Genomic DNA, 57,671 nt, shown 5'->3' with positions numbered 1-57,671 from the left:
CCGTGAGCAGGTCCTGGAGGGACTCCGACTCGGACGGGTGGCCCAGCACCTTCGCAGCGAGCAAGGTGACGGCGACCCCGCAGGCCGCCACCACCCCCACCTCCCGCAACGGCCGTGCGAGCCTCCGTAGCGGTTGCCGTGCTCCGCCGCGCCGGATGCCGAGCACCGCGCAGGCGCCCGCCAGGCACAGCCCGAGGAACAGCGCCTGTGAGTGCTTGACGGCGAAGAGCGCGGCCAGGGACCCGCCGACCAGCGCGGTCGCGGCCCGCGTGCGGCCCTCCAGAGCGAGTGCGCAGCCCCACAGCGCCGCCAGTGTCAGGGTCAGCAGCAGGCCCTCGGTCATGGGCCGCATGGCGGTCGTGCCGCACGGCAGGACGTAGAAGAGGGCCTGTCCGGTCAGCGCGGCGACGGTGGGGGCACGCAGAGTGCGCAGCACCAGGAAGGCGAGTACGCCCCCGGTGACCGTGATGAGGACACTCGACGTCCACAGGCCCCACTTCACGCCGAGGACGGTGATGAAGGGGACCAGGAAGAGGGGGTAGCCGGGGCGCGCCTCGAAGATCCGCATGAAGCGCGGCGGCATGAACGGCACGGTGCGGCCCACCGTCTGCCCGGCGCTCAGCCGCTTCGACACCCAGCCCCACTGGTCGCGCCGGCACTCCTCGACGACCCGCCCGGCAGGGCTCGGCTCATGGAAGTGGACGACGTTGACGCTCTGGTTGCGGCGCGCGATGGACGCCCGGCCGGCGCAGGCGTAGTCGATGGTGGCCGCGGCCGCCTCGCGCTTGCTCGCGCCGCGCAGACTCAGGGCGTACGAGAGGTAGTTCTTGGTGTCGGGGGTGTCGCGGCCGGTGACGTTCGCGAGCTGGAGCAGGGCGAAGACGGCGGCCAGGACGACCACCCAGAACCGGGGCGGGCGCGGCTTCACGAACGGGCCGACGACGGTTTTGAGGGCACTCACGACGACGTGAGGACGTCGTGTCCCGCCTGCGCGGGCAGCACCGCCACCGGCGCCGGGTGCTCGACGCGCTCGCCGAGCATCAGCGTCCGTACCACCCGCTCGGCCGCCCGCCCGTCGTCGAACGCGCAGAACCGCGCCCGGAACCCGGACCGCAGCCGTGCCGACTCCTCGTCCCGCCAGGACCCGGACGCGAACAGCCACGCCAGCTCCCGGTAGGAGCGGGCCACATGGCCCGGCGCGTCGGCCGTGATGTCGAAATACGCGCCCCGGCTCGCGGCGTACGCGCCCCAGTCGTCCGCGTGGATCACGATCGGCCGGCCCAGGTTGGCGTAGTCGAACATCAGGGCCGAGTAGTCCGTGACCAGCACGTCGGAGGCGAGCATCAGGTCCTCGACGTGCGGCTCGTCGGTCGCGTCGAGCACGACCCCGCGCCGGTGCAGCTCGGACAGGCCCATCCCGCGCGAGGGGCCGTCCGTGAGCGAGGGGTGCAGCCGTACGAGGAGGGTGTGGCCCTCGCCGAGGTCGTCGGCGAACCGGGCGAGGTCGATCCGGTCGACGAGTCCGCCGCGGACGTAGTCACGGCGCGTCGGCGCGTACAGCACCACCCGGTGGCCGGCCGGGATGCCGAGGCGGGCGCGGACCGCCGCACCGTCCTCGGGCCGGGCCCGTACGAGGACGTCGTTGCGGGGGCTGCCGGTGCGCAGCGAGGTGAAGTGGCAGGGGTAGGCGCGGTCCCAGACCAGTTCGGAGTGGCGGTTGGCGACCAGGCTGTAGTCCCAGCGGTCGGCGCGGCGCAGCATCTGCGGCACGTCGAAGCCGTGCCGGGCGCCTGGCTTGTCGCGCAGGTCGGCTCCCATGTACTTCAGCGGGGTGCCCTGGTGGGTGTGCACATGGACGCTGCCCGCGCGCTTGACCAGGGTGCCGGGCCAGTTGACGTTGTTGATCAGGTACGTGGCGCGGGCGGTGACCCGGCGGTAGCCGAGCGAGTCCGGCAGGACGTACTCGACGCCGGGCGGCAGCAGCGGCACCTGGTCCTCGCGCACCACCCACACCCCCCGGACGTGCGGGGCGAGTTCGCGCGCCGCGTGGTAGATCGCGCCCGGGTCGCCGAGCACCCCGCGGTGCGAGAACGCCGAGTACACCGCGAGGTCCGGGTCCAGCGGCCGGTGCTCGTGCGCCGCGGACCAGCCGCTCTTGACCCGGCCGGCCGCCACCTTGCGCACCTGGAGTCCGCGCCGCCCGAGTTCCGCGCCGAGGCGGCCGGACTGGCGCCGGGCGAGGTAGGTCACGTACCCGCCCTGGAGGACACGCAGTTCGCGCGGCACCGGGCCGCCGCCCTTGTGCTTGCGGAAGAGGACGGCCGTGCGCCGGAAGAACTCGCCCTTGTCGGAGGCGGGCAGCCGGTCCGGCTTGGCGAGAATGTCCAGACAGTGTTCGCCCATCTTGCGGTGCAGGAACGGGCGCCAGCTCGACAGCCGCGGGCGGGAGTCGACGAAGGCGAAGACGCGCTCGTACTGGTCGTGGATGTCGAAGTGCTTGCGGCTGGTGGTGGACAGGATGTTGCCCTGGCGGCGCTGCCGGTAGCTCAGGCAGATCCGGTCCAGGGTGGCGATCCGCTCCGCGCTGAGCAGGACCGGGAAGGTCCAGGGGGTGTCCTCGTAGTAGCCGGGCGGGAAGGTGAAGCCCTCCCGCTCGACGAACGCGCGGCGGTAGACCTTGTTCCACACGACCATCAACAGGTCGAGGAGCTCCGGGTGTTCGGCGGCCGTGAAGCAGCCGTCGCCGCCCTCGGCCAGCACCTGCGCGAGGGCGTTGCGGCGCGTGCCGCCCCACCAGTAGGTGCGCGCGTAGTCGAAGACCAGCACATCGGGGTCGGCCGTCTCGTCGAGGCGGTCGGCCAAGGCGCGCAGTGCGCCCTGCGTGAGGGTGTCGTCGCTGTCGAGGAAGAAGAGGTAGTCCCCCGTCGCGTACGGCAGTCCGGCGTTGCGGGCGCGGCCGAGGCCGACGTTCCGCGGCAGGTGCAGCACCCGCAGGCGCGGTTCGCGGGCCGCGTACTCGTCGAGGATCGCGCCGCAGCCGTCCGGCGAGCAGTCGTCGACCGCGATCACCTCGATGTCGGTGTACGACTGGTCCAGGACCGAGTCGAGGCACTCGCGCAGAAAGCCCTGCACCTTGAAGACGGGGACGATGACGCTGAAGCGGGGCACGTCAGCTCCTTACGAGGGTGGACGCGGCAGGGGCCGGAAGGCGCTCGGCGAGCGGGATCACCGGCGGGATCGCCTCCGGCGGCCGGCCCAGCAGCACTCTGCGGACGACCCGCTCGGCGGCCTGCCCGTCGTCGAACTGGCAGAAGCGCTCACGGAACGCGGCCCGCAGGGCTCGCGAGGAGTCGTCCGCGTAGGAGCGGTCACGGAAGGCCCCCGCTAGCTCCCCCGGGGTGCGCACCACCGGGCCCGGCGGTGCCTCCATCAGGTCGAAGTAGACGCCCCGCGTCTCCTGGTAGACCTCCCAGTCGTCGGCGTACACGACGATCGGGCGGTCGAGGTTGGCGTAGTCGAACATGATCGACGAGTAGTCCGTGATCAGCGCGTCGGCGGCCAGGCAGACGTCCTCCGAGGCCCGGTGCCGGGTCACGTCGATGATCCGGCCGCTGCTTGTGCCCCTGCCCTCGTCGTAGAAGTAGTGGGCGCGCAGGAGCACGACGAACTCGTCGCCGATCTCCTCGCAGAAGGCCTCCAGGTCGAGCCGGGACTCGAAGCCGGTGCTGTAGTCGCGGTGCGTGGGCGCGTAGAGAAGGGCGGTCCTGCCCTCGGGGACGCCCAGCCGGGCGCGGACGCGGGCCACGTCCTCGGCGGTCGCCGTGCAGTAGACATCGTTGCGCGGATAGCCGTACTCCAGGGCCTCGTACGTGCCCGGGAAGGCCCGCTCCCACATCTGGGTGGAGTGCCGGTTGGAGGAGAGGTTGTAGTCCCAGCGGTCCACCCGGGCCAGCAGCTTGGCGAAGCTGCCGGTCGCGGCGGCCACGATCGGATACGTCGACTGGTCGACGCCCATCGTCTTCAGCGGGGTGCCGTGCTGGGTCTGCAGATGCACGCTGCCGGGCCGCTTGACGACACCGTCCGCGAAATTGGCGTTGTTGACCAGGTACTTGGCTCGGGCCAGCACCTCCCAGGCGCGCGGGCTGCCGATCACCGCGTGCTCGACACCGTCCGGGACCTGGTCCACCGCGTCGGCCTCGACCAGGAACACCGAGCGCAGATGCGGGGCGAGTTCGAGGGCCTTGGCGTGGATCGCGGCCGGGCTGCAGGCGTAACCGCGGCCCCAGTAGGCGCAGTACACGACGAGGTTCTCGTCGAGGGGGAGGCGCAGTTGCACGGCGTACCGCGCGCGGGCGCTCAGCAGCCGGGGGTGCGGCAGCTGCCGGCCGGCCCTCGTCATCCGCCGGCTGACGCCGCGCAGCGCGCGGAAGGCGCTGTACGCCCCGGCGGCCAGGAGCCGGTACTGCACCCCGATCCGGCCCGGCGGCGGCTGGAACCCGGCGGGCCGGTGGCGCCGGTAGAGCCGGCCGGCGCGCCGGAAGAAGGCCCGGCGCCGGTGCAGCGGAAGCCGCTTCGGATGGGCGGCGGACTTCAGCACCGCAGCGAAGAGGTCACCGAACAGCGCCCGCGACCGCTCCACGGACAGCTTCTCCTCGGCCGCCCGGCGCAGCACCAGGTCGACCTGGTCGAGAAGCTGGAACTGGTGCTCGCCCGGCGTGTTCAGGCGGCTGCCCTGCCGCCGCAGCCGATGCCGTACGACGACCTGGCGCAGCACCGCCACCCGCCCGGCGGCGACCGTCACCAGGCCGCCCCAGCCGAGATCCGTGAAGTGCCCCGGGGGGAAGGCGAGGCGCCGCTCCCGCAGGAACGCCCGGCGGTAGGCCGCGCTCCACGCCGGAAGGCCCGCCCCGGTCAGTCGCGGCGCCCGGTCCGGGGGGAACACCCCGTCCGGGGCCTTCGGGAGGGGCGGTGTGCTGGTCTCGGCGTCCCACCAGTGGACGCGTTCGTGTCCGAAGTAGAGGACGTCCGCCTCCTCGGGCTCCTTGCGGAGTGTGTGGTCCAGGGCGGCCAGCGCGCCCGGCACCAGGACGTCGTCGCCGTCGAGGAAGAGCAGATACGTGCCGCGCGCCGCCCCGGTCCCGGTGTTGCGCGCCCCGCTCAGTCCGTCCGCGGGCGGTGAGTGGACCGGGGCGACCCGGGAATCCCGCGCGGCGTACCCGGCGGCGACCTCGCCCGCCGGGGAGTCCGGCCCGTCGCAGACCGGGATCAGCTCGAAGTCGCCGAAGGACTGGTCGAGGACCGAGTCCAGTGCGAGGGCCAGTCGCCCGGCGACTCCATGAGTGGGGACGATGATGCTGAAGCGGGGCATTCTGCTCTTTCTCTGCTTACTTCTCTGGGTGCTTCTCTGGGTGCTTCTCTGGTTGCTTCTCGGGCTGCTGCCGGGGTGCTGGTGGGTGTCAGCGCCCGGGCCGCCCGGCGGGGCGCCAGGTGACGGGTCTCGTCGGGGTGGGCCGGGAGGGGCTGGAGGGCATGCCTGCTCCGGTTCAGAGGGTCTCGGCGACGGGGCGGACGGGGGTGCCCGGCGCGGGCACGGTGGCCAGGGGGGTCCGGGGACGGGCGGCTGCGGCCGAGGGGACCGGGTGGCGCTCCGCGGGCGGCAGCACCCGCGGCAGCCCGGCGCTCTCGCCCAGCACGACATGGCGCACGACCCGCTCGGCGGCGCGGCCGTCCTCGTACGGGCAGAACCGCTCGCGGAACGCGGTCCGCAGCTGGGTCGAGCGGGAGCCGCGCCAGTGGCCGGTCGCGAAGATGTCGATCAGCTCGTCCTCGCTGCGCGCGACCGCGCCCGGCGGGAAGTTCCGCAGGTCGAAGTAGGTGCCCCGGGAGGCCTGGTACGCCTCCCAGTCGTCCGCGTGGATCACGATCGGCCGGTCCAGGACCGCGTAGTCGAACATCAGGGAGGAGTAGTCGGTGACCAGCGCGTCCGAGGCCAGGCAGAGGTTCTCGATGCTCGGGTGGTCGGAGACGTCGATGAGCCGGGCCCCGGAGCGGGTGCTCAGCGCGGCGGCGTACGAGTGGTGGGCGCGGGTCAGGACGACGAACCGGGGGCCGAGCCGGCGCAGGACGTGCTCCAGGTCGAGGGCGAGACGCTGGGTGCGGCGGTAGTCGCGGTAGGTCGGCGCGTACAGGACGGCGACCGTGCCCTCGGGGATGCCGAGGGACTGCCGCAGCCGGGTGACGTCCGTCGAGGTCGCCCGCTGGAACACGTCGTTGCGGGGGAGGCCGTACTCCAGCGTCGTGTACGCGGCGGGGAAGACGCGCTCCCAGATCAGGGTGGAGTGGCGGTTGCCCGACAGGCAGTAGTCCCACTTGTCGGCGCTGCGCAGCAGCTCGGCGAAGTCGGTGTCACGGGCGGCCGCCGGGCGGTCCTGGAGGTCGAGGCCCATGTACTTGAGCGGGGTGCCGTGCTGGGTCTGGATCATGATCTGGCCGGGGCGCTTGACCAGTCGGCGGTCGAAGTTGACGTTGTTGACGAGGTACTTGGAGCGGGCGAGCGCCGTCCAGTACGCCGTCGTACCGGGCCGCAGACGGCGCGTCGAGGCCGGGATCGTGTGGTGGTGCTCGGGGTGCGCGATCCACGCCGTACGGATGTGCGGGGCGAGTTCGCGGAACGCGGACTCCAGGGCGCCCGGGTTGCAGCCGTGGCCGCGCCCCCAGTAGCTGGAGAAGACGGCGCGGTCGGCGCGCAGCGGCAGGCGGAGCTGGACGCGGTAGTGGAACTGGAGGGCGCCGCCGCGGACCTTGCGCAGCAGTCCCTTGACGCCACGCAGCGCCTTCTTGTGGGTACTCGTGGCCAGGCCGAGCAGCCGGTACGTGCGGTGGTTGCCGAGCCGGACCAGGGCGTGCCGCAGGCGGGTGCGGAGGCGGACGGGGGCGCCCGGGGCGCGGTAACGGCGGTAGTGGGTGCGGGCCTTGCGCAGGAACTCGGCACGGGTGCCGCGCGGCAGCCGGCCTCGCTTGGTGAACACCGTGGAGAGGTGGTCGACCATGCGGCGGAACAGGACCGGACGCCAGCGTGCCAGTTCCGGGTGCGCGTCGAGATGCGCGAAGACGCGGTCGTACTGCTCGAAGATGTCGAAGTGCTTGCGGCTGCTGGTGCCGAGGATGTTGCCCTGACGGCGCTGGCGGTAGTGCACACAGACCCGGTCGAGGGTGGCGATCGTCTCGGCGGAGATCAGCGCCGGGTAGGTCCAGGGGGTGTCCTCGTAGTAGCCGGGCGGGAAGGAGAGGCCCGCGCGCTGCACGAACTCCCTTCGGTACGCCTTGTTCCACACCACCATCAGGACCCTGAGCAGCCCCGGCCGGTCGTCGAGCCGGAAGGGCGCGGGTCCCCGCTCGCTGAGCTGCTCCGCGAAGCGGTTGCGGACGATGTCCCCGTTCCAGTAGGTGCGCGCGTAGTCGTAGACCAGGACGTCCGGTTCGGCGGTCTCCTTCAGCCGGTCGGCGATCGCGCGCAGGGTGTCCGGGGTGAGGGTGTCGTCGCCGTCCAGGAAGAGCAGGTAGTCGCCGGTGGCGTGTTCGAGACCCGCGTTGCGGGCGCGGCCGAGGCCCACGTTCCCCGGCAGGCGGACGGGACGGACCCGGGAGTCACGGGCGGCGAACTCGTCGATGATCGCACCGCAGGCGTCGGGCGAGCAGTCGTCGACGGCGATCAGTTCGAGGTCCGGACAGGACTGCTCCAGCACGGATTCGAGGCATTCGTGCAGGTACGCCTGAACCTTGTACGCGGGGACGATGACACTGAACCTGGGCAAGGGACATCCATGGGTCGGCGCGGGCATACTGCCCGGCAACGGCCGAAGGGGTGACTTGGTTACGCCAGATGTGGCATACGGGGGATTCTGGGTGAACGCCGAAGGGCGAGCCGGTGTCCGGCTCGCCCCTGATGTGCTTATTTGTCCGGCTACTTCACCGCGCCCGCCATCACCCCGGACACGAACTGACGTTGGAACGCGAAGAACACGGCCAGCGGGATGACCATCGAGATGAAGGCGCCGGGCGCCAGCACGTCGATGTTGTTGCCGAACTGGCGCACCTGGGTCTGGAGTGCGACCGTGATCGGCTGGCTGCCCGCGTCGGAGAACACCAGCGCCACCAGCATGTCGTTCCACACCCACAGGAACTGGAAGATGCCGAGCGAGGCGATCGCGGGACCGCCGAGCGGCATCACGACCTTCAGGAACAGGCGCAGTTCACCCGCGCCGTCGAGCCGGGCCGCCTCCAGCAGCTCCCGGGGGATCTCCGCGAAGAAGTTCCGCAGCAGGAACACCGCGAAGGGCAGACCGAAGCCCACGTGGAAGAGGATCACCCCGAAGATCGTGCCGAAGATGCCGATCTTGCCGAAGAGTTCGGCGATCGGGATCAGCGCCACCTGCACGGGGACGACCAGCAGACCGACCACCGCCAGGAACCACCAGTCGCGGCCCGGGAACTCCATCCAGGCGAAGGCGTAGCCCGCGAGCGCGCCGATGACGACGACGAGGACGGTCGCCGGGACGGTGATCAGCACCGTGTTCCCCAGCGAACTGGTGATGTCGCCGTTCTCCAGGAGCTTCTGGTAACTGTCCACGGTGAGCTGGGAGGGCTCGCTGAAGACCTTCCACCAGCCGGACGCGCTCATGTCCTCCGGTGTGCGCAGCGAGGCCAGCAGCAGCCCGATCGTCGGCACCAGCCAGAACAGGCCGACGAGGAGGAGGAAGACCCGGACGATCCCGCCGCTGACACCGCTGGCGAGCCGTGAGCCGAGCGACGGCCTGGGCCTGACGCCGGTGACGGGCGCGGTCTTCGTGAGACCGCCGACGTGGGTGGTCATCGCCGTACCTCCCGCCGCAGTCGGCGCACGTTGAACCACACCACCGGGATCACGAGCAGCAGCAGGAACACGGCGATCGCGCTCGCGATGCCCGGCTGGTCCTCGGAGAAGCCCTTCCGGTACAGCTCGAGGGCCAGCACGTTCGCGTCGTCCTGGGAGGAGCCCGGCGGGATGATGAAGACCAGGTCGAAGACCTTCAGCACGTTGATCATCAGCGTGACCAGGACGACGGCGAGGACGGGCGCGAGCAGCGGCACGGTGACCCTCCGGAACACCTGCCACTCGTTCGCCCCGTCCACCCGCGCCGCTTCGAGGAGTTCACGCGGCACGCCCGCGAGCCCCGCCGCGATGAGCACCATGGCGAAGCCGGCCCACATCCAGACGTACGCTCCGATCACGGCCGGGGTGACGAGCGACGGGCCGAGCCAGTCGACGCCGTTGTACGGCTCCCGGAAGTTGCTCGCCGGGAGCCGCAGCCGGGCCCCGTCCGCCTTGTCGGAGAGCGTGAAGGTGCCGTCGTCCCGTACCTTCGCCGAATCGACGACCTTGCCGTCCTTCACCGCCTCGATCTTCATGCCCGGGTAGCCGAGTTCGCCCGGGTCGACCTGGCCGAGCCTGCCGACGCCCTTGCCCCGGGTGAAGTCCTGCCAGGCGGTGCCGGTGACCTTGCCGGGCTCGGACGGTGCCTGTACGGCCTTCTTCGCGCCGCCCGGCATCTTGTCGGGGGCGACGCCGACGAGGGGAAGGGAGACGGACTGCCCGGCGTGCACGGCCTGTTGGGTGAGGAACCCGCCCTTGTCCGGCCGGAGCGGCGACTGCCGTCCCGGGTGGGCGTTCGGGAACGCCGACGACTCGGCGAAGGTGTCGTGCACCCCCACCCAGACCGCGTTCGCGACCCCCTTGTTCGGGTCCTGGTCGTACACCAGCCGGAAGATGATCCCCGCGGCGAGCATCGAGATCGCCATCGGCATGAAGACGACCAGCTTGAACGCCGTGCCCCAGCGGACCCGTTCGGTGAGGACCGCGAAGACGAGACCGAGCGCGGTCGCCACGGTGGGCGCGAACACGACCCAGATGACGTTGTTCTTGAGGGCGGTACGGATGCCGTCGTCGGTGAACAGCGCCTTGTAGTTGTCGACCCCGGCGAAACCGTCGCCGGACTGGTTGAGGAAGCTGCGGATCAGCGAGTACCCGATCGGGTAGACCACGAGCGCGCCGAGCAGCACGAGACAGGGCAGCAGGAACAGCACCGCCACGGTCCTGCGGGTGCCGGTCATGCTCTTGCGTGTGCGGGCCGGAGGAACCGGTGCGGTCCCTCCGGCCGTTGCCGACGTCATCGCCGGATCAGCTTCCGCTGCCGTACGCCGCCGCCGCGTCCTTCTCCAGCGTCGCCTGGGTGCCCGCGACGTCGGTCGGGTTCTTCAGGAAGTCCTGGAGGTCCTTCCACTCACCCTTGCCGGGCGTGCCGCCGAAGGCCTGCGGGGCCTGGTCGGACATGTCGAAACGGAAGTCGTCGCCCGACGCGATCAGGGACTTGGCGATCTTCTGCTGCACCGGGTTCGGGTACGCCGAGTTCGGCACGTTCTTGTTGGGGGAGAGGTAGCCGCCCAGCTTGGCCTGGATCGTCGCCGCGTCCGGGGAGGCCAGGAAGGTGGCCAGCGCCTGCGCCGCCTTGGAGTCCTTCAGGATGACGGCCGCGTCGCCGCCGGAGACCACGGGTGCCGTGCTGCCCACGGCAGGGAACGGGAACACCTTCGCGTCCGTGCCCACCTTGGCCTTGGTCTCGCCGATGTTGACCTGTGCGAAGTCGCCCTCGAAGACCATGCCCGCCTTGGGCTGGTCGCCGCCGGTGAAGGTCTGGGTGACGGAGTTCGGGAACTCCGTCTGCAGGGCGCCGTTCGCGCCGCCCGCGATGTAGTTCTTCTTGCCCCAGATCCCGGCGAGGGTGGTGAGGGCCTGCTTGACGGACGGATCCGTCCACTTGATCTTGTGCTGGCTCAGCTGGTCGTACTTCTCCGGGCCCGCCTGGGAGAGATACACGTTCTCGAACCAGTCGGTGAGGGTCCAGCCGTCGGCGCCGCCGACGGAGAACGGGGTGACACCGGAGTCGTAGACCGTCTGCGCGGTCGTCAGCAGGTCCTGCCAGGTCTGGGGCTCCTTCGCGCCCGCGTTCTCGAAGACCTTGGCGTTGTACCAGATCAGCGACTTGTTGGCGGCCTTGTAATACACGCCGTACTGCTTGCCGCCCACCTTGCCGATGTCCTGCCAGCCCTGCGAGTAGTTCTTGGCGAGCTCGGCCACGGCCTCGGGGCCGAGAGGCTTGGCCCACTTCTTGTCGACGGCCTGTTTGATGGCGCCGGGCTGCGGGAGCAGCGCGACGTCCGGCGGCTGGCCGCCCGCGATCTTCGAGCCGAGGAAGTTGATGATCGGGTCCTGGGCCGCCACGAAGGTCACCTTCGCACCGGTGCGCTTCTCGAACTCCGCGAGGACCGTCTTGAAGTTCTTCTGCTCTTCGCCGGTCCAGACGGCGGCGACTTCGAGGCTCTCGCCGTCGAGCTTGGGGAGGGTGACGGTGTCGCCGCTCGCACTGGCACTGCTCGTACCTCCGTTCTCCTTCTTGTCCTTGCTGCCACCGCCACACGCGGTGAGGGCGAGCGCGACGGCGACGGCGGCTGCGGCGGCCTGCGCGGCCCTGGGTGACCCGCGGTGGTGTGCGGCTCTGCGTGACCTGTGCGTCGAGTGGTTGGGCGACTTGTGTGTACGAAGAGCTCTGTGCATCACTGCCCCGTTCTCGTTCTTCGTCGAACGTCCGGCGCTGTCCCGTGCGCTCTGGTCTACGCCCGGGGCATCGAGGGCGGCAAGAGCGCCTGCGCTGTCAAACGGGTGATCGTGATTGGGTCGTGACGTGGGCGGCTGTGCGCACGCGGTGCGGACGGGGCCGGTGTGGGCAGCGCGTTCATGAGGGCCGGGTGTCGCGTACGGCCGTCGAAGACCTACAGCAACGACGGTATCTCCACGGCCGCCACCGACCTCGCCGCCCGCTCGAGCGCGCTGGCCAGCAGGGCGAGGTCCGTGGGGCCGTTGCCGAGTTCGCGGACGGGGCGGCGGGCCGGGGGGTCGCCCATGCGGTGCCATTCGAGGGGAACGACCGTGGGGCGGAGGGTGGCCGTGCGGGGGATGCGGCCCGTGACCCGGCCGGCCTGGAAGGGCGTGAGGCGACCGTCGGGAGTGGACAGGCGACCCCGGCCGGGGGCGGGTTCGTCCGCGCCGGGGGACACCGGGTCGAGGGAGATACGGAGCGAGGCGGCGCGGCCCAGTTCGGTGGTCGCCGTGCGGCCGTCGTCCGCGGCGGCCGCCACCAGGTGCACACCGAGGCGGTCACCCTCGCGGGCGACGGCCTCCAGAGCCCGTACGACCGAACCGGCCGCCGGTCGTCCCGGGGAGCCCAGCGCGGGGGAGAGCAGCGCGTCCAGGTCGTCGATGATGACGAAGAGACGGGCCAACGGGGGGCCCGGATCCGTCCGTTCGCGGGCGGCCGCCGGGCGCAGCCGCAGGGTGGAACTGGGGGGCGCGTCGAGATCCGCGGCGCCGGAGGCGGCGGGAGAGACGGAGGGGGAGGCGGAGCCGGGCTTCGCTCCCGGGGAGGGTTTGGGGGAGCGCTGGGTGACCATCCGGCCCGACACCTCGCCGCGCGTGTGCCACTCCGCGAAGCCGAGCCGGCCCAGAAGCTCGGCCCGCCGCTTCAGCTCGGCGCTGAGCGCCTGGGCGAACTCCCGCATCCGCACGGGGTCGTTGGCGGTGAGGTGGGTGGTGACGTGGGGCAGGTCCGTACAGACCCGCAGCCCCTCCGCTCCCTGGCCCGCGCCGTGGCCGCCGGTGCTGTCCCGCCCGTCCATCAGCACGATCCCGAGCCGGTCGGGGCGCTCCGCGGCGGCCAGGGACGCGGCGATCGCGCGGAGCAGCTCCGTACGACCGCTGCCGGGCGGGCCCTCGATCAGCAGGTGCGGGCCCTCGGCGGGGAGGTCCACGGCGACCGGGCCGCGCGGGCCGGCGCCGAGGACGGCCCGGCCGCGGCCGCCGAGCGCGTCCGTGTCGTCCGCCGCGTCCGCCCAACGCGCCATGAGGGATGCCGGGGTGGCCCGGGCCAGTCCCAACTCGTCCAGCAGACGGGCCGCTTGAGGGAGCGGCGCGGACACACGCGCGTGGCGGTCGGCGTGCGCCCCGTCCGTACGGAGGGGGGCCAGTGCGCGCGCGAAACGCTCCGCCCAGGCCAGTGACACCGCGTCCACCGCGGCGACCGTGCCGTGCCCCACGGGCCCGTCGGATCCCACCCGCATCAGCCGCAGCGCCGTCGCCACATCCCCGCTGAGCAGCGCGACCGCCCCGCACTCCCGGAACGCCGGTGATGCCTCGCAGGCCGCCCCGTACGTCTCCGTCACCGGGGACGCGGGCGACGCGGACACCGTCTCGGCCAGACACACCACGTGTATGCCCGCCCGCACGCCCTCGTGCGTCAGCCGCAGCACCGCCTCCCGTACGTCGGCGCCTCCGGGGTCCCCGTCCACGACGAGCACGGTGAACGGCCCCTCGAAGTCCCGGTCGGTGCCCGCCGGGTCCTCGTCGCGGGCCCAGGACGGGCGCCGTGCGCCGCCCCGCGTGTCCACGGGGACGCGATCGGCCCTGTCGTACGTGCCCCGGGCGCCGCCTGTTTCCGTGAGCTGGTCCTCCAGGCGGCGCAGGAGCTCGTCCGTGCGTGCCGTCGCCTGTTCACGGTCGTAGGCGAGGAGGAGACGGCAGTCCTGGCCGTGGGTGGGGCGCAGATGCGGGAGCCAGCCGAGCCAGGACCACTCGGCGGTGCGCTCCTCCACGGGGCGGGAGCGGTCCGCGCTGATCAGGACGATGTCGAGGGTGTCGGGGGAGTGCAGCGCGGCGAGCTGGGCGACCACCGAGCGGGCCAGCCCGGCCAGCCGCGCCCGCGGCCCCGCCAGGCCCAGCGAGCCGACCTCCCGCAGGCCCGCGGTCACCGGCACCGCGGGCACCAGTCCCGAACCGTCGGGCGCCGCCCGGTCCGCCGTGCCCAGCCGCACCGTCAGCGTCTCCGGGTGGCCCGGGCCGCGCTCCCACAGCCGCGGTCCCGGACCCAGCGCGGTGAGCAGCAGCGTCGCGGGATCGGGCCAGCTCTCCGGGGCCTGCGTGGGCAGGGAGGCCGCCAGGAACTCCGCCGCCCCGTCATCCCCGTCCGTCTCGTACGGATCTCCCGGTCCGGTGCCCGGCAACTCGCCCCGGCCGCCGGTCAGCCGACGCGCCCACGCGCCGAACCCGCTCCGCTTGCGCATCCCCGGTGGCACGTCGGTGCCTCGCGTGGGTGTGCCTTTGCGGGTGCCCGGCTCCGGACCGTCCGTGGCCCGGGGCGTGACTCCGCCCCCCGACGCGTCCGGGCCGGACGGCCGCGCGGGCCTGCTCTCGATCCGGGGCGCACGGCCCTGCTCGGGCACGACCGGCCCGTGCTCCTGTGCCCCGGGGACACCGCCCGCGGCTCCCCACTCCGCCGATCCGAAGCCGTGATGTGTGTCACCGACGGGCGGCACGGGCAGCGCGCCGGCACCGGAGGCGCCTCCCACGCGCGCGTGGGGCACGACAGGGGCGGAAGGACCGGCGGGACCGGCGGGACCGGTGGGACCGGCGGAGGGCGACGAGGGGCCGGGGCCGGTGGGCGGCTTCGGGCGGGTGGCCGTACCGGTGAGGGTGGTGACCCTGACGTGGCCCTCCCCGTCGGGTGTCGTGCCCACCGGATCCGCGCCACCGGGCGGAGCCAGTCGCAGGGCGGACTCGCCGACGCGCAGCAGCGCGCCCTGCCCGAAGCGGACCGGGCGGGTGCCGACCTGGGTGCCGTCCAGCGTCGTGCCGTTCGTCGAGCCCAGGTCGGCGACCGAGACGCGGCCCTCGGGGGTGACCGTGACCGCGCAGTGCAGGCGGGAGACGTCGGGATCGTCCAGCGGGACGTCCGCGTCGGCGGAGCGGCCGATGTCGATCCGGCCGCCGTGCAGCAGGTGGACGCCGCCCGCGTCGGGGCCCGCGACGACATGGAGCCGCGCCGCGACCCCGTCCACGTCGGGACCGGGTTCGGCGGGGCAGCCCAGGGACAGCACGGCGCCGTCCGTCAGGGGTGGCTCGCCCAGGGTGCAGCGCTGGCCGTCGAGGCGCTCGGCGCCCGCGTACAGCACGACGGGACCTCCGCCGAGCTCCCGGCCGCGGTCGTGCTGGCCTGCGCCCTCACCGCCGACCGCCGAGGCCAGACCCGCCGCCACCGCTGCCAGCGCCGTCCCGGCGGGAGCGGTGACCAGCACATCGCAGGCCGCGGCTCGCCCCCGCGGCTCCGAGGGCGAGCCCAGCGGGTCTACGACGGTCAGCCGGATCTGCATCGCCGCCAGCGGTCCCTTCCGCGCAGGCACCCGCGAGGAGGGCGAGGCTGTGCCGCGGTCCCCCACCGCAGATTCCCCCACCGCACACGGGCACGTCGGCCAGTACTGAAGGCATCCTCGCACCTGTCACTGACAACACGCCCGCCACCCACCGGCAAGTGATCTTGATTGGTCGGCTCTGCCCGTAAAAGTGCCTGACCAGTGCCCGACCGGTGCCCGCTTGAGATCGGTCACGTCGCCCCCGTGGACGCCGATCGGCAACCAACCGCCGCATGCGGGCGTCTTTCCATCGAACATGCGCGGGAACGCGTACGTAAGCGCTTATGCGAAGCACAGGTGCTCATGGGAAGCAGTGAGAAGCGCGGGAAGACGACAGTCCGGTGCCAGGTGTCTCGGCACTACAGTGGGGCGGAAACCGCCGCAGCATGTTGACGACGGCGGACGGACCAGGCAAGCAAGCAACAGGGAGCGCATGACGTGCGGCCGGTAGGGAGCAAGTACCTCCTTGAGGAGCCGCTTGGGCGCGGCGCCACAGGCACTGTCTGGCGAGCCCGCCAGCGGGAGACCGCGGGCGCCGAGGCGGCCGTCGCGGGCCAGCCCGGCGAGACCGTGGCGATCAAGGTCCTCAAGGAAGAGCTCGCCAACGACGCGGACATCGTGATGCGGTTCCTCCGCGAGCGCTCCGTCCTGCTGCGCCTGACCCACCCGAACATCGTGCGGGTACGGGACCTCGTCGTCGAGGGCGACCTGCTCGCCCTGGTCATGGACCTGGTCGACGGCCCCGACCTGCACCGCTATCTGCGCGAGAACGGCCCGTTCTCGCCGGTCGCCGCCGCGCTCCTCACCGCCCAGGTCGCCGACGCGCTCGCCGCCAGCCACGCCGACGGTGTCGTGCACCGCGACCTGAAGCCCGCGAACGTCCTGCTCAAGCAGGACGGCGGCCAGATGCACCCGATGCTCACCGACTTCGGCATCGCCCGGCTCGCCGACTCCCCGGGCCTCACCCGGACCCACGAGTTCGTCGGCACGCCCGCGTACGTCGCGCCGGAGTCCGCCGAGGGACGCCCGCAGACGTCCGCCGTAGACATCTACGGCGCGGGCATCCTGCTGTACGAGCTGGTCACCGGGCGTCCCCCGTTCGCCGGCGAGTCCGCCCTCGAAGTGCTGCACCAGCACCTGAGCGCCGAGCCGCGCCGCCCCTCCACGGTCCCGGACCCCCTGTGGACCGTCATAGAGCGCTGCCTGCGCAAGAACCCGGACGAGCGGCCCAGCGCCGAGAACCTCGCCCGCGGGCTGCGCACCGTCGCCCAGGGCATCGGTGTGCACGCCAACTCCGCGCAGATCGCCGCCGCGGAGGGCGTGGGCGCGCTGCTCGCCCCCGACCCGGCGCCGGCCGCGGTGCCGGGCGTGCCCGGCGCGGCCGACCCCACGCAGGTGCTGCCGCACAGCGCCCCGGGGGCCTACGACCCGAACGGCGCGACCAGCGTCCTGCCGCACACCGGCGCCCCCGGCATGCCCGGCGCCGCCGACCCCACCGCCGTACTGCCGCACCGCGGTGCCGCCGACCCGACCGCCGTCATGCCGCCGGTGCCCCCGCACCAGCCGGGCGGCCAGCCGGGACAGCCCGGGCAGCCGGGACAGGGCGAGGACCCGCACCCCTGGCAGAACCAGCTGCGCGCGGCCCGGGACCGCAACGAGCAGACCCAGGTCCAGTACCTCGACCCCGACCAGGACCCGCTGCGCCGCCGTCCGCAGCGGCAGGTCGCGCGCCCGCAGCAACAGCAGCGCCCGCCGCAGGGACAGCAGCCGCCGCCCGGATACGGGTATCAGCAGCAGCCGCAGCAGTACGCGCCTCAGCAGCAGCCCCAGCAGCAGTCGCAGCGCCGTCAGCGGCAGCAGCAGCCGCAGGGGTACGCTCCCGCGCCCCAGCAGCAGCCTCAGCGGTACGCGCCCCAGCCGCAGCAGCCCGAGGCACCGGCGCCCCGTCAGTCGCGCGAGCCGCGGCAGCGCAGCGCCAACCCGATGAAGATCCCGGGACTCGGCTGCCTCAAGGGCTGCCTGTTCACGATCGTCATTCTGTTCGTCGCCGGCTGGCTGGTCTGGGAGTTCAGCCCGCTCCAGCACTGGATCGGGACGACCAAGGGGTACTGGAGTGTGCTGAAGGACGGGTTCACCACCGCCACCAAGTGGATCGGGGATCTCGGCGGTTCCGGTAACTAGCTCCCGCCGATTCCCTTTTGATTCCCGGTGAATCCCTCGCGGTTTCCTCGCGACTCTGGGGATTTGTCGACATCTGACGGGTGATTTCCGTCTCCGGAGTGAAGGTTGGCTCTTCGGACGCGTACTTTTAGCGGCAACACGCGTCAGTAGGAGCAGTCTTGGCACGGAAGATCGGGAGCCGGTACACCGCCCACCAGATTCTGGGGCGGGGCAGCGCCGGCACGGTGTGGCTCGGTGAGGGACCTGAGGGTCCCGTCGCCATCAAGCTGCTGCGCGAGGACCTCGCGTCCGACCAGGAGCTGGTGGGCCGCTTCGTACAGGAGCGCACGGCTCTGCTCGGGCTCGATCACCCGCACGTCGTGGCGGTACGGGACCTCGTCGTCGACGGCAATGACCTCGCGCTCGTCATGGACCTCGTACGGGGCACGGATCTGCGCACCCGGCTCGACCGGGAACGGCGGCTGGCGCCCGAGGCCGCGGTCGCGATCGTGGCCGACGTCGCGGACGGGCTGGCGGCGGCGCACGCGGCCGGGGTCGTGCACCGGGACGTGAAGCCGGAGAACGTGCTGCTGGACATGCAGGGGCCGCTGGGCCCGGGGGGCTCGCACCCCGCGCTGCTCACGGACTTCGGTGTGGCCAAACTCATCGACTCGCCGCGGCGGACCCGGGCCACGAAGATCATCGGGACGCCGGACTATCTCGCGCCCGAGATCATCGAAGGGCTGCCGCCGCGGGCCGCCGTCGACATCTACGCCCTGGCAACCGTCCTGTACGAGCTCCTCGCCGGGTTCACGCCCTTCGGGGGCGGGCATCCCGGGGCGGTGCTGCGGCGGCACGTGACCGAGACGGTCGTACCGCTTCCCGGGATCCCCGAGGAGCTGTGGCAGCTGATCGTGCAGTGCCTGGCCAAGGCGCCGGCGTCGCGGTTGCGGGCCTCCGAGCTGGGGGCGCGGTTGCGGGAGCAGCTGCCGCTGCTGGCAGGGATGCCGCCGCTGGACGTCGACGAACCGGACGGGGAGTCGGCGCAGGACGTCCCCGAGGGGGGCGAGACGGCGGAGCCGACGGAGCCGGCTTCGCGGGTGCGGCGGGGGGCGGTGCCGTTGGTGCCGGGGGCTGCGCCGGACTCCAACCGGGACACGCACACGTCGATGCGGGTGCCGGGGCCGGACGAGCTGGCGGGTGGGGCGCGCGGGACGGCTCGGGCGCCGCGGGCGGCGGGGGCGCCTCGGCCTGGGTCGGCTCGGCACCGGGCGTCGGCGCGGCGGCGTCGGATCACGTTGGGGGTGGCGGGGGCGGTGCTTGTCGCCGCGGTGGGGGTCGGTACGTGGCTGGCCACGTCGGGTGACGACGCGGGGGCGACGCCGCACGACACGAAGAACTCGGCCCCGGCGTCTCCCTGACCTCCACTCCGGCCCGGGGCTCCGCCCCGGACCCCGGTTGTTCGGCCGCGGGTGGGTGGGGGCTGGTCGCGCGGTTCCCCGCGCCCCTGGAGGCTGGGGCTTCGCCCCTGGCCCCCCGGCTGGTGGTTGGTTGGCTGCGGGCCGACGGGGGCTGGTCGCGCGGTTCCCCGCGCCCCTGAGGGGCGGGGCTTCGCCCCTGGCCCCGGGAGGGACCCCCCGTCGGGCGAGGGGCGAGCCTCGCTTGCGGCAGCCGTTACGCTGGAGGCGTGGCAGTCGTCGATGTATCCGAAGAGCTCAAGTCCCTCTCCTCGACCATGGAGTCGATCGAGGCCGTCCTGGACCTCGACAAGCTGAGGGCAGATGTCGCCGTGCTCGAGGAGCAGGCGGCCGCGCCGTCCCTGTGGGACGACCCGGACGAGGCGCAGAAGATCACCAGCAAGCTGAGCCACCTCCAGGCGGAGGTCAGGAAGGCCGAGGCGCTGCGCGGGCGTATCGACGATCTGAGCGTGCTCTTCGAGATGGCCGAGGAGGAGGACGACCCGGACGCCCGTGCCGAGGCCGAGTCCGAGCTCGTCGCCGTCAAGAAGGCGCTGGATGAGATGGAAGTCCGGACGCTGCTCTCCGGGGAGTACGACTCCCGTGAGGCCGTCGTCACCATCCGTGCCGAGGCCGGCGGCGTCGACGCCTCCGACTTCGCCGAGAAGCTCCAGCGCATGTACCTGCGCTGGGCCGAGCGCCACGGGTACAAGACCGAGCTCTACGAGACCTCGTACGCGGAAGAGGCGGGCATCAAGTCCACCACCTTCGCCGTCCACGTCCCGTACGCGTACGGAACGCTCTCCGTGGAGCAGGGCACCCACCGTCTCGTGCGCATCTCGCCGTTCGACAACCAGGGGCGCCGCCAGACGTCCTTCGCGGGTGTCGAGATCCTGCCCGTCGTCGAGCAGACCGATCACATCGAGATCGACGAGTCCGAGCTGCGCGTGGACGTGTACCGGTCGTCCGGCCCCGGCGGCCAGGGCGTGAACACCACCGACTCCGCGGTGCGCCTCACCCACCTCCCCACCGGAATCGTCGTCTCCTGCCAGAACGAGCGGTCGCAGATCCAGAACAAGGCGAGCGCGATGAACGTGCTCCAGGCCAAGCTGCTCGAGCGGCGCCGCCAGGAGGAGCAGGCCAAGATGAACGCCCTGAAGGGCGACGGCGGCAACTCCTGGGGTAACCAGATGCGTTCGTACGTCCTGCACCCCTACCAGATGGTCAAGGACCTGCGGACCGAGTTCGAAGTCGGTAACCCCGAGGCCGTTTTCGGCGGGGAGATCGACGGATTCATCGAGGCCGGAATTCGCTGGCGCAAGCAGCAGGAGAAGTAGTTCGAGGTATCAAGCATCACCTCGATGCCTCTTTGTCGACAAGGTAACTGCCGCCCGTCGGGCGGCAGTTGCCTTTTGTGTGCGGGATTTCTGGGTTTTACGTCACAGTCACATGTCCGCACGGCAGGCAAATGTCACTGATCCGGACATCGCGTACGCAACGACCTTGACGTTGCTGTGAAAACTGGGAAGGGTGACGCGTGGCATGCGTATCTCCGGGGCGCATGTGAACCGGGGGGCTGAGTGAGCCACCTGTGACGCCGTGGCCCCGGGCGCTGCTCCATTGACGATCAGCTACTGGGGGTAGCAAGCAGATGACCAAGAAGACGCGGATCCGCGTGGCACGCATAGCAGCCGGTGTGGTGATCGCCGCCGGTGCTTCGCTGACTGCCGCGGGTGCCGCCTCGGCCTCCGGCTTCGATGTCGGTGTCACGGCTGACGGAGACCCGAGCGCCACCCCGACCGAGACGGTCATTCCCACCGACCCGGCCACCCCGACCGACCCGACGACGGAGCCGGGCACCACGCCCCCGGCGACGCCCACCATCCCGAGCACGCCGACCGACCCGGCCACGCCCACCACCGCGCCGCCGACGGACGAGCCCACCGACCCCACCGAGGACCCCACCGAGCCCACCGACCCGACGGACAGCCCGACGGACGGTTCCGGCACCGGCACCGGTGGCAATGACAGCAACCCCGACGGCGGCGCCAAGCCCGTCGAGCAGGGCAAGGGTTCCTCCGGTCTGACCGACACCGGCGCGAACACCTCGTCCGACACCTCCGCCCAGGGCAAGAACGGGCAGCTGGCCGAGACGGGTGCCGCCGAGACCACGTTCCTGCTGGTCGGCGCCGCCACGATGATCGCGGGCGGTATCGGCTTCCGTCTGCTGCCGCGCCTCGCGAACGGCCGCGGCGCCGCTGCCTGACGCAGCTGAGCGCAGCACGAGAGGGGCCCGGAGCGGACTGCTCCGGGCCCCTCTCGCGTCAAGCACATCAGCGATGCTCGGGATGGTTCACAAAGTGACCGGCCGTCTCGGACGGTGACCATCATGATGAACGCCACGGTGACCACCATGATGACCACCTGAGATGGTGACTGAGGTCACACCGCTGCTCTCGGGAGACTCATACCGTCTGGTGCGCCAGCAGCGCCACCGCCGCGATCAGCACGGCGAGCAGCGCGATCAGCGCCATCGGGTTCAGCCCCGCGAAGGGGCTCTCCTGCTGCAGCCGCTCCCGGTTCGCGCGGCAGACCGGGCAGCGGCCCTCACTGACGGGCGCCGCGCAGTTCGCGCACACCAATCGGTCGTACGTCATGCGCTTGCCCTCCTTGCGCCGTCCTCCGCCGCTTACATAACGCCGCGGGGAACGCAACCGTTCCCCTTCCACTGTGCCAGGTTCCGCGGGAAACGGCGCGGCTCGCCTTATCCTGCCCTGTGCTCCGCGGGTTAGGCAGGGAAACGGGCGCTTCCGCAGGAGCGGGCTGCGTCTGGTTCGCGGCTGCCGGCCGCTGGGGGCCGGGCGCGCGGTTCCCCGCGCCTCTACGGGGTGCCCGTACAAAGGCCCGTACAAAAGGTCCCCACCAAAGACCTGTACAAAAACGCACAAGCCCCGCACAACCCCCGCGCAACCCTGACCGGCGACTGCGCTCGTGCACCCGGTTCGCGTATGGTCACGCTCACCTACCCCCGGCGACCCGTGGTGCATCCGTGATCCGATTCGACAGTGTCTCCAAGGTCTACCCCAAGCAGACCCGCCCCGCTCTCAGGGATGTCACCCTGGAGGTCGAGCGTGGTGAGTTCGTGTTCCTCGTGGGGTCCTCCGGCTCCGGAAAGTCCACCTTCCTGCGGCTGATCCTCCGCGAGGAGCGGACCAGCCAAGGCCAGGTGCACGTCCTGGGCAAGGACCTCGCGCGCCTCTCCAACTGGAAGGTGCCGCAGATGCGCCGCCAGCTGGGGACCGTGTTCCAGGACTTCCGCCTGCTGCCGAACAAGACGGTCTCCGAGAACGTCGCCTTCGCGCAGGAGGTCATCGGCAAGTCCCGCGGAGAGATCCGCAAGTCCGTGCCCCAGGTGCTCGACCTCGTCGGGCTCGGCGGCAAGGAGGACCGGATGCCCGGCGAGCTGTCCGGTGGTGAGCAGCAGCGCGTGGCCATCGCGAGAGCCTTCGTGAACCGGCCCAAGCTCCTCATCGCGGACGAGCCGACCGGCAACCTCGACCCCCAGACCTCCGTCGGCATCATGAAGCTGCTCGACCGCATCAACCGGACGGGCACCACCGTGCTGATGGCGACGCACGACCAGAACATCGTGGACCAGATGCGCAAGCGCGTCATCGAGCTGGAGCAGGGCCGCCTCGTCCGCGACCAGGCGCGCGGCGTCTACGGCTACCAGCACTGACGACGGTCCACGGAAAGGCTTAGCAGACGTCATGCGCCCCCAGTTCGTTCTGTCGGAGATCGGTGTCGGTCTCCGGCGTAATCTGACGATGACCTTCGCGGTCGTCGTCTCGGTCGCCCTCTCCCTCGCCCTGTTCGGCGGTTCGCTGCTGATGAGCGACCAGGTGAGCACCATGAAGGGCTACTGGTACGACAAGGTCAACGTCTCGGTCTTCCTCTGCAACAAGAGCGACGCGGAGTCCGATGCCCACTGCGCCAAGGGGGCCGTGACCACCGAGCAGAAGGACCAGATCCTCGGCGACCTCAAGAAGATGTCCGTCGTCGAGAAGGTCTCGTACGAGTCGGCCGACCAGGCGTACAAGCACTACAAGGAGCAGTTCGGCGACTCCCCGCTGGCCAGCTCCCTCACGCCGGACCAGATGCAGGAGTCCTACCGCATCAAGCTGAAGGACCCGCAGAAGTACCAGGTCATCGCGACCGCCTTCGACGGCCGTGACGGCGTGCAGTCCGTGCAGGACCAGAAGGGCATCCTGGACAACCTCTTCGGGCTGCTCAACGGCATGAACTGGGCCGCGCGCGCGGTGATGGCGATGATGCTCGTCGTCGCCCTGATGCTGATCGTCAACACGGTGCGCGTCTCGGCGTTCAGCCGGCGCAGGGAAACCGGGATCATGCGGCTCGTGGGCGCCTCCGGGTTCTACATCCAGGCGCCGTTCATCATGGAGGCCGCGGTCGCCGGACTGATCGGCGGCGGCGTCGCCTGCGGATTCCTGGTGGTCGCGCGGTACTTCATCATCGATCACGGCCTCGCGCTGTCCCAGAAGCTGAATCTGATCAACTTCATCGGCTGGGACGCCGTGCTCACCAAGCTGCCGCTCATCCTCGCGACGAGTCTGCTGATGCCCGCGCTTGCGGCGTTCTTCGCGTTGCGCAAGTACCTGAAGGTGTGACGCATGCCAAGGGGGCCGTACTGCCAACCGGCGGTACGGCCTCTTGCGTTGTCCTAGACTCACCGCCATGTCAGGCCGAGACCTGTTCTGTCAGCCCCGCCGCGCAGGCCGCGGGGCCGCCCTGACATTGCTTTTCGCGAGCGTCCTCGTCGCGGGGGCCGCGACCGGGTCCTTCGGTGATCCCGACCGGAAATCCCCGTCCCCCTCGGCGCGTTCGACCCCGGCGGCCCACCGCGAGACGGTCACCGACGCCGCCGCCGAGGCGATGGCCGACGGCAAGTCCCCCATGGAGGCCGCCGAGCGGGCCGTCAGCCGCAGCGGGGACCGCTGGGGCGCCGTCTACTCCCAGGGCGAGTACGAGGAGTTCGAGGAGGCCCTCGACGGCCAGTACACGGGCGTGGGGCTGTGGGCCCGGCGCGAGAGTGACGGCCGTATCGAGGTGACCCGGGTGCAGAGCGGCTCGCCCGCGGCCGCCGCCGGGATCCGCACGGGCGACCGGCTGCGCAGCGTCGACGGCGAGAAGGTGGACGGCCGGCCGGTCACCGAGGTCGTCTCGTTACTGCGCGGGGACGCGGACGACGCCGCCGCCGGTACGAAGGTCTCCCTCGGTCTGGAGCGCGGTACACGCGCGTGGAGCGAGACGGTGCGCCGGGCGAGGCTGTCCACGGACTCCCTGACCGTCCGCAAGCTCCCCGGCGACGTCACCGTGATCAAGGTCGCCGCCTTCACCAAGGGCGTCGGTGACGCCGTACGGGCCGCCGTCGAGCAGACCCCCGAGCACGCCGGGATCGTCCTCGACCTGCGCGGCAACTCCGGCGGACTGGTCACCGAGGCCGTCACCGCCGCCTCCGCCTTCCTCGACGGTGGCCTCGTCGCCACCTACGACGTCAACGGCGCGCAGCGCTCCCTGCACGCCGATCCCGGCGGCGACACCACCAGACCCCTGGTCGCGCTCGTCGACGGCGGCACGATGAGCGCGGCCGAACTGCTCACCGGGGCCCTCCAGGACCGCGGCCGTGCGGTCGTCGTGGGCTCCAGGACCTTCGGCAAGGGCTCGATCCAGATGCCGAGCCGGCTGCCCGACGGCTCCGTCGCCGAGCTGACCGTCGGCCACTACCGCACCCCTGCCGGGCACACCGTCGACGGGCGGGGCATCACCCCCGACCTGGAGGTGGACGCGGAGGCCCTGGAGCGGGCGGCGACCGTGCTCAGTGGTCTCGGCGACCCTTCGTAGCCACCGGCTCGGCGCTCTTGTAATCGGCTTTCCCCCGGACCCCCCTGTAGTGCGAAAATGGTCAGCACTATGAGTAAGGGAATGTACGTACCGAAGGAGTCCCAGCCCAAGCAGGGCGGAGGGGCCGCGAAGGCCAAGGACGGCAAGCGCAAGATCGTCGCGCAGAACAAGAAGGCACGGCACGACTACGCGATCATCGACACCTACGAGGCCGGGCTCGTCCTGACCGGCACCGAGGTGAAGTCGCTGCGCCAGGGACGCGCCTCGCTGACCGACGGCTTCGTCCAGATCGACGGGAACGAGGCGTGGCTGCACAACGCGCACATTCCCGAGTACAGCCAGGGCACCTGGACCAACCACACGGTGCGCCGCAAGCGCAAGCTGCTCCTGCACCGCGAGGAGATCGACAAGCTGGCGTCGAAGTCGGAGGAGACGGGTCACACGATCGTGCCCCTCGCCCTGTACTTCAAGGACGGCCGGGCGAAGGCCGAGATCGCGCTCGCCCGCGGCAAGAAGGAGTACGACAAGCGGCAGACCCTGCGTGAGAAGCAGGACCGCCGGGAGTCGGACCGCGCGATCGCGGCGGCGAAGCGGAAGCAGCGGGGCGAGTAGCCGCCGGGAAGCCCCCGGGTGTCCGCCGGGAATACGGTGGCATCGACGTGCGTTGGTCACGTACGATGGGATCTGCACCTCACAACGGGTGCGCAACCCTCTTCGGAGGGGCTTGAAAAAACAACATGGGGATGATCGGTTTCGACAGCGGCTGTCGAAGCAGGGGAAGCGTGTCGAGGAAGCGACAATGATCTCGTTAACCATATGTCGCAACCAATAATCGCCAATTCCAAGAGCGATTCCCAGTCCTTCGCCCTCGCTGCCTAATAACAGCGACTGAAGGACCCTAAATGGGTGTCAGCCCGGGGGTGTTCCCGACCCGGACCCTGGCATAATCTAGGGAACTAAACCATCGAGCCCGGTCACGGGGTTCGATGGGAAATCAAACAGTGACTGGGCCCGTCGGCGACTTGTTCGCGTGATCACCGGGGCCGAGAAAATCGCAGCGAACTGCACACGGAGAAGCCCTGATTCTGCACCGGTGGACGCGGGTTCGATTCCCGCCATCTCCACGATCAGGAGGTCCTCCCGGACCTCCACATCCCATGTGGGCACAGGCCTCGTCGCTTTCGAGCGGCGGGGCCTTTGTCATGCGTGATCATCCAGCTGAAGTACGTGGGCGGCACATATCCTCGCGAGGAACTCATGGCGGAACAACGGGAAGCACGCTTTTTGATCCACGACGAACCCCGGCACCTGCTCGTCCGCGCCGGGGGCGAGCCGTCTCCGGTGTACGAGCCGGAGGATCCCGGGGACCACGAGGACCCCGGCGCCTTCACCCGTAACACCCCGCTGGGCGACGACGGGCTGGTTCTCCCGGCGGACGTGGCGGATGCGCTGCGCTCCTGGTCGTTGTCCCGCCCGGCGGACGGTTTCCCGTCCCGCCGGCACAGGCTGAAGCACGTCGAACGGGGCCTGGAGGTCGCCCAGGCGGTGGCGAGACACCTGGGGCCCGCTTGGGTGGTGCGGTACTGGGACGAGAGGCAGGCCAGGGCGAAGTTCGTGTGCTGGGGATGCGGACGCCTGGACTGGGTCCTCGAGGAACACGGCGAGCCCCCGCACCCGCTCCACATCGTGGTCGAGGGCGAGTTCAAGTGGTACCCGCTCCGCGCGGAGGGATTCGGGGACTTCGCACCGGACGGTCCCGTCGGCAGTCTCCATCTGTCCGAGGAGTTGGTGGCCGATCTGTACGCGTGGGCGAAGAACATCGACACCACGGTGAACCTGGACCTGCGGGACCGGGAGGACGGTAAGTACGACGACGAGTGGGAGCGGCTGTTCCACGAAGGGACGGAGCTGGCGAGACGTGTCGCGCACGAGCTCGGCCCTGCCCGGAAAGTGACCTACAAAGGCCTGGCGAACGGCGGCCTGGCCGCCATGACGTCGGTCACCTGGCAGGGGGACCGGAAGCTGTGAACGTCCGCCGAACACGGCGACCGGTGACGTGCGGTTCGTGTGCGCCGTGAGAGACCTGAAACGCTGGAGGGGACGACTGTGACGGGACGGCAGGAGCCGTACTTCGTGGACTACGACGCGGACTTCGGGCTCAGTGGGCTGACCGAGGCGTTCACGCTCTCACCCGCTCCGGAGAACACCGGCACGGCACTCGGGCTCGTCACGGCGAAGCTCGACGCGTATGACCGTGAGTTTCCCGTGGGCAGCGTCGACCATCTCAGCGCGGATGAGCGGAGCATCCTCGGCTATGACACCAGCCACGACGAGTGGGGGTACGCCGACGAGCTGCGCGACGACGTGCGCGCGCTCGTCGAGTCCTCGCTGCCGGACGAGGCGATCCAGGCCGTGTGGCGGGCGGCCGCCGGAGGCGGGTGGGATCCCGCGGCGCACGGCATGAGCGCCCGTGACTGGCTGCGGCGCATCGACGAGACCTGCGCCGCACGGCCACCCCGGAAAGTCGCCGGGCGGCGCCCGGCACCTTCCTCGTGGTGGGGCGCCTGGCGGCCGGCGGCCGACGAGGTGCGTGACGACGTAGTCGCGGAGATCGCGGAGATCGCGGAAATACGGTCCTGTCGCGAGCCGTCGGCCGGTTCCCTCCCTTCCCCCGACACCCGGTTCCCTTCCCCGGACACCCTGTCGGCCCTCGAAGAGGTGGCCGTCCGCGTGCATCCCGAGCTCGGCTTCCGGCTCTTCCTGCGCGCGCTGAAGGTGCACTCCGTGCGGATCGAAAAGGCGCGGTACGACCGGTTCCAAGCGCTCGCTGAGAGGTTCGGCCACCCCGCTGCGCTCATCGACTCCGGTCTCGACATCGCGTGGCCGCCCATCGACACCGCCCGCCGCGATGCCACCTGGGACTTCGGGTTCTCCCGCCTCGCCGGGCAGGCACATCAGGACTGGCGTGAAAGCCGGGAGGAGATCCGGAAGGCAGCCGAGGGCGACGACATCGGGCAGACCCCGGGCTCCGCGGCGGCCGTCCTCCTGGAGGACGCGCTCCGGCTGCTGCGGTCCGCACTGTCCGACGCCGCGGTCACCGCCCTGTGGGCAGGGGCCGCGGACCAGCCGGGGAGTACCGACGGCCGGGACTGGCTCCGGCTGATCGCGGACGTGTGCCGGGAGCGGCTGAGGGAGGCCGCCCCCGCGTACACACCCGTGGTGGCGCCCGCCCGCACCGAACTCGCCGACACGGTGCTGCGGGAAGTCCGGGAGACGGCGCCCGCGGTGGCGGACAAGACCGCCAGCCGCCACTGGCATCCTGTTCCCGCCACGGACGTCATGGACGCGCTGGAACACGTGGTCACCCGGATCGATCCCGATCTCGGGTTCCGCTTGTTCCTCCGTGTCCTGAACACGCTGTCCGTGCGACTCACGCAGGAGCGGTACGACCGGTACAAGGCGATCGGCGAGCGCTTCGGGTACGGCGAGTACCACGTCTCCGACGTGGATCACCTGATCGAGGCCGGCTGACCCGCCTCAGCGCAGGGTGAACGTGGACAGCCGCACACCCCCGCTCAGCACCAGATACACGCCCGTACGCCCCTTCGCCGCGCCGGTGAGGGCGGTGGTCACCGTCGTGTAGTCGTACGGGGAAGCCGTGCCGCCCGTACGAGCGGTGCCGACGAGCGGGCCGGTCGGTGAGCCCAGCCGGACCTCGACCGTGCCGGACGAACCGGCGACGCGTGCGCTGAACTCGGACACTCCAGAACCCAGTTGGGCGTCCGCGAACTTCAGCCAGGCCCCGTCGGCCGTCGCGCCCACCGCCGTCCCGCGCGCCTTCGACTCGTCGACCAGACGGACGGGGCCGGGGGAGTAGTCATCGAAGTTCTCCGCCCGGGTCACCTTCGTGAGGTCCCGGGGCGGGATCGTCTCACCCCGTACCGTCCATGACGTCCGGGAGCGGATGTCGGAGGACGAGGCGCCGACCAGGACGTCGTACGTGCCGCTCTCCACCACCCACTTCGAGCGGGTGACGTCCCAGTGCGCGAGGTCCTTCGCAGGGACCTTCAGCCGGACCGTCCTCGTCTCGCCGGGCTTCAGGGACACCCTCGCGTACGCCTTCAGTTGCTTCAGGGGCTCCTTGTCCCTCGACGCCCGCTGGTGGGTGTAGAGCTGGACGACCTCGTCGCCCGCCCGCTTGCCCGTGTTCGTGACCGCCACCTCGTAGCCGCCGTCCACCCTCTTCAGCGCGCCGTAGCGGAACGTCGTGTACGACAGGCCGTAGCCGAAGGGATAGAGCGGCCGCCCCTTGAAGTACTGGTAGGTGCGGTCGGACTTGATGATGTCGTAGTCGAGGATCGAGGGGAGGTCCGAGGCCGACCGGTACCAGGTCTGGGTGAGGCGGCCCGCCGGGTTCGTGTCGCCGTAGAGGACGTCGGCGAGCGCGTTGCCCGTCTCCTGGCCCGCGTGGGTGGTCCACAGGAGGGCCGGGACCTCCTTCTGGAGGGTGCCGAGGGTGGTCGGGTAGCTGTTCTCCATGACCACGACCGTCTTCGGGTTCGCCGCGCGCACCGCCCTGACCAGGGCCTCCTGCGACGGGGCCAGGCCCATGTCGGTACGGTCGTGGGCCTCGCGGCCGTTGATGGCGGGCATCGAGCCGACCACGACCACCGCCGTGTCCTTGCCCCGCACCGCGGCCACGGCCTCGTCCACACCGCTGCGGACGACGTCCTTGGAGTAGTGGGCGGCCTCCGACTTCTCGACCAGGCCCAGGGTGCCGTCGGGGCCCGTCGGACCGAGGTAGACCGGGTTCGACCACCAGGACTCGGTGGTCTCGTATCCGGCGTACCGGAGCAGGTACGTGCCGTCGTCCTGCCGCTCCAGCTTGAACTGCTGCTGGACGTACCAACCGTTGGGCTGGACCTGGTCGTTGACGAAGTTCGACCAGTTGTAGCCGACGTACTTGCCGTTGGCGGCCGAACGCAGGGTCACGATGCCGGAGCCCCAGTCGAACGCGTCGAACTGGGCCGCCACCCCTGTCTCGCCGCTCTCCTTCAGGGCCCCGCCGGCCACCGACGCGCCCGCCGTCACGTACTTCCCCGTCGCCGTGTCCCTCAGCGCGATGCGGTCGACGCCCTCGCTGCTCCCCACCGGGGTGCCCAGCTTCGTGGCGATGCCGTCGGCAGGCGTGACCGCGTACGGCAGCGTGCCCGAGTACCAGTCCGTGTAGAGGGTGTCGGCGAGCGGGCCGACCACGGCCACGTTCTTCGCCGAGGCCTTCAGGGGCAGTACGCCGTCGTTCTTGAGCAGGACCGCGCTCTCCGCCGCCGCCTCGCGGGCCAGCTTCTGGTGGGCCGGGCTGTTGATGACCGACCGGTCGATCGAGCCGTACCTGCCGCCGTTCGGGTCGAACTCGCCGAGCCGGACGCGGACGGCGAGGACGTGGGAGACGGCCGTGTCGACGTCCGACTCCTTCAACAGGCCGGTGCTCAGAGCCGACTTGACGGCCGTGGTCGTCGGGGCCGAGTCGCCGTTGTTGTCCGTGAAGCTGTCGATGCCCGCCTTGAGCGCCGCCGCGTCGCCTTCGGCGAGCGTGTCATAGTAGTTCTGGGTGCCGGGGAGCAGGTTGCCCGGGGCGAAGGCGTCGGTGACGTTCAGGAGGTCTCGGGAGGTCCACGTCCGTACGACGTCGTCCAGGTCCGGGTTCACCGTGTCGGGGCGGCCGTTGACCAGGTTGTACGAGGCCATCACTCCCGTCGTCGCGTCCGCCTCGACGGCCGGTCTGAAGGCCGCCTCGTCGTACTCGTGCTGGACGCGTGGGCGCAGGTCGGAGGACGTGGTCGCGCGGTTCACCTCGTTGTTGTTGGCGAGGTAGTGCTTGAGGGTGGGGGCCGTCTTGAGGTGGTCGGGGTCGCCGCCGGTCAGGCCCTCGCCGTACGCCGTGGAGATCGAACCGGTGAGATACGGGTCCTCGGAGTAGCCCTCCTCGTTGCGTCCCCAGCGCGGGTCGCGCAGCAGGTTGACCACGGGTGCCCACAGGTTGAGGCCCCAGCCGTCGGGGCGTTCCTGCTGGAAGCCGCGCGCCTCGTCGCCGACCGCCGAGCCGACCTGCTGGATCAGCGCCGGGTCCCAGGTGGAGGCGAGACCGATCGCCTGCGGGAAGACGGTCGCCCTGCCGAGCCAGGCGACGCCGTGCAGGGCCTCGGTGCCGGTGCGGAAGGACTGGATGCCGAGGCGGGGAATCGCGGGCTCGTACTGGTGGAGGAGGGCGACCTTCTCGTCGAGGGTCAGCCTTCCCAGCAGGTCGTTCACGCGTGCGGTGACGGGGAGGCGGGGGTCGCGGAAGGCGTACGCGGGGTCGTCCGCCCCTGCCGGAACGAGGGCTGTCAGACCGGCGGTCAGCGCCAGCGCCAGGACGAGGGAGGCCCGCTGTCTTCTCCTGCTTCCTCTGTTTCCCTTGCTTCTCTTGCCTTTCCTCATGTCACGGCTCCTCAAGGGGTCAGCGTGCGCGGTGCGGTACTCGCGCGTTCCGTCAGCCGGGGTGCGAGGAGCGTGGCCTCGGGTACGTCGGTGCCGCCCAGCTTCTTCATCAGCAGTTCCACCGCCCGCGCGCCCACCTCGGTGGACGGGATGGCGACGGAGGTGACGGGGACGCGGACGTTCTCGGCGAGCTCGTCCGGGCAGATCGCGGTGACGGAGAGGTCGACGGGGACGCGCAGACCGAGCTGTTCGAAGGCGTCGATCAGCGGTTCCAGGACCGGTTCGTTGTGCACGACGACGCCGGTGAGCGCCGGCTGTTCACGCAGGAGCTGTTCGGCCACCCGGCGGGCGGCGGCGGGCGAGGCCTCGCAGGGATGGACGGAGGACGCCAGCCCGCCCCGATCGGCGGCGGCGGTGAAGCCCTCCACCACGCGCTGGGCGAACGCCGTCCCCCGTACGTACACCTCGGGCGGCGACCCGACCAGCGCCACGACCCGGTGTCCGAGCCCCGCCAGCCGCTCGACGCACAGCTCGCCCGCCGCCTTGAAGTCCAGGTCGATACAGGTCAGCCCGGCGGGCCTGGCAGGGAACCCGATGAGGACCGAGGGGCGGTCCAGGGCGCGCAGCAGCGGCAGCCTGGGGTCGTGCAGCTGGACGTCCATCACGATCAGCGCGTCCACCAGCGCGGTGTCCGCGACCCTCCGCAGCCCCTCCTCGCCCTCCTCCTGCGTCAGCAGCAGGACGTCGTGATCGTGCCTGCGCGCCGCCGTCACCACCGACACCGCGAACTGCATCACCACCGGCACATGGATGCCCGCCCGCAGCGGCACCACCAGCGCCAGGACGTTGGACCGGCTGCTCGCGAGGGCGCGCGCCCCGGCGTGCGGGCGGTAGCCCAGTTCGCGGATGCTGGCCTCGATGCGCTGCCGGGTCTCCTCGGAGATGGGGCGCTTGCCGCTCAGGGCGTAGGAGACGGTGCTGGGGGAGACCCCGGCGTGCCGCGCCACATCGGTGATCTTCACCATCAGGCCGGCTCCACCGTGAGGAACCCGGTCCCCGCCTGTGCCCGCGCGGTCCGCTCCCCGCAGGCCAGCCCCCAGGGTGCCGAGGGATCACTGCAGGACGCCCGGAGCGTGTCTCCTTCCCGTACGACGGTGAAGGTCACGTCGCCGACCGGCACGGTCACCCGGGCGCCCCGCTCCAGCCCGTACGCCCTGAGCGTGACCCCGTCGGCGTACACGTAGTCGGGCCGGTCGTCCACCGCGCCCACCGGGATCACCGCGCCCGGCCGCACCAGCAGCGGCACGCTGCTGAAGCCGTGCCGCTCGCGCACCCAGCGCGGACCGGTCACCGTGCGCCCCGTGAGGAAATGGGTCCAGGTGCCGTCCGGAACGTAGTAGGAGACGTCTCCCTCGTCGCTGAAGACGGGCGCGACCAGCAGGTCCGGGCCGAGCATGTACTGCCGTTCCAGGTGCGCGCACCCCGGATCTTCGGGGAATTCGAGGACCATCGCCCGCATCATCGGCACGCCCTCCGCGTGGGCGGCGCGGGCGACCTCGTACAGATAGGGCATGAGGCCGAGCTTCAGCCGGGTGAACAGCCGCAGCACGTCCACGGCCTCCTCGTCGAACAGCCACGGCACCCGGTAGGAGGACGAGCCGTGCAGCCGGCTGTGGGAGGAGAGGAGCCCGAAGGCGATCCACCGTTTGAAGAGGGCCGGCGTCGGTGTTCCCTCGAAGCCGCCGATGTCGTGGCTCCAGAACCCGAACCCGGACATGCCGAGGCTCAGCCCGCCGCGCAGCGACTCCGCCATCGACGCGTACGTCGCCTCGCAGTCGCCTCCCCAGTGCACCGGGAACTGCTGGCTGCCGGCGGTCGCCGAGCGCGCGAAGACGACGGCCTCCGCCTCGCCCCGGTGCCCCCGCAGCACCTCGAAGACCGTGCGGTTGTAGAGGTAGGTGTAGTAGTTGTGCATGCGTTCCGGGTCGGCGCCGTCGGCGTACGCCACGTCGACGGGGACCCGTTCGCCGAAGTCGGTCTTGAAGCAGTCGACGCCCTGGTCGAGCAGCGCCTCCAGTTTCGAGGCGTACCAGTCGCGGGCGGCCGGGCTGGTGAAGTCGACCAGCGCCATGCCCGGCTGCCACAGGTCCCACTGCCACACACTGCCGTCGGGCTTCCTGAGCAGATGGCCCAGGGCCTTGCCCTCCGCGAAGAGCGGGGAGCGCTGCGCGATGTACGGGTTGATCCACACGCAGATGTGCAGGCCCTTGTCCTTCAGCCGGGTCAGCATGCCTTCCGGGTCGGGGAAGACGCGCGGGTCCCACCGGAAGTCGCACCAGTTGAACTCGCGCATCCAGAAACAGTCGAAGTGGAAGACGGAGAGGGGGAGTTCGCGCTCCCGCATGCCGTCGATGAACGAGGTGACGGTGGCCTCGTCGTAGGAGGTGGTGAAGGACGTCGACAGCCACAGGCCGAAGGACCAGGCGGGCGGGAGGGCCGGGCGGCCGGTGAGCCGGGTGTACTTGCGCAGGATGTCCTTCGGGGTCGGCCCGTAGATCACGTAGTACGTCAACTGCTGTGTCTCGGCGCTGAACTGGACCCGGGAGACCGCTTCCGAGGCGACCTCGAAGGAGACACGGCCCGGGTGGTCGACGAAGACCCCGTAGCCCGCGTCCGTCAGATAGAAGGGGACGTTCTTGTACGCCTGTTCCGTCGCCGTACCGCCGTCGGCGTTCCACATGTCCACGACCTGGCCGTTCTTGACGAGCGGGCCGAAGCGCTCGCCGAGGCCGTAGACCTGGGTGCCGACCCCGAGGTTCAGCTGCTCGCGCAGATAGTGGGCGCCGGCCGCGTCCCGCATGATGCCCATGCCCTTGGGTCCGCTGGTGGTGAGGACACGGCCGTGGGCGAGGAAGTCGACGTGCCAGGGGGTGGTGCGGGCGACCCGGACGGACAGGGCGCCCGCGGTGAGCGTCGCGTGCTCGTCGTCGTGCTCCACGACCGTGGAGAACTCGCTCCGGTGGAGTTCGAAGCGGGGGCCGCGCGGTTCCTCGCCCTGGAAGTGCGTGAACGTGACGCCGATGACGTCCGGCATCGGCGCGTGCGCGCTGATCGTCACGACCGGTCCCTTCAGCAGGTCGCCGCGGTGGCGGATGGGCTGGGTCGGCGCGTGGATGTCGAGGGTTGCGTCGGACGCGCTGACGTCGAGGACCTCGACCGGGTGGGCCGCGGTGACGCCCTCGCGCAGCAGCCAGTAGCCGTCGGTGAACTTCACGCCCACACCCCTTACTTGACCGCACCCACGGCGATGCCGCGGGTCAGTGTCCGCTGGAAGACGAGGAAGAAGACGATCGCGGGGAGCACGCCCAGGAGGGCCGCCGCGTTGGTCATGGTCGCGTCCATCAGGCGCTGGCCCTGGAGGACGCCGAGCGCCACCGACACCGTCTGGTTGTCGTTGGAGATCAGCATGACCAGCGGCAGCAGGAACTCGTTCCAGGTCCAGATGAAGAAGAAGACCAGGAGGACGCCGATGGTGGGGCGGCTGACGGGGACCACGATCCGCCACAGCACCTGCCACTGGTTCGCCCCGTCGATCCGGGCGGCCTCGATGATCTCGCGCGGAAACCGCCCGAGGACGGAGGACAGGAGATACGTGCCGAAGGCCGCCTGGACGACCGTGAACACGATGATCACGCTGAGCCGGGTGTCGTAGAGGCCCGCCTGCTTGCTCAGGTAGTAGATCGGATAGACCAGCGCCTCCTGCGGCAGCATGTTCGCCAGCACGAAGAAGGCGAGGACCCAGGTGCGGCCCTTGACGCGGCCGATGCCGATCGCGTACGCGTTCAGAACGGACAGCACGGCGGCGCCGATCGCCACCGAGCCGGAGATCAGGATCGAGTTGACGAGCTTCTGGCCGTAGTCGACGCGCTGCCAGAAGTCCTTGAGTCCGTCGAGGTAGAGACCGTGGGGCAGGCTGAGGGGTCCGTTCGACGAGTACTCCGCGGGGGACTTGACCGCGTTGATCACGACGATGCCGAACGGCAGCACCATGAACAGGGCCGCGATGATCAGGGCCACGAGGACGGGATAGCGGCGTACGGCGGTCATGCGCGGAGTCCTTCCTCGGCGTCCTCGGCGCGGGTCTGGAGCTTCAGGCCGATCAGGGCGAGTACGAGGATGATCACGGTCAGCACGGTGGAGATCGCGGCGCCGTAGCCGACCTGGGTCTTCTCGAAGAAGGTGGTGAAGGAGAAGTAGGACGGCACGTCGGTCGCGCCGCCGGGACCGCCCTTGGTGAGGACGTACACCGCGCCGAACACCTTGAGCGCGGCGATCGTGCACCAGAGGAGGACGACGTAGATCTCCGGGCGGATCTGCGGCAGCGTGATGTGCCAGAAGCGGCGCCACCAGCCCGCGCCGTCCAGCTCCGCCGCCTCGTACAGCTGCGGGTCGACGCGTTGCAGCCCCGCCATGAAGACGACCAGCGGGAAGCCGATCTGGACCCACACCATCACGCCCATGACGCTGTAGAGGGCGAAGTCGGGGTCGCCGAGCCAGTCCCGCTGGAGCGAGCCGAGGCCCACCGCCTTCAGGACCGCGTTCAGTGAGCCGTTGTCGGGGGAGAGGATCCAGCTCCAGACGATGCCGGCGACGGCGATGGGCAGGACCTGAGGGAGGTAGAAACAGGCGCGCAGGACGGCGGCGATCTTCGTGCCGAAGTGCTTGCCGACGAAGTCGAAGAGGGCGGCGGCCAGCACGAGCCCGAGGACCGTCGGTACGGCGGCCATGGCGACGACCATGAACAGGCTGTGCCGGAAGGACGCCCAGAACTCGGAGTCGTCCAGCAGTTCGCGGTAGTTGGCGAGCCCCGACCACTTCGGCGAGCCGACGCCCTGCCAGTCGGTGAAACTCACGCCGGTGTTCATCAGGAACGGCACGACGATCACGGCGAGGAAGGCGAGGACGCCGGGGAGCAGGAAGAGGGCGTAGGAGGAGTGGGGGCGGCGCGGGCGCGTCGTACGGCCGTGGTGCCGGTACCCCCGGACGACCCGGCCGCCCCGTTCGACGGTGACCGTCATGTCTTCGGCGCGCCCTTGTCGTACGCCGCCTGCAGCGCGCTCAGATAGGCGTCCGGTTTCTCGCTCCCCGTGATCAGCTTCTGGGTCTCGGAGACGAGGACGTCGTAGAAGCCGGCGACCGGCCAGTCCGGGTAGAAGGCCAGACCGTCCTTGCCGGAGAGCGTGTTGAAGTCGGCGATCAGGGTCTTGGCCTTCGGGTCGGTGATGGCGGCGGTGTCGGCACCCACCGGGACCCCGCCCTTGTTGCCGAGCAGGTTCTGGATCTTCTGCGACATGGTGATGTCGATGAAGTCGTAGGCGAGCTCCTTGTTCTTGGCGCCCTTGGGGACGACCCAGAGGTTGCCGCCGGAGCCGAGGCTGAGGTTGCTGCCGGGCCAGAGGAAGGTGCCCCAGTCGAACTTGTTCTCCGTCTGGAAGCGCCCGTACCACCAGCTGCCGCTGAACAGGATCGGGCTCTTGCCCTGGATGAAGGAGACGCCCGCGTCCTCGGCCTTGAGCGAGGTGGACTTCTTGCTGATGTAGCCCTTCTTCACCCAGTCGGCGAAGGTCGTGGCGGCGTACGTCCAGGCGGCGTCGTGGAAGTCCGTCTTGCCCTTGTAGAGCTCGTACTTGTCGACCCACGAGCGGTCGGCCTTGGAGAGGGCGAGCTGGTACAGGTACTGCTGGGCCAGGTACTCGGCGCCCGCGTTCGCCAGCGGGGTGATGCCCTTCGACACGAACGTGTCCATGGCGGCGGTGAGCTGGTCGAGGGTGGTGGGCTCGGCGATGCCGTACTTCTTGAAGAGGTCCTTGTTGTAGAAGACCATCGTGTACTCGGCGTAGTTGGGCACCCCGTACCACTTGCCGGAGCCCATGACCCCGTTGGTGTCGTACTGGCTGGTGGTGCGCACGCCGGCGCTGAGCTTCTTGTCCCAGCCGCGCTTGGTCGCCTCGGCGGTCAGATCGGTGAGGAGCCCCTGCTTGGAGAGCAGCCCGGCCGTCGCGTTGCCCTTGTTGTACTCCATGATGTCCGGCGCGTCGTTCGAGTTGAGGACCATGGGGGCCGTCTTCTGGATCTGCTCGAAGCCCTTCTCCTCGAACTTCACCTTGACGCCGGGATGCTTCGCCTCGAACTCCTTGATGGCCTCGTTCCAGGCCACGCCCATCGCGCTGTCCGGCCCTTCGTAGTGCCACAGCTTCAGCGTCTTGCCGTCCGAGGAACCGCTGTTCGAGCTGCCGCAGGACGCCAGCAGCAGGGAGCCCGCCAGGGCCACCGCCGCCGTCGCCACCGCACGCCTTCGTGTCGTCAACATCCATTGCCTCCGGGGGAGTTGGATGGGTTTCGGGACCGTCACGCAGCGTTCGTCGAATCGTTTCGATGCGTGACGTCGAAGCGCTTCGACGGGGGAAGGTATGTGGGGGTCCCAGGCGCGTCAATGGGGTGCGTCGGAATTGGGGCCGAGGGACTGGCGGCGGTTCGGCGGGCCGGACGCCAGGGGGATCGCGAGGGAGATCGCCAGCGCGCTGCCCGCCGCCGCGACCGGCACCCCGAACCCCGCCGTCGCCGAGATGTGTTCGACGATCCAGCCGCCGGTCGCCGAGCCGCAGGCGATCCCGCCGAGCAGGCCCGTCACCGCGAGGGTCATGCCCTCGTTCAACCGGCCCTCGGGAGTGCGCCGCTGGACGAGGGCCATGCCGGTGACCATGGTCGGCGCGGTCGCGGCCCCGGCGAGCAGCAGTGCGCCCGCGAGGGCCGCGAGCGAGGCGGTCAGGGCGGCCGAGAGCAGGGGGAGGGCCATGAGGGCCGTCATGGCGGCGAGACACCACGGATGGCGCCGCTCGGCCGGACCGGTCGGCTTCCGCGCCCCGTACAGCAGCCCCGCCACGCACGACCCGGCCGCCTGGAGGGCGAGCACCGCGCCCGCCGCCGACCGATGCCCCTGTGCGTCCGCGAAGGCGATCGTGACGACCTCCATCGAACCGAAGACGGCACCGGTGGCGAGGAAACAGAGGAGCAGGGGCGGCATTCCGGTGGCCAGGAGAGGGGACTTGGAGGGCGTACGGGGCTGGGGCGGCGGCTCCGTCGAACGCTGGGCGGCGAAGATCAGCACGCCGGTCATCATCAGCACGCCGGCCACCAGCGTGCCCGCCTCCGGGAAGAACGTCCCGCACAGGAAGGCCGCGCACACCGGGCCCAGCATGAAACACAGCTCGTCCGCGGCCTGTTCGAAGGAGTTCGCGGTGTGCGCGGCGGCCGGGTCGTCCCGCAGGAGATGGGCCCAGCGGGCACGTGACATGCCGCCCGTGTTGGGGGTGGTGGCCGTGGCGGCGTACGCGGCGAACAGGGTCCAGTCCGGCGCTCCGAAGCGCACGCACAGCAGCAGCGCGACACTTCCCAGCAGGGCGAAGGCGGTGGCCGGCACCGCGATCCGGGCCTGACCGTGGCGGTCGACGAGCCGTGCGGTCCAGGGGGCGACCAGCGCGGTCGCCGCGAGACCGGTCGCCGTCACGGCACCGGCGAGGGCGTACGAGCCGCGCGAGCCCGCGATCATGATCACCGCGCTGACGCTGAACATCCCCATGGGGAGCCGGGCGAGCAGGTTCCCGACGGTGAAGGCGCGGGCGCCGGGGACGGTGAAGAGGCGGTGGTAGGGGGTTGTCCGACGCGGGGCCTTCTGGCGGCGGGGGCGGAAGTCGGCGATCACCGGGCTGTCGCCGATGGCGGTGAACAGGGGCAGGGACGCGTGCTCGGAGGGCTGTTGCGGCATGGGCCAACCGTCGCCGGGCGTGGGGCGGACGGTCCAACACTTACTCCGTGGCCATTGACGCGCCTGCGTTGTAAGTTCGCGTGATGCCCGCCCCTGCCGACCGCTCTCCCGGCCTCTCCTCCGGCCTCCCTCACCGCTCTCTCGACCCCCGACTCCTGCGCGGGTTCCTCGTCGTCGCCGAGGAGTTGCACTTCACGCGGGCCGCCGCCCGGCTGTACGTCGCGCAACAGGCCCTCAGCCGTGACATCCGGCGACTGGAGCGCGAACTCGGGGCGGAGCTGTTCGTGCGCACGACCCGGCAGGTGACGCTGACCGCCGACGGTGAGCGGCTGGTGCCGTACGCGCGGCGGGTGCTGGAGGCGCAGGACGCGCTGCTGTCCGCGTTCGCGGGGGACGGACCGGAGCGGCCGCTGCTCGTCGACGTCAATTCCCCGGGCCTCGTCTCCGGCCGAGTCCTGGACCGGGCCCGTGCGCTCGCGCCCGACTGCGAGCTGATGGCCCGCTTCGAGAGCGGGCTGACCGGCGCGGCGGGGGAGATCCTCGCGGGGCGCCTGGACGCGTCGTTCGGACGGTTCGCGGGCCTCGATCCGGCGGTCCGGGCGCGGCTCGAACAGCAGCCCGTACGGTACGAGCCGATGGCCGTCGTGCTGCCCGAGGACCATCACCTCGCCGGCCTGGACGCGGTGCCGCTCGACGCGCTCGCGGGCGAGACGGTGTACGCCGGGGCGGGGAATCCGCGGACGCGGGAGTGGACCGACTTGGCGCTTCATCTTTTCGAGGGACGCGGTATCGCGCTGGCGCCACCCGCGCCGGTGGCCGTCGGAGCCGATGAGTTCCGGCGGGTCATGGCCAAGAAGCGGAACCCTGTCCTTGCTGTGGTCGATTTTCCGGCCATGTCTGAAACCGTGCGGAAACCTCTCGTTGGACCTGTTCCGTTGTCACCCGTGTCATTGGTGTGGCGAAAGGGGCTGGTGCACCCCGGGATCGATGCCCTTCGACGGGCGGCCGGCGAGCTGGCTGCCGAGGAGGGGTGGCTGCGGCGCCCTGCGGACGGTTGGATTCCGGCCAGCGATGAGCTGGTGATGACGGGGCAGGATTGACACATAAGCACACGGGACTTCCCCATGCGCTACATTCATGGTCCGGGTGCAGTGTGGTAATGGGGGGCGCTCGGGACGGGTGGGGGCTCGTTCCGAACGACATGTACGTAATGCCCGGAGTCGCGCGCGCACCCGAAACCTGTCCCTGGGGGGATGTGCGTGCACGTGGAGAAGTGGCGAGAAGACGCCCAACCTGATCGCCGAGATATCGATCAGGCGGACGGGCGTGGAGCCGGGGAGTCGGCCGCGCCGACCGCGCCGACGGGATCCGGAGAGTCGGTGGTGTGGCCCGAGGCCGCCCGTGCGACGTCGACGTGGCCCCAGATCGCGGGCGCCGCCGCCGTGCGGCTCACCGCGGAAGCGGAATCCGACACCGATGTCGAACGCGGTGTCGAAAGAGAGCCTGGAGCTGGCGGCGAAGGCCGACCGGGCGCCGGTACGAGAACTGGCGCGGAACGTCGATCGGGCGCAGAGGGTGCGTTCGGCGCGGGCCGGTTGCCGGGTGCGGGCCGTTCGTCCGGCTCTGAGGGGTTGTCCGGTGTCGGTGGCCGGGGCGGCGTTGAGCGACGGTTCGCTGTGGACCGTCGGGTGAGCGGGGACGACGACGCCGGCGCGGAGCGCCACGACGAGGCGGACCATGGAGACGACGCGGGTCTGCGGGCCGGGTCGGACCGTCGTGCCGGGGTTGCCGACCGGGCGGCCGGACCGGACGACCTTGCCGGGGTGCCCGATCAGCCTGCCGGGCCGCGTGACCGTACTGGAGTGGACCGGGGAGAAGGGGCTGCCCTGGGGGCCGGGGTGGCCGACCGGGCAGGGGCGGTGGGCCGTGCCGGGTTGAACCGTCGTGCCGGGGTTGCCGACGTGGCGGTCGGATCGGACGGCGCTACCGGGGTGCCCGACCGGACCGCTGGACCGGACGACCTTGCCGGGGTACCCAACCAGCCCACCGGACCCCGTGACCGCGCCGGAACGGACCGGCGTGCCGGGGTGCCCGATCGGTCTGCCGGGCCCCGCGACCGTGCCGGGGCGCCCGACCAGTCCGCCGGCCCGCGTGACCGCATCGCACCGGATCAGCTCGCCGGAGTACCCGATCAGCCCGCCGGGCCGCGCGACCGCGCCGGAACGGACCGGCGTGCCGGGGTGCCCGATCGGTCTGCCGGGCCGCGCGACCGTGCCGGGGCGCCCGGCAAGCCTGCCGGTCCGCGTGAGCGCATCGCACTGGATCAGCTCGCCGGAGTACCCGACGAGCCCGCCGGGCTGCGCGACCGCGCTGGGGCGGATCGGCGTGCCGGGGTGCCCGATCGGTCTGCCGGGCCCCGCGACCGTGCCGGGGCGCCCGACCAGTCCGCCGGTCCGCGTGACCGCATCGCACCGGATCAGCTCGCCGGAGTACCCGATCAGCCCGCCGGGCCGCGCGACCGCGCCAGGACGGATCAGCGCGCCGAGGTGCATGATCAGCCCGCCGGGCCGCGCGACCGTGCCGGAGCCGAGCGACGCGTCGGCAAGGACGATCGGCCGGCCACAGGTGGCTGGCCGGACGCGCGCAGGCGCCCCGACTTCCTCGGTCGGCCTGACACCCTTGGCCGCCTCGACGGCTTCGGTCGGCCTGACACCCTCGGTCGCCCCGACGCCTTCGGCCGCCCTGACACTCTGGGGCGCCCCGACGCCTTCGGCCGCCCTGACACCCTCGGTCGAGCCGACACCCTCGGTCGCCCCGACACGACCAGCCGTTCCGACACGCCCGGTCGGTCCGACACGCCCGGTCGGTCCGACACGTCCGGTCGGTCCGACACGTCCGGTCGGTCCGACACGTCCAGTCGACCCCAGAGGGGCGGCTGGCCGGTTGTGGAGCGCAGGGCGGACACGCTCGGTCGGGGGCATGGGGACGGTCGGCCGAGCGTGGGCCGGGGGGCCGACGCGTCCTGGGAGCAGTCCGGTGAGCCGGGACACACCCACGACCCGCACGAGGTGACGGTTCAACTCGACGGAGTCGGACGGCGGAAGACGGAGGACTGGCTGGTTCAGCAGGCCAGGGACGCCCCGGGCGTCCAGGACGGCTCGGACGGCCCGGTGTTCGTCGACGAGTCCGGCCGCCGCAGCCGCAGGTTCCGCCGGCTCGGCATCCTCGTCGGCATCGCCTGCGCGGTGTACGCCGTCGTCATCGTCGCCACCCTCCTGTCCGGCAACTCCAACGCGCCCTGGCTGCCGGTACCGGGCCAGCAGGACGACACGCCGGCCGGGAAGGTCGACACCTCGCCGCTGCCCACCGACTCGGTGTCGCCGTCCGGTTCGAGCAGCGCCGCGCCCGGCGCGAGCGCCTCGGCGAGCGACGGTACGGCCCCCGCACCGGGCGTCAGCCCGACACCGGGCGCCTCCGCGAGCGCCACCGACCCGGGCAAGTCCGCGGACCCGAAGCCCTCGACGTCCGCCACCACCAGGCCGAAACCGAGCACCAGCACCACCAAGGACCCCGTCACCCCGCCGTCCCTCCCGGTGTCCGACTCGCCCGACCCCAGCCCCTCCGAGGACGGCGCCGCCTCGCCGAGCCCCTCGGGGAGCACGGTCGGCGCCGGCGGCACCGGCACGGTCGCCGACAGCCCCGTAGAACCGGGCCCCATCGCCTCCGCGCCCGGCATCACCAACTCCTCGTCCCCGGAGAACCCGGTGAGCCCGGCGACCCCGCAGAACCTGGAGAACATCCTCTGATGGCATCCCGCACCAACGCGCACGGGCCCGCTCCCCGTGCGCGACGTCCGGCACCCGATGTCCGGCGCCGACGGCTGCCCATGCGCTGGCTGCTGCCCTCGCTGCTCCTCGTCGCCATGCTCGCCATGCTGATGCTGCGCGGCTACGTGCACAGCGAGATCCTCGCCGACCACCGCATCCAGCCCGAGGCCGCCACCGACAAGGTGCCGGACAAGATCCTCGACGGCGGCCCGGTCATCGACACCCGCGGTGGCCGCACGAACAGCCTGAGCGTCCCGGACCACCGGCTCGTCCTCACTTTTGACGACGGCCCGGACCCCACGTGGACACCCAAGGTTCTCGACGTCCTGAAGAAGCACCACGCCCACGCCGTCTTCTTCGTCACCGGCACCATGACCTCGCGTTATCCGGAGCTGGTGAAGCGCATGGTCGCGGAGGGCCACGAGGTCGGCCTGCACACCTTCAACCACCCCGACCTCTCCTTCCAGTCCACGAAGCGCATCGACTGGGAGCTCTCCCAGAACCAGCTGGCGCTGGCCGGCGCGGCGGGCATCCGCACCTCGCTCTTCCGGCCCCCGTACTCGTCCTTCGCGGACGCCATGGACAACAAGTCGTGGCCGGTGACGCAGTACATCGGTACGCGCGGTTACATCACCGTCGTCAACAACACCGACAGCGAGGACTGGCAGAAGCCGGGCGTCGACCGGATCATCCGCAACGCCACGCCCAGGGGCGGCAAGGGCGCGATCGTCCTGATGCACGACTCCGGCGGTGACCGCCACCAGACCGTGCAGGCGCTGGACAGGTTCCTGCCGGAGCTGCAGGAGCGCGGGTACCGGTTCCAGAACCTCACCGAGGCCCTCGACGCGCCCAGCGCGCACACCCAGGTCACCGGCCTCGAACTGTGGAAGGGCAAGGCCTGGGTCTACCTGGTGCGCGCCTCCGACGGCGCCACCGACGCCCTGGTCGTCGGCATCGCGATCATCGGCGTGCTCGTCTTCGCCCGCTTCGGCATGATGCTCCTGCTGTCCGCCCTGCACGCCCGCCGGGTGCGGCGCACGGACTTCCGCTGGGGTCCGGCGCCGGTCACCGAACCGGTGTCGGTGCTCGTGCCGGCGTACAACGAGGCCAAGTGCATAGAGAACACGGTCCGTTCCCTGATGGCGAGCGAACACCCCGTCGAAGTGCTGGTCGTCGACGACGGTTCGAGCGACGGCACGGCGCGGATCGTCGAGGACCTGCGGCTGCCGAACGTCCGTGTCGTGCGCCAGCACAACGCGGGCAAGCCCGCGGCCCTCAACCGGGGCCTGGCCAACGCCCGTCACGACATCGTCGTGATGATGGACGGCGACACGGTCTTCGAACCGGCCACCGTCCGCGAACTCGTCCAGCCGTTCGCCGACCCGAGCGTCGGCGCGGTCGCGGGCAACGCGAAGGTCGGCAACCGCGACTCCCTCATCGGGGCCTGGCAGCACATCGAGTACGTGATGGGCTTCAACCTCGACCGCCGGATGTACGACATCCTCGGCTGCATGCCGACCATCCCCGGCGCGGTCGGCGCCTTCCGCCGCTCCGCGCTGGAGCGGGTCGGCGGCATGAGCGACGACACGCTCGCCGAGGACACCGACATCACGATGGCCCTGCACCGCGACGGCTGGCGGGTCGTCTACGCGGAGAAGGCACGCGCGTGGACGGAGGCGCCGGAGTCCGTCCAGCAGCTCTGGTCCCAGCGCTACCGCTGGTCGTACGGCACGATGCAGGCGATCTGGAAGCACCGCAGAGCGCTCGTCGAACGGGGCCCGTCGGGCCGCTTCGGCCGGGTGGGCCTGCCGCTGGTCTCGCTGTTCATGGTCCTGGCCCCGCTGCTGGCCCCGCTGATCGACGTCTTCCTGCTGTACGGGCTCGTCTTCGGCCCGACGCAGAAGACGGTCCTCGCGTGGCTGGGCGTCCTCGCCGTCCAGGCGGCCTGCGCGGCGTACGCCTTCCGGCTGGACCGTGAGCGCATGAGGTATCTCATCTCGCTCCCGCTCCAGCAGATCCTCTACAGGCAGTTGATGTACATGGTCCTCCTCCAGTCCTGGATCACCGCGCTCACCGGAGGCCGGCTGCGCTGGCAGAAGCTGCGGCGGACCGGCGTCGTGGAGGCACCGGGATCGATCCCGCGGCAGCGGACGGCACAGAGCGGGAACGATCGGAGGCCGGTCGCATGACCACGCACGAGTACACGGCGGGTGCGACACCGCCGCTGGGATCGGCCCGGATCCACCCCGAACCGGCACCGTCGCCGACACCCGCTCCGACACCCGCTCCGACACCCACCCCGGGATCAGCCCCGGGACCGGCCGCGCAGTCCGCTTCCGCGCCCAAGAAGCCCGGCCGTGACCGCTACCTGGACCTGCTGCGTTCGATCGCCCTGGTCCGTGTGGTCGTCTACCACCTCTTCGGCTGGGCGTGGCTGACGGTCCTCTTCCCCTCCATGGGCGTGATGTTCGCGCTGGCCGGCTCGCTGATGGCCCGCTCGCTCAGCCGCCCGCCCCTCGGTGTGATCCGCGGCCGTATCCGCCGCCTCCTGCCGCCCCTGTGGGCGTTCGGCGCGGTGGCGCTCGCACTGATGTTCGCGGGCGGCTGGAACGTGCTGAAGGACCCGGACAACGGCGGCACCTGGGGCCTCGTCAAGCTGATCGACTACGTCATTCCGATCGGCGCCCCGCCCTTCCCCTGGCACGTCGGCTCCAAGTCCGGCCTGCTGGAGGACACCTGGGCGGTCCAGGCGGCGGGCCCGCTCTGGTACCTGCGCGCCTATCTGTGGTTCGTGATCGCCTCGCCCCTGCTGCTGTGGGCCTTCCGCAGGGTGCCCTGGGCGACGCTGCTGGCCCCCCTCGCCCTGACGGCGGTCCTCGGCACCGGCCTGGTCACCATCCCCGGCGAGACGGGCAACGCGATCTCCGACTTCACGGTCTACGGCGGCTGCTGGGTCCTGGGCTTCGCCCACCACGAGGGCGTCCTGCAACAGGTCCCCCGCTATCTGGCGATCTCCTGCTCGGCCCTGCTCATGGCCTTCGGCCTGTGGTGGGCCTCGGGACACCTGGGCCCCGACGGCTGGGACCTGAACGACATCCCCCTCGCCCAGGCGGCCTGGTCCTTCGGCTTCGTCGTCATCCTGCTCCAGTACTCCCCGTCCTGGCAGGAACTCCCCGGCAGGCTGGCCCGCTGGGACAAGCTGATCACCCTGTCCAACAACCGGGCCGTCACGATCTACCTCTGGCACAACATGCTGATCATGGCCACGGTCCCGATCATCGACCAGGCCTACAACCTCCCGTTCATGCAGAGCGACAGCGCGGTGGCCGCGCTCGACTCCTCGTACATGGTGTGGATGTTCCTCCTGGTCTGGCCCCTCATCGGCCTGACGATCCTGGCCTTCGGCTGGATCGAGGACATCGCCGCCAAGCGCAGCCCGAGGCTGTGGCCCGACGGCGCGAAGAGGAAGAAGGGCGCCTCGCGAGGGAGCCACCGGGTCTAGACGCAGGCAGGGGGACGACGGCACCCCGGACGTCCTCACCGTCGCCCCCTCCTCCTCGTGAGAGCAACGTTCCTTTCCGGTCACTCACAGCCACAGCCTCGAAACGCGTCCTCCCTACCTTCGGGACTCAGTCAGTCGTTGTACGACACCTGGGCACCGCACCGGAGAACCGTGGAGGCGTCATGACAGCCCCTAGTACAGCCCCCGCACCGAGCAGGGGAGGCCGCTGGATCCAGAAGTGGGACCCGGAGGACGAGACCTTCTGGAAAGAGACGGGTGAGAAGGTCGCCCGGCGGAATCTGCTCTTCTCCGTGCTCTCCGAGCACATCGGGTTCTCGATCTGGACCATGTGGTCGGTGATGGTGCTCTTCATGGGCCCCGAGTACGGGCTCACCCCGGCCGACAAGTTCATGCTCACCTCGATGGTGACGCTGGTCGGAGCCGTGGTGCGGGTGCCGTACACCTTCGCGGTGGCGATCTTCGGCGGCCGGAACTGGACCATCGTCTCGGCGAGCCTGCTGCTCGTCCCGAGCGTCGCCGCGTTCGCGGTGATGAAGCCGGGGACCTCGTTCGACACCTTCCTGCTGGTCGGTCTGCTCGCGGGCATCGGCGGCGGCAACTTCGCCTCCAGCATGACCAACATCAACGCCTTCTTCCCCTTGAGGAAGAAGGGCTGGGCGCTCGGTCTCAACGCGGGCGGCGGAAACATCGGCGTGCCCGTCATCCAGCTCGTGGCGCTCGCGATCATCGGCGCGAACGGCGGACCGAGGGTCCTGCTGGGGATCTACATTCCGCTGATCGTCGTCGCCGCCGTGCTCGCCGCCGTCTACATGGACAACATCGCGTCCGTGAAGAACGACACCGGCGCCGCCAGGGACGCCGCGAAGGACGCCCACACCTGGATCATGTCCTTCCTCTACATCGGCACCTTCGGGTCGTTCATCGGCTACAGCTTCGCCTTCGGGCAGGTGCTCCAGAACCAGTTCGGCCGCACTCCGCTGCAGGCGGCCTACGTCACCTTCATCGGCCCGCTGCTCGGCTCGCTGATCCGGCCCGTGGGCGGCTGGCTCGCCGACCGCTACGGCGGCGCGCGCATCACGCTGTGGAACTTCGTCGCCATGGCCGGCGCGACCGGTGTCATCGTCGTCGCCTCCACCCAGAAGTCGCTTCCCCTGTTCACGATCGCGTTCATCGCGCTGTTCGTGCTCACCGGGCTCGGCAACGGCTCGACGTACAAGATGATCCCGGGCATCTTCCAGGCCAAGGCCGTCGCCAAGGGGCTGGAAGGGGAGGCGGCGGCCTCCTACGGGCGGCGGCTGTCCGGCGCCTCCATGGGCCTCATCGGCGCGGTGGGCGCGCTCGGCGGCGTCGGCATCAACCTCGCCTTCCGGCAGTCCTTCCTGTCCTACGGCTCGGGCACCGGCGCCTTCGTGGCCTTCCTCGCCTTCTACGCGCTGTGCTTCCTGGTGACCTGGGCCGTATACCTTCGCGGCCCCGCCACCCAGACCCGCACGGCCACTGCCGCAGAGGCGAAGCCGCAGCTCAGCTACGTCGAGGTCTGACGTAACACGGGTGACATCAAGGTGAACCGAGCCTGTCACGGGGTGTTGACAGGCTCGGTCAGCGGTGACCGCACGTAGACCCCCAGCGCGAGACGAGAGCCATGGACGACGAACAGCAGCGACCGGCCGGGCAGGACAGCGGCCCCCTCGCGGGGTTCACCGTGGGCGTGACGGCCGCGCGTCGGGCCGACGAACTCGGGGCTTTGCTCCAGCGGCGCGGCGCCGTCGTCCAGCACGCGCCCGCCCTGCGCATCGTGCCGCTCGCCGACGACAGCGAACTCCTCGCCGCCACCAAGGAGCTGATCGACCAGGCGCCCGACATCGTGGTCGCCACCACCGCGATCGGCTTCCGCGGCTGGATCGAGGCCGCCGACGGGTGGGGGCTCGGCGAGGCCCTGCTCAGCCGGCTGCGCGGGGTCGAACTGCTCGCGCGCGGCCCCAAGGTGAAGGGCGCCGTACGGGCCCAGGGACTGACCGAGGAGTGGTCGCCCTCCTCCGAGTCCATGGCCGAGGTGCTCGACCGGCTCCTGGAGGAGGGCGTCGAGGGCCGCCGTATCGCCGTACAGCTGCACGGCGAGCCGCTGCCCGGGTTCGTGGAGTCGCTGCGGGCCGCCGGAGCCGAGGTCGTGGGGGTCCCCGTCTACCGGTGGATGCCGCCGGAGGACATCGGGCCCGTCGACCGGCTCCTCGACGCCACCGTCACCCGGGGCCTGGACGCGCTCACCTTCACCAGCGCGCCCGCCGCCGCCTCCCTGCTGTCCAGGGCCGAGGACCGCGGCCTGCTGTCCGAACTCCTCGCCGCCCTCCACCACGACGTCCTGCCCGCCTGCGTCGGCCCCGTCACCGCGCTCCCTCTGCAGGCGCACGGCATCGACACCGTCCAGCCCGAGCGCTTCCGGCTCGGCCCCCTCGTCCAGCTGCTCTGCCAGGAACTCCCCGGCCGGGCCCGTACGTTGCCCATCGCCGGCCACCGCGTAGAGATCCGCGGCCACGCCGTGATGGTCGACGGAGCGCTGCGGCCCGTACCGCCCGCCGGGATGTCGCTGCTGCGGACCCTGTCCCGCCGCCCCGGCTGGGTGGTCGCCCGGTCCGAGCTGCTGCGGGCGCTGCCGGGCGCCGGGCGGGACGAGCACGCCGTCGAGACGGCCATGGCCCGGCTGCGTACGGCACTCGGCGCGCCCAAGCTCATCCAGACCGTCGTCAAGCGCGGCTACCGGCTCGCGCTCGACCCGGCCGCCGACTCCAAGTACGCCGACGTGTAGGCGCGGTGGCGGTACAGGAGCAGGGCGCGGGTGAGGCAGGCCAGGGCGAGCGTCGACAGCAGGGCCCGTACGACGTTCCACGCGACCCAGGTGTCCTCGAACCGCTGGCGTACGGCGGCCGGGTCGGCGGTCGTCGCGGGGTTCCCGGCGTTTGCCAGGCGGTTGTTGAGCGGGATGTTCACGGCGACCGTGAACAGGAAGGCCAGCGCGTACGCGGCGAGGGCGGCGAACACCCACCACCGGTGGGGGGACTTGCGCAACTGCCAGGCGGAGACCGCCGTGAGGACCAGCGCGCCCAGGAAACTCAGGAAGAACACTGGGTTCTGGATCACGTCGTTGATGTTCTGCATGACCTCGATGAAGACGCGGTCGTCACTGCGGGCCAGTGCCGGCATGACGTCGCAGGCGAAAATGTAGAAGACCCCGGCGATCAGGCCCATCGCGACCGTGGCCGCACCCAGGACACCTCCGGCGGTGGTACGCCGCCCCGTGCTGTTCTCTGTCATGCCATCGAGTCAACCGTCGTGGTCCGGCACCGGACATGGCCGAGGCGCGCGGTCTCATAAGCGGACGTCCACCCCCTGACCGGCACGGGTCTTCCGGTCGCGGGTGCAGCCATGCACTGTAGGGGGTACGACCCCTACCGACCCCTCACGGCGGTAACCCCAAGGCGGTGACAGGCACATGGCATCGGGCATGGCCACGGCCTCGTACGAGCTGAGGTTCGACTCCGGGCGGATCTGCCTGGACCTCCTCGCGACCACCCACCCCGAGGAACGGCTCGACTCGGTGGACCGGCTGCGCGCCTGGATCACCCGCTCCGGGCTCGTCCCCGCGGGCACCCCGCTCGCGGCGGCCGACCTCTCCTGGCTCGTGGGCTTTCGCGAACTGCGCGGTCATGTCGCCCGGTTGGTCCGCGGTGAGCTGGACGCGCGGCCCGCCGACACCGCGCTCGCCCGCGTCAACGCCGTCGCGCTCGCCGCCCCGCCCGCCCCCTGGGCCGTACGCGCGGACGACGGCTCGCTGCGGCGCCGGCTGCACACCCCGCCCGGCCGCCCCGGGTTGCTCGCCGTCATCGCCCGCGACGCCCTCGAACTGCTCACCGACCCGGTGGCGCGCGCGAGCCTCAGACAGTGCGAGGGGGACAACTGCCCGATCGTCTACCTCGACACCTCCCGGGGGCGGCGCCGACGGTGGTGTTCCAGTGAGGTGTGCGGAAACCGGGAGCGGGTGGCCCGGCATCGGCGCCGGGCGGCCCTCGCCCGCGCGTGAACCGTGCATGACGCGCATATGCGTGTATGACGCGCATAAAGCGCGTATGAAACGCGTCACAGTATCCGGAGCCTTCGCTTCACCCCTATGTGATGTGTCGATCGCGTGCGGTGATCAACAAACATCCTTCACAACTCTTCCAAGAAATATGTCCCACCTCTTTGAACACGCGCACGCCCAGACACGTACTCCGGGACGAGCGACCGACTGGGGGATCCCCCGGACACCGGAGGTAGGCGTGCGCAAGGATTCCGCCGTGGCTGATGAACGAAGGTCAAGGGCCCGACATCGCATGAATCCGTCTGCGTCGGCTTCGTCGAGCGAACCCGACGAGGAGCTGATGCGTGCGCTGTACCGGGAACACGCGGGTCCGTTGCTCGCGTACGTGCTGCGGCTGGTCGCGGGGGATCGGCAGCGTGCCGAGGACGTTGTGCAGGAAACACTCATCCGTGCCTGGAAGAACGCCGGTCAGCTCAATCGGGCGACCGGTTCGGTACGACCCTGGCTGGTGACGGTCGCCCGGCGCATCGTCATCGACGGCCACCGCAGCCGGCAGGCCCGGCCGCAGGAGGTGGACCCGTCACCGCTGGAGGTCATCCCCGCGGAGGACGAGATCGACAAGGCGTTGTGGCTGATGACACTGTCGGACGCGCTGGACGACCTGACCCCTGCTCATAGGGAAGTTCTGGTCGAAACGTACTTCAAAGGGCGTACGGTCAATGAGGCGGCCGAGACGCTCGGCATACCCAGCGGCACCGTGCGCTCCCGGGTGTTCTACGCCCTGCGGTCGATGAAGCTGGCGCTGGAGGAGCGGGGGGTGACGGCATGAACACATACGGGGGTTACGGAACGGGCGGGCCAGGAGCCATGCAGGGACCACGGGGACAACAGAATCCCGGTGACAACATTCACGAAACCGTCGGCGCCTACGCCCTCGGTATCCTCGACGACGCCGAAGCGACAGCCTTCGAGGCCCATCTCGCCACCTGCGAATGGTGCGCCCAGCAGCTCGACGAGCTCGCCGGGATGGAACCGATGCTCGCCGCGCTCGCGGATCTGCCCGCCTCGCAGGGCACGCCCGCCATCGGCGAGTCGCTGGCCGCCCGCCCGAGCCCACGGCTCGCCGAACGGCTGGTCGACGAGGTGTCGGAGCGACGCGCGGTCAAGCGCCGGCGCGGCTTCTACCTCGTGGCCGCCGCGGCCGCGCTGATCATCGGCGGCCCGCTGACGGTGATGGCCGTCAACGGCGGCGGCGGTACCACCACCACCGCGTCGCCCGACTCGGCCATGGCCACCAGCCCGGCCAAGGCAGCCTTCGACGTCATGACGGACAAGAAGTCGGCCACGGACCCGAGCACCAAGGTCAACGCCGTCGTCGCGATCGAGAAGAAGGACTGGGGCACCCACGCCGTCCTCCAGCTCAAGAACGTCAAGGGCCCGCTGAAGTGCTCCCTGATCGCCGTCGGCAAGAACGGCGAGCGTGAGACGGTGACCTCCTGGGCCGTCCCGAACTGGGGCTACGGCATCACGAACGCCAAGACGGAAGAGGCGAAGAAGCCTCTCTACGTCCACGGCGGCGCGGCCTTCAACCCGAACGAGATCGACCACTTCGAGGTCATGACCTTCGACGGGAAGCGGCTCGTCGAGGTGAACGTGTGAGCGAACTCAGGGCGCGCACGTAGCCTCACGGGGTCCCCTTCGCGTACGGTTGACGGCTGCCCAGCACGTCAGAAGGGGGCCCGGTGGCCGCTCAGGCTCAGCAGGAAACCGCGCTCGACCAGATCCACGATTCCGCACAGGACGATTCCGTACGGGATCGTGAGATCAGCGTCGAGCAGCAACATCTGGACCGGGTGTACCGGCGCCTCGAGGAGAAGATCCACGAGGCGGAGTTCCTGATGAACGACGCCGCTCAGCGCGGCCAGGTCGGTACACCGGGGGCGCTCGCGGAGCGCGACGCCCAGGTGTTCCGCGCGGGGATTCATCTGAATCGCCTGAACAACGAGTTCGAGGACTTCCTCTTCGGCCGGATCGACCTGCTGCTCGGGAAGGACGGCAAGAAGGGCCCGGACGGCGCCTACACGGCCGTCGAACCGGCCGAGGGTGTCGTACAGGTGGACGAGACCGGCCAGTACGCCTCCATCGCCGAGACGCTCCACATCGGCCGCATCGGAGTGCTGGACGCGGACTACGCGCCGCTGGTCATCGACTGGCGGGCGCCCGCCGCGGCCCCCTTCTACCGCTCGACACCGGTCGACCCGGGCCGCGTCGTACGCCGCCGGGTCATCCGCTCCAAGGGCCGCAAGGTTCTCGGCGTCGAGGACGACCTGATGCGCCCCGAGCTCAAGGCCACCCTCGACGGCCGGGAACTCCCGGTGATCGGCGACGGCGCCCTGATGGCCGCGCTCGGCCAGGCCCGCAGCCACACCATGCGGGACATCGTGGCGTCCATCCAGGCCGAACAGGACCTGGTGATCCGCGCCCCCGCCGCGTCGGTGACCTACGTGGAGGGCGGCCCCGGCACCGGCAAGACGGCCGTGGCCCTGCACCGGGCGGCCTATCTCCTCTACCAGGACCGCCGCCGGTACGCGGGCGGCATCCTGATCGTCTCCCCGACCCCGCTCCTGGTCGCCTACACGGAGGGCGTGCTGCCCTCCCTCGGCGAGGAGGGCCAGGTCGCCATCCGCGCCATCGGCTCCCTCGTCGACGGCGCGGAGGCCACCCTGTACGACTCCCCGGCCGTCGCCCGCGCCAAGGGCTCGTACAGGATGCTCAAGGTGCTGCGGAAGGCCGCCAGAGGCGCGCTGGAGACGCCTGGCGCCGGCCCGGGCCGGTCCACCGCCGCCGGGGACCGGTCGGAGCAGCTCGCCTTCGGCGAGGAGGCCGCCCCGGCCCCCGCGGGCGCCCCCACCCGCCTGCGTGTCGTCGCCTTCGGGCGGCGCCTGGAGCTGGAGGCCGCCGAGCTCGACCGCATCAAGCACAACGCGCTGAGCGGGACCGCGCCGGTGAACCTGCTGCGCCCGCGCGCCCGCAAACTTCTGCTGGACGCGCTGTGGTCGAAGTCCGGGGCCGGTACGCGGCACACGGACCCGGAGCTGGCCGCCGAGCTGCGGTCGTCCTTCGACGAGGACGTCGCCTCCGAGGACAGTTTCATCGACTTCGTGGACGCGTGGTGGCCCGAGCTGACCCCGCGGGGCGTCCTCGCCGCCATGGCCGACGAGCGGCGCCTCGGCCGCTGGGCGCGCCGGATCCTCAACCCCGGCGAGGTGCGCCGGGTCGCGCGCTCGCTCAAGCGGGACGGGCTGTCCGTCCACGACGTGGCGATGCTGGACGAGCTCCAGGCGATCCTGGGCATGCCCGTCCGGCCCCGCAAACGCCGCGAGCTGGACCCGCTGGACCAGCTCACCGGTCTCGAGGAGCTCATGCCCGTACGCGAGGAGTCGCAGCGCGAGCGGGCCGAGCGGCTGGCGCAGGAGCGCGTCGAGTACGCGCACGTCATCGTCGACGAGGCGCAGGACCTCACGCCCATGCAGTGGCGGATGGTGGGCCGACGCGGCCGGCAGGCCACCTGGACCGTCGTGGGCGACCCGGCGCAGTCCTCGTGGTCGGATCCCGACGAGGCCGCGGAGGCCCGTGACGAGGCCCTGGGAAGCCGTCCCAGGCGCCGTTTCACCCTCACCGTCAACTACCGCAACCCCGCCGAGATCGCCGAGCTGGCCGCCAAGGTCCTCGCCCTCGCCATGCCCGGCTCCGAGTCCCCCTCGGCCGTACGGTCCACCGGGGTCGAGCCGCGTTTCGTGGCGACGAACAACGCGGGCGCCGGTGTACGGGACTCGCTCGCGCAGACCGTGCGCGCCGAGGCCGCGCGGCTGCTGGACCGGGTGGACGGCACGGTGGGCGTCGTGGTGGCCATGAACCGGCGCGAGGAGGCCGCCCGCTGGCTCGCCGGGCTCGGCGAACGGGTGGTGGCGCTCGGGAGCCTGGAGGCGAAGGGACTGGAGTACGACGCGACGGTGGTCGTCTCGCCGGCGGAGATCGCCGACGAGTCGCCCGCGGGCCTGCGGGTGCTCTACGTCGCCCTCACCCGCGCCACGCAGCAGCTGACGATCGTCTCCGGCGACCGCGACGAACCCGACGCGAACGGGGTGCCGGATCTGCTCCGGGACTGACCCCCGCCGGGGCCGACGCCCCAGATGAACTCTCGGGGTGGGAATTGCCTTACGGGGATCGTTTGTTACCGTGGATGTGACACCGGCCCGATCCAAGCCCCCGGGCCCAACCTTCGTCGCTACGAGCGACCACTTGCCGCGAGGCGAGCATGGCGGGTCGGTGTCACTGAACGAGGAGAGGCTCACGTCACCCGACGTGAGCCTCTTTCGTTGTCTGCTTCCGTTCGTCGACCGTTTCCCCCGAGGTTCACGTACTCTCGTATGGTGGAAGTTGTCTTCCGAAAACGCACGCCTTACCTGCGAACAAAACGTTCGCAATCCGGGGCGGCTACCACGTACTGAGGGGTAGGTGCGACGATCGGACGGCATACCCGCGAGACAGCGCGACCCAGCAGTACACGGTGAAAGCAGAGGAAGTCGGCCATGGCAACGGCGCCCAGCGTCTCCTACTCGATTACGGTCCGACTGGAGGTGCCCGCGAGCGGAACCGCGGTCTCCCAGATCACCACGGCCGTAGAGTCCCACGGAGGCTCGGTGACCGGCCTCGACGTGACCGCCTCAGGCCACGAGAAGCTCCGGATCGACGTCACCATCGCGGCGAGCTCCACGGCCCACGCCGACGAGATCGTCCAGCAGCTGCGCGGCATCGAGGGCGTCACGCTGGGCAAGGTCTCCGACCGTACGTTCCTCATGCACCTCGGCGGCAAGATCGAGATGCAGTCGAAGCACCCGATCCGCAACCGTGACGACCTCTCCATGATCTACACCCCGGGCGTAGCCCGCGTGTGCATGGCGATCGCCGAGAACCCCGAGGACGCCCGCCGCCTCACCATCAAGCGCAACTCCGTTGCGGTCGTGACGGACGGCTCGGCCGTGCTCGGCCTCGGGAACATCGGCCCCAAGGCCGCCCTCCCGGTCATGGAGGGCAAGGCGGCCCTCTTCAAGCGCTTCGCCGGCATCGACGCCTGGCCGCTGTGCCTGGACACCCAGGACACCGACGCGATCGTCGAGATCGTCAAGGCCATCGCCCCCGGCTTCGCGGGCATCAACCTGGAGGACATCTCCGCGCCGCGCTGCTTCGAGATCGAGGCCCGGCTGCGCGAGGCCCTGGACATCCCCGTCTTCCACGACGACCAGCACGGCACCGCGATCGTCGTCCTCGCCGCGCTCACGAACGCCCTGCGTGTGGCGGGCAAGGCCATCGGTGACATCCGGGTCGTCATGTCCGGCGCGGGCGCGGCCGGTACGGCCATCCTGAAGCTGCTCATCGCCGCGGGCGTCAAGAACGCCGTCGTCGCCGACATCCACGGAGTCGTGCACGCGGACCGCGCGGACCTTGTCGGCGCGGCCTCCGATTCGCCACTGCGTTGGATCGCCGACAACACCAACCCCGAGGGCCTCACGGGCACGTTGAAGGAGGCCGTGCGCGGCGCCGACGTGTTCATCGGCGTCTCCGCCCCGAACGTGCTCGACGGCGACGACGTGGCCGCCATGGCCGACGGTGCCATCGTGTTCGCGCTCGCGAACCCCGACCCCGAGGTCGACCCGGCAATCGCCCGCCAGACCGCGGCAGTTGTCGCCACCGGCCGCTCCGACTTCCCCAACCAGATCAACAACGTGCTGGTCTTCCCGGGAGTCTTCCGTGGCCTCCTGGACGCCCAGTCCCGCACGGTCAACACCGAGATGATGCTGGCCGCCGCGGCCGCGCTCGCGGACGTGGTGACCGAGGACGAGCTGAACCCGAACTACATCATCCCCAGCGTCTTCAACGACAAGGTCGCGGGCGCGGTCGCCGGAGCGGTGCGCTCCGCGGCGAAGGCGGCGGGTGTGACAGCGGCGGAGTAGGGCACTCGGCGCCGGTGCGGACGTCGCCGGGGGCTTGCCGCCCCCGGCCCCCGCGTCGGCCCGTACGGCCTTGTCCCCGAACGCCGGACGGGCCGGCGGGCGCCCGCCGGATGACGGTGGTCGGTGGTTGTTGCGGTGTGACTTGCTGTGACGATCGCCACGACGGCGGCGCGTCGGCGCGTCGCGGGATGCGGGGTACCTGGCCGCCCTCTAGGGTGGCGGCCAGGCTCAGGCCTCCCAGGCCCTGCGGTCCGCTGCCGGGAGCGGACGGAGCGTCACCACACTGAGGCAGTGGCGCTTTTCGTGTGACTCCCAAGGGTGTTCGTGTGACTCCCAGGGGTGCCGGATTGGCTTTCCCGCCGCAGGTGGGGGCAGGATGCGTCTTCGGGCGCGAGGGTCTGGCTACGGACCCGGGTCCGGGGACCGACCGAGGGCCCTGGCAGCATCGGCTTCGCCGCATCCAACATGCGGCTCCGCCGCGTGGCACGCCTCAACGGCAAGAAGAACACGGGAGTAACAACATGAACCGCAGTGAGCTGGTGGCCGCGCTGGCCGACCGCGCCGAGGTGACCCGCAAGGACGCCGACGCCGTTCTGGCCGCGTTCGCCGAGACCGTCGGCGAGATCGTTGCCAAGGGCGACGAGAAGGTCACCATCCCCGGCTTCCTGACCTTCGAGCGCACCCACCGTGCCGCTCGCACCGCGCGCAACCCGCAGACCGGCGACCCGATCCAGATCCCGGCCGGCTACAGCGTGAAGGTCTCCGCGGGCAGCAAGCTCAAGGAAGCGGCCAAGGGCAAGTAAGCCGCGTCCGTGTGCCACGGGACGGCGCACGAACCGCAGTAACGCCAATGGGGCGGCCCCCTTGACCGGGGGCCGCCCCATCGTCGTACACACACCGAGCGCCGACCGCGCCGACCGCGCCGCCCGAGTGTCAGCGTGCTATCCGAGCGTCTTCCCCGGGAGTTCGGCCTTCGCGTCGAGTTCCACGAGCTTCTTCATGCTGTGTCTGTCCGGGGGGTGACCCCTGGACCCCCAGCCGGGGGCAGCTGCCCG

The 57,671-nt window shown here is 70.9% G+C and carries 40 protein-coding genes and 1 other RNA gene (1 of these 41 only partly in view); 23 read left to right on the top strand and 18 right to left on the bottom strand.

Translation table 11 applies throughout. From position 1 onward, the window contains the following. The 8 genes from ACZ69M_RS41885 to ACZ69M_RS41850 form a co-directional block, all read right to left on the bottom strand. Positions 1–901: the 5' portion of a hypothetical protein gene (locus tag ACZ69M_RS41885; protein WP_470058455.1), read on the bottom strand. Its footprint begins 356 nt before the window's first position; only the first 901 of its 1,257 coding nucleotides appear in the window; its start codon is at positions 899–901; its stop codon lies beyond the left edge, outside the window. 56 nt (positions 902–957) lie between these two features. Continuing rightward, positions 958–3,168, bottom strand: coding sequence for a bifunctional glycosyltransferase/CDP-glycerol:glycerophosphate glycerophosphotransferase (locus tag ACZ69M_RS41880; protein WP_470058391.1), 2,211 nt, complete (start codon positions 3,166–3,168; stop codon positions 958–960). A 1-nt stretch (position 3,169) separates the two neighbouring features. Next, positions 3,170–5,368, bottom strand: a complete 2,199-nt coding sequence (locus ACZ69M_RS41875; RefSeq protein WP_470058390.1) for a bifunctional glycosyltransferase/CDP-glycerol:glycerophosphate glycerophosphotransferase — start codon at positions 5,366–5,368, stop codon at positions 3,170–3,172. A 175-nt stretch (positions 5,369–5,543) separates the two neighbouring features. Next, positions 5,544–7,814, bottom strand: a complete 2,271-nt coding sequence (locus ACZ69M_RS41870; RefSeq protein ID WP_470058388.1) for a bifunctional glycosyltransferase/CDP-glycerol:glycerophosphate glycerophosphotransferase — start codon at positions 7,812–7,814, stop codon at positions 5,544–5,546. Positions 7,815–7,963: 149 nt separating this feature from the next. Continuing rightward, entirely contained in the window at positions 7,964–8,872 is a 909-nt protein-coding gene (locus tag ACZ69M_RS41865; protein WP_470058386.1) for a carbohydrate ABC transporter permease, read from the bottom strand. After that, positions 8,869–10,149, bottom strand: a complete 1,281-nt coding sequence (locus tag ACZ69M_RS41860; protein WP_470058385.1) for a carbohydrate ABC transporter permease — start codon at positions 10,147–10,149, stop codon at positions 8,869–8,871. The genes ACZ69M_RS41865 and ACZ69M_RS41860 overlap by 4 nt, the downstream gene beginning before the upstream one ends. A 67-nt stretch (positions 10,150–10,216) precedes the next feature. Continuing rightward, positions 10,217–11,650: an ABC transporter substrate-binding protein gene (locus tag ACZ69M_RS41855; RefSeq protein WP_470058382.1), complete on the bottom strand. Its 1,434-nt coding sequence runs from the start codon at positions 11,648–11,650 to the stop codon at positions 10,217–10,219. 215 nt (positions 11,651–11,865) lie between these two features. Then, on the bottom strand, positions 11,866–15,294 hold the full coding sequence (locus ACZ69M_RS41850) for an FHA domain-containing protein (protein ID WP_470058453.1): 3,429 nt from the start codon (positions 15,292–15,294) through the stop codon (positions 11,866–11,868). Positions 15,295–15,771: 477 nt separating this feature from the next. On the opposite strand from ACZ69M_RS41850, the gene ACZ69M_RS41845 reads away from it, so the two are divergent. The 4 genes from ACZ69M_RS41845 (at position 15,772) to ACZ69M_RS41830 (ending at position 21,216) form a co-directional block, all read left to right on the top strand. Continuing rightward, positions 15,772–17,514, top strand: coding sequence for a serine/threonine-protein kinase (locus ACZ69M_RS41845; RefSeq protein ID WP_470058380.1), 1,743 nt, complete (start codon positions 15,772–15,774; stop codon positions 17,512–17,514). A gap of 158 nt (positions 17,515–17,672) precedes the next feature. After that, the gene (locus ACZ69M_RS41840) at positions 17,673–18,914 is read left to right on the top strand and encodes a serine/threonine-protein kinase (RefSeq protein WP_352048979.1); all 1,242 of its coding nucleotides are present in this window, start codon (positions 17,673–17,675) and stop codon (positions 18,912–18,914) included. Positions 18,915–19,180: 266 nt separating this feature from the next. Then, positions 19,181–20,287: a peptide chain release factor 2 gene (prfB, locus tag ACZ69M_RS41835; protein WP_470058378.1), complete on the top strand. Its 1,107-nt coding sequence runs from the start codon at positions 19,181–19,183 to the stop codon at positions 20,285–20,287. 314 nt (positions 20,288–20,601) lie between these two features. Further along, a complete protein-coding gene (locus ACZ69M_RS41830; protein WP_470058376.1) occupies positions 20,602–21,216 on the top strand; it encodes an LPXTG cell wall anchor domain-containing protein in 615 nt (204 codons plus the stop codon). Positions 21,217–21,415: 199 nt separating this feature from the next. Here the strand turns inward: ACZ69M_RS41830 and ACZ69M_RS41825 are convergent, their stop codons facing one another. Continuing rightward, positions 21,416–21,607, bottom strand: a complete 192-nt coding sequence (locus ACZ69M_RS41825; RefSeq protein WP_095854342.1) for a hypothetical protein — start codon at positions 21,605–21,607, stop codon at positions 21,416–21,418. A gap of 392 nt (positions 21,608–21,999) precedes the next feature. Between ACZ69M_RS41825 and ftsE the strand changes: the two genes are divergently transcribed. The 7 genes from ftsE (at position 22,000) to ACZ69M_RS41790 (ending at position 28,403) form a co-directional block, all read left to right on the top strand. Further along, positions 22,000–22,689: a cell division ATP-binding protein FtsE gene (ftsE, locus tag ACZ69M_RS41820; RefSeq protein ID WP_067379910.1), complete on the top strand. Its 690-nt coding sequence runs from the start codon at positions 22,000–22,002 to the stop codon at positions 22,687–22,689. A 31-nt stretch (positions 22,690–22,720) separates the two neighbouring features. Continuing rightward, positions 22,721–23,638 (top strand): permease-like cell division protein FtsX, encoded by a 918-nt coding sequence (ftsX, locus tag ACZ69M_RS41815; protein WP_470058375.1) that lies wholly within the window; start codon positions 22,721–22,723, stop codon positions 23,636–23,638. Positions 23,639–23,705: 67 nt separating this feature from the next. Then, positions 23,706–24,872 (top strand): S41 family peptidase, encoded by a 1,167-nt coding sequence (locus tag ACZ69M_RS41810; protein WP_470058373.1) that lies wholly within the window; start codon positions 23,706–23,708, stop codon positions 24,870–24,872. Between the two features lie 69 nt (positions 24,873–24,941). Beyond that, positions 24,942–25,484 (top strand): SsrA-binding protein SmpB, encoded by a 543-nt coding sequence (gene smpB / locus ACZ69M_RS41805; protein ID WP_054229635.1) that lies wholly within the window; start codon positions 24,942–24,944, stop codon positions 25,482–25,484. A gap of 127 nt (positions 25,485–25,611) precedes the next feature. After that, positions 25,612–25,999: a transfer-messenger RNA gene (gene ssrA / locus ACZ69M_RS41800) on the top strand. 79 nt (positions 26,000–26,078) lie between these two features. Beyond that, positions 26,079–26,900, top strand: coding sequence for a hypothetical protein (locus ACZ69M_RS41795; protein ID WP_470058371.1), 822 nt, complete (start codon positions 26,079–26,081; stop codon positions 26,898–26,900). A 78-nt stretch (positions 26,901–26,978) separates the two neighbouring features. Then, positions 26,979–28,403 carry a hypothetical protein gene (locus tag ACZ69M_RS41790; RefSeq protein WP_470058369.1) on the top strand — a complete coding sequence of 475 codons (1,425 nt, stop codon included), beginning with the start codon at positions 26,979–26,981 and terminating at the stop codon, positions 28,401–28,403. Positions 28,404–28,409: 6 nt separating this feature from the next. Here ACZ69M_RS41790 and ACZ69M_RS41785 read toward each other — a convergent pair whose 3' ends face one another. From ACZ69M_RS41785 to ACZ69M_RS41755, 7 genes are all read right to left on the bottom strand, one after another. Further along, positions 28,410–31,352 carry a glycoside hydrolase family 3 protein gene (locus ACZ69M_RS41785; protein ID WP_470058367.1) on the bottom strand — a complete coding sequence of 981 codons (2,943 nt, stop codon included), beginning with the start codon at positions 31,350–31,352 and terminating at the stop codon, positions 28,410–28,412. A gap of 11 nt (positions 31,353–31,363) precedes the next feature. Then, entirely contained in the window at positions 31,364–32,377 is a 1,014-nt protein-coding gene (locus ACZ69M_RS41780; protein WP_388540300.1) for a LacI family DNA-binding transcriptional regulator, read from the bottom strand. Beyond that, on the bottom strand, positions 32,377–34,626 hold the full coding sequence (gene yicI / locus ACZ69M_RS41775) for an alpha-xylosidase (RefSeq protein ID WP_470058365.1): 2,250 nt from the start codon (positions 34,624–34,626) through the stop codon (positions 32,377–32,379). The genes ACZ69M_RS41780 and yicI overlap by 1 nt, the downstream gene beginning before the upstream one ends. A gap of 11 nt (positions 34,627–34,637) precedes the next feature. Then, the gene (locus tag ACZ69M_RS41770) at positions 34,638–35,459 is read right to left on the bottom strand and encodes a carbohydrate ABC transporter permease (RefSeq protein WP_470058363.1); all 822 of its coding nucleotides are present in this window, start codon (positions 35,457–35,459) and stop codon (positions 34,638–34,640) included. Next, positions 35,456–36,430, bottom strand: a complete 975-nt coding sequence (locus ACZ69M_RS41765) for a carbohydrate ABC transporter permease (RefSeq protein WP_470058361.1) — start codon at positions 36,428–36,430, stop codon at positions 35,456–35,458. The genes ACZ69M_RS41770 and ACZ69M_RS41765 overlap by 4 nt, the downstream gene beginning before the upstream one ends. Further along, positions 36,427–37,722, bottom strand: a complete 1,296-nt coding sequence (locus tag ACZ69M_RS41760) for an ABC transporter substrate-binding protein (protein WP_470058359.1) — start codon at positions 37,720–37,722, stop codon at positions 36,427–36,429. Before ACZ69M_RS41760 ends, ACZ69M_RS41765 begins: the two co-directional genes overlap by 4 nt. A 120-nt stretch (positions 37,723–37,842) precedes the next feature. Beyond that, a complete protein-coding gene (locus ACZ69M_RS41755; RefSeq protein ID WP_470058357.1) occupies positions 37,843–39,177 on the bottom strand; it encodes an MFS transporter in 1,335 nt (444 codons plus the stop codon). A gap of 83 nt (positions 39,178–39,260) precedes the next feature. On the opposite strand from ACZ69M_RS41755, the gene ACZ69M_RS41750 reads away from it, so the two are divergent. After that, positions 39,261–40,277, top strand: coding sequence for a LysR family transcriptional regulator (locus tag ACZ69M_RS41750; RefSeq protein ID WP_470058355.1), 1,017 nt, complete (start codon positions 39,261–39,263; stop codon positions 40,275–40,277). Between the two features lie 212 nt (positions 40,278–40,489). Here ACZ69M_RS41750 and ACZ69M_RS41745 read toward each other — a convergent pair whose 3' ends face one another. Next, positions 40,490–40,630, bottom strand: coding sequence for a hypothetical protein (locus ACZ69M_RS41745; RefSeq protein WP_470058353.1), 141 nt, complete (start codon positions 40,628–40,630; stop codon positions 40,490–40,492). Positions 40,631–42,176: 1,546 nt separating this feature from the next. On the opposite strand from ACZ69M_RS41745, the gene ACZ69M_RS41740 reads away from it, so the two are divergent. The 5 genes from ACZ69M_RS41740 (at position 42,177) to ACZ69M_RS41720 (ending at position 49,330) form a co-directional block, all read left to right on the top strand. Beyond that, positions 42,177–42,983 (top strand): hypothetical protein, encoded by an 807-nt coding sequence (locus ACZ69M_RS41740; protein WP_470058352.1) that lies wholly within the window; start codon positions 42,177–42,179, stop codon positions 42,981–42,983. After that, the gene (locus ACZ69M_RS41735) at positions 42,983–45,193 is read left to right on the top strand and encodes a glycosyltransferase (protein ID WP_470058350.1); all 2,211 of its coding nucleotides are present in this window, start codon (positions 42,983–42,985) and stop codon (positions 45,191–45,193) included. Before ACZ69M_RS41740 ends, ACZ69M_RS41735 begins: the two co-directional genes overlap by 1 nt. Beyond that, complete coding sequence (locus tag ACZ69M_RS41730; protein ID WP_470058348.1) at positions 45,190–46,506, top strand: acyltransferase family protein; 1,317 nt, start codon at positions 45,190–45,192, stop codon at positions 46,504–46,506. Before ACZ69M_RS41735 ends, ACZ69M_RS41730 begins: the two co-directional genes overlap by 4 nt. Before the next feature lie 182 nt (positions 46,507–46,688). Next, positions 46,689–48,068, top strand: coding sequence for a nitrate/nitrite transporter (locus tag ACZ69M_RS41725; RefSeq protein WP_470058346.1), 1,380 nt, complete (start codon positions 46,689–46,691; stop codon positions 48,066–48,068). A gap of 101 nt (positions 48,069–48,169) precedes the next feature. Then, on the top strand, positions 48,170–49,330 hold the full coding sequence (locus ACZ69M_RS41720; RefSeq protein WP_470058344.1) for a uroporphyrinogen-III synthase: 1,161 nt from the start codon (positions 48,170–48,172) through the stop codon (positions 49,328–49,330). On the opposite strand, the gene ACZ69M_RS41715 is transcribed toward ACZ69M_RS41720, so the two are convergent. After that, positions 49,279–49,836 carry an anthrone oxygenase family protein gene (locus ACZ69M_RS41715; protein WP_470058342.1) on the bottom strand — a complete coding sequence of 186 codons (558 nt, stop codon included), beginning with the start codon at positions 49,834–49,836 and terminating at the stop codon, positions 49,279–49,281. The genes ACZ69M_RS41720 and ACZ69M_RS41715 overlap by 52 nt on opposite strands. A 178-nt stretch (positions 49,837–50,014) precedes the next feature. On the opposite strand from ACZ69M_RS41715, the gene ACZ69M_RS41710 reads away from it, so the two are divergent. From ACZ69M_RS41710 to ACZ69M_RS41685, 6 genes are all read left to right on the top strand, one after another. After that, a complete protein-coding gene (locus ACZ69M_RS41710) occupies positions 50,015–50,602 on the top strand; it encodes a CGNR zinc finger domain-containing protein (protein ID WP_352049000.1) in 588 nt (195 codons plus the stop codon). A 292-nt stretch (positions 50,603–50,894) separates the two neighbouring features. Next, positions 50,895–51,431: a sigma-70 family RNA polymerase sigma factor gene (locus ACZ69M_RS41705; protein ID WP_266652727.1), complete on the top strand. Its 537-nt coding sequence runs from the start codon at positions 50,895–50,897 to the stop codon at positions 51,429–51,431. Between the two features lie 38 nt (positions 51,432–51,469). Then, positions 51,470–52,261: an anti-sigma factor family protein gene (locus tag ACZ69M_RS41700; protein WP_470058340.1), complete on the top strand. Its 792-nt coding sequence runs from the start codon at positions 51,470–51,472 to the stop codon at positions 52,259–52,261. An 83-nt stretch (positions 52,262–52,344) separates the two neighbouring features. Continuing rightward, positions 52,345–54,771: a HelD family protein gene (locus ACZ69M_RS41695; protein WP_470058338.1), complete on the top strand. Its 2,427-nt coding sequence runs from the start codon at positions 52,345–52,347 to the stop codon at positions 54,769–54,771. Between the two features lie 423 nt (positions 54,772–55,194). Continuing rightward, on the top strand, positions 55,195–56,616 hold the full coding sequence (locus tag ACZ69M_RS41690) for an NAD-dependent malic enzyme (protein WP_470058336.1): 1,422 nt from the start codon (positions 55,195–55,197) through the stop codon (positions 56,614–56,616). A 521-nt stretch (positions 56,617–57,137) separates the two neighbouring features. Then, positions 57,138–57,419 (top strand): HU family DNA-binding protein, encoded by a 282-nt coding sequence (locus ACZ69M_RS41685; protein WP_007382399.1) that lies wholly within the window; start codon positions 57,138–57,140, stop codon positions 57,417–57,419. Positions 57,420–57,671 lie beyond the last annotated feature (252 nt).

The sequence above is a fragment of the Streptomyces sp. NPDC107454 genome (genome assembly GCF_055582885.1).
The sequence above is the reverse complement of the archived record's forward strand: the minus strand, read 5'-3'. Positions and strand labels throughout refer to the sequence as shown.

Bases quoted from the DNA above. Each gene is read 5' to 3' on its own strand.
- ACZ69M_RS41875 (WP_470058390.1), bottom strand. From the start codon at position 5,368: ATGCCCCGCTTCAGCATCATCGTCCCCACTCATGGAGTCGCCGGGCGA.
- ACZ69M_RS41865 (WP_470058386.1), bottom strand. From the start codon at position 8,872: ATGACCACCCACGTCGGCGGTCTCACGAAGACCGCGCCCGTCACCGGC.
- ACZ69M_RS41860 (WP_470058385.1), bottom strand. From the start codon at position 10,149: ATGACCGGCACCCGCAGGACCGTGGCGGTGCTGTTCCTGCTGCCCTGT.
- ACZ69M_RS41855 (WP_470058382.1), bottom strand. From the start codon at position 11,650: ATGCACAGAGCTCTTCGTACACACAAGTCGCCCAACCACTCGACGCAC.
- ACZ69M_RS41850 (WP_470058453.1), bottom strand. From the start codon at position 15,294: ATGCAGATCCGGCTGACCGTCGTAGACCCGCTGGGCTCGCCCTCGGAG.
- ACZ69M_RS41830 (WP_470058376.1), top strand. From the start codon at position 20,602: ATGACCAAGAAGACGCGGATCCGCGTGGCACGCATAGCAGCCGGTGTG.
- ACZ69M_RS41825 (WP_095854342.1), bottom strand. From the start codon at position 21,607: ATGACGTACGACCGATTGGTGTGCGCGAACTGCGCGGCGCCCGTCAGT.
- ftsX (WP_470058375.1), top strand. From the start codon at position 22,721: ATGCGCCCCCAGTTCGTTCTGTCGGAGATCGGTGTCGGTCTCCGGCGT.
- ACZ69M_RS41810 (WP_470058373.1), top strand. From the start codon at position 23,706: ATGTCAGGCCGAGACCTGTTCTGTCAGCCCCGCCGCGCAGGCCGCGGG.
- smpB (WP_054229635.1), top strand. From the start codon at position 24,942: ATGAGTAAGGGAATGTACGTACCGAAGGAGTCCCAGCCCAAGCAGGGC.
- ACZ69M_RS41785 (WP_470058367.1), bottom strand. From the start codon at position 31,352: ATGAGGAAAGGCAAGAGAAGCAAGGGAAACAGAGGAAGCAGGAGAAGA.
- ACZ69M_RS41780 (WP_388540300.1), bottom strand. From the start codon at position 32,377: ATGGTGAAGATCACCGATGTGGCGCGGCACGCCGGGGTCTCCCCCAGC.
- ACZ69M_RS41770 (WP_470058363.1), bottom strand. From the start codon at position 35,459: ATGACCGCCGTACGCCGCTATCCCGTCCTCGTGGCCCTGATCATCGCG.
- ACZ69M_RS41765 (WP_470058361.1), bottom strand. From the start codon at position 36,430: ATGACGGTCACCGTCGAACGGGGCGGCCGGGTCGTCCGGGGGTACCGG.
- ACZ69M_RS41760 (WP_470058359.1), bottom strand. From the start codon at position 37,722: ATGTTGACGACACGAAGGCGTGCGGTGGCGACGGCGGCGGTGGCCCTG.
- ACZ69M_RS41755 (WP_470058357.1), bottom strand. From the start codon at position 39,177: ATGCCGCAACAGCCCTCCGAGCACGCGTCCCTGCCCCTGTTCACCGCC.
- ACZ69M_RS41750 (WP_470058355.1), top strand. From the start codon at position 39,261: ATGCCCGCCCCTGCCGACCGCTCTCCCGGCCTCTCCTCCGGCCTCCCT.
- ACZ69M_RS41735 (WP_470058350.1), top strand. From the start codon at position 42,983: ATGGCATCCCGCACCAACGCGCACGGGCCCGCTCCCCGTGCGCGACGT.
- ACZ69M_RS41730 (WP_470058348.1), top strand. From the start codon at position 45,190: ATGACCACGCACGAGTACACGGCGGGTGCGACACCGCCGCTGGGATCG.
- ACZ69M_RS41725 (WP_470058346.1), top strand. From the start codon at position 46,689: ATGACAGCCCCTAGTACAGCCCCCGCACCGAGCAGGGGAGGCCGCTGG.
- ACZ69M_RS41720 (WP_470058344.1), top strand. From the start codon at position 48,170: ATGGACGACGAACAGCAGCGACCGGCCGGGCAGGACAGCGGCCCCCTC.
- ACZ69M_RS41715 (WP_470058342.1), bottom strand. From the start codon at position 49,836: ATGACAGAGAACAGCACGGGGCGGCGTACCACCGCCGGAGGTGTCCTG.
- ACZ69M_RS41710 (WP_352049000.1), top strand. From the start codon at position 50,015: ATGGCATCGGGCATGGCCACGGCCTCGTACGAGCTGAGGTTCGACTCC.
- ACZ69M_RS41705 (WP_266652727.1), top strand. From the start codon at position 50,895: ATGAATCCGTCTGCGTCGGCTTCGTCGAGCGAACCCGACGAGGAGCTG.
- ACZ69M_RS41700 (WP_470058340.1), top strand. From the start codon at position 51,470: ATGCAGGGACCACGGGGACAACAGAATCCCGGTGACAACATTCACGAA.
- ACZ69M_RS41690 (WP_470058336.1), top strand. From the start codon at position 55,195: ATGGCAACGGCGCCCAGCGTCTCCTACTCGATTACGGTCCGACTGGAG.
- ACZ69M_RS41685 (WP_007382399.1), top strand. From the start codon at position 57,138: ATGAACCGCAGTGAGCTGGTGGCCGCGCTGGCCGACCGCGCCGAGGTG.